55 protein-coding genes (1 of these 55 only partly in view) are annotated in these 57,671 nt (G+C 46.9%); 20 read left to right on the top strand and 35 right to left on the bottom strand.

Annotated features, from left to right (window positions below; translation table 11 throughout):
- The first annotated feature begins 215 nt into the window (after positions 1-215).
- The 5 genes from frdA (at position 216) to A3K86_RS09930 (ending at position 4,471) form a co-directional block, all read left to right on the top strand.
- Positions 216-2,027: a fumarate reductase (quinol) flavoprotein subunit gene (gene frdA, locus A3K86_RS09950; RefSeq protein WP_068330751.1), complete on the top strand. Its 1,812-nt coding sequence runs from the start codon at positions 216-218 to the stop codon at positions 2,025-2,027.
- Entirely contained in the window at positions 2,027-2,767 is a 741-nt protein-coding gene (locus tag A3K86_RS09945) for a succinate dehydrogenase/fumarate reductase iron-sulfur subunit (RefSeq protein ID WP_068330750.1), read from the top strand. The genes frdA and A3K86_RS09945 overlap by 1 nt, the downstream gene beginning before the upstream one ends.
- Positions 2,768-2,769: 2 nt before the next feature.
- On the top strand, positions 2,770-3,153 hold the full coding sequence (gene frdC, locus A3K86_RS09940; RefSeq protein ID WP_068330749.1) for a fumarate reductase subunit FrdC: 384 nt from the start codon (positions 2,770-2,772) through the stop codon (positions 3,151-3,153).
- 10 nt (positions 3,154-3,163) lie between these two features.
- A complete protein-coding gene (gene frdD, locus A3K86_RS09935; RefSeq protein WP_068330748.1) occupies positions 3,164-3,526 on the top strand; it encodes a fumarate reductase subunit FrdD in 363 nt (120 codons plus the stop codon).
- Positions 3,527-3,769: 243 nt separating this feature from the next.
- Positions 3,770-4,471, top strand: coding sequence for a VV20781 family protein (locus A3K86_RS09930; protein ID WP_068330747.1), 702 nt, complete (start codon positions 3,770-3,772; stop codon positions 4,469-4,471).
- Between the two features lie 65 nt (positions 4,472-4,536).
- Here the strand turns inward: A3K86_RS09930 and efp are convergent, their stop codons facing one another.
- On the bottom strand, positions 4,537-5,103 hold the full coding sequence (gene efp, locus A3K86_RS09925) for an elongation factor P (protein WP_068330746.1): 567 nt from the start codon (positions 5,101-5,103) through the stop codon (positions 4,537-4,539).
- A 33-nt stretch (positions 5,104-5,136) separates the two neighbouring features.
- Here efp and epmB point away from each other — a divergent pair, with 33 nt between their 5' ends.
- The 4 genes from epmB (at position 5,137) to rimK (ending at position 10,487) form a co-directional block, all read left to right on the top strand.
- Positions 5,137-6,159, top strand: a complete 1,023-nt coding sequence (gene epmB, locus A3K86_RS09920; RefSeq protein WP_068330745.1) for an EF-P beta-lysylation protein EpmB — start codon at positions 5,137-5,139, stop codon at positions 6,157-6,159.
- A 314-nt stretch (positions 6,160-6,473) separates the two neighbouring features.
- Positions 6,474-8,102 carry a methyl-accepting chemotaxis protein gene (locus A3K86_RS09915; protein ID WP_068330744.1) on the top strand — a complete coding sequence of 543 codons (1,629 nt, stop codon included), beginning with the start codon at positions 6,474-6,476 and terminating at the stop codon, positions 8,100-8,102.
- A 41-nt stretch (positions 8,103-8,143) separates the two neighbouring features.
- Positions 8,144-9,358, top strand: a complete 1,215-nt coding sequence (alr, locus tag A3K86_RS09910) for an alanine racemase (protein ID WP_084406558.1) — start codon at positions 8,144-8,146, stop codon at positions 9,356-9,358.
- Between the two features lie 223 nt (positions 9,359-9,581).
- Positions 9,582-10,487 (top strand): 30S ribosomal protein S6--L-glutamate ligase, encoded by a 906-nt coding sequence (gene rimK, locus A3K86_RS09900; protein WP_068330742.1) that lies wholly within the window; start codon positions 9,582-9,584, stop codon positions 10,485-10,487.
- Positions 10,488-11,413: 926 nt separating this feature from the next.
- On the opposite strand, the gene A3K86_RS09895 is transcribed toward rimK, so the two are convergent.
- The 3 genes from A3K86_RS09895 to A3K86_RS09885 form a co-directional block, all read right to left on the bottom strand.
- Positions 11,414-12,487, bottom strand: coding sequence for an SGNH/GDSL hydrolase family protein (locus A3K86_RS09895; protein WP_068330741.1), 1,074 nt, complete (start codon positions 12,485-12,487; stop codon positions 11,414-11,416).
- Positions 12,488-12,824: 337 nt separating this feature from the next.
- Entirely contained in the window at positions 12,825-14,471 is a 1,647-nt protein-coding gene (gene groL, locus A3K86_RS09890; RefSeq protein WP_068330740.1) for a chaperonin GroEL, read from the bottom strand.
- 69 nt (positions 14,472-14,540) lie between these two features.
- Positions 14,541-14,831, bottom strand: a complete 291-nt coding sequence (locus A3K86_RS09885) for a co-chaperone GroES (protein ID WP_068330739.1) — start codon at positions 14,829-14,831, stop codon at positions 14,541-14,543.
- 207 nt (positions 14,832-15,038) lie between these two features.
- Here A3K86_RS09885 and A3K86_RS09880 point away from each other — a divergent pair, with 207 nt between their 5' ends.
- Positions 15,039-16,397: an MATE family efflux transporter gene (locus tag A3K86_RS09880; protein WP_068330738.1), complete on the top strand. Its 1,359-nt coding sequence runs from the start codon at positions 15,039-15,041 to the stop codon at positions 16,395-16,397.
- A 121-nt stretch (positions 16,398-16,518) separates the two neighbouring features.
- On the opposite strand, the gene A3K86_RS09875 is transcribed toward A3K86_RS09880, so the two are convergent.
- On the bottom strand, positions 16,519-17,067 hold the full coding sequence (locus A3K86_RS09875) for an FxsA family protein (protein WP_068330737.1): 549 nt from the start codon (positions 17,065-17,067) through the stop codon (positions 16,519-16,521).
- 436 nt (positions 17,068-17,503) lie between these two features.
- Between A3K86_RS09875 and aspA the strand changes: the two genes are divergently transcribed.
- The 7 genes from aspA (at position 17,504) to A3K86_RS09840 (ending at position 25,970) form a co-directional block, all read left to right on the top strand.
- Positions 17,504-18,964 (top strand): aspartate ammonia-lyase, encoded by a 1,461-nt coding sequence (gene aspA / locus A3K86_RS09870; protein ID WP_068330736.1) that lies wholly within the window; start codon positions 17,504-17,506, stop codon positions 18,962-18,964.
- 133 nt (positions 18,965-19,097) lie between these two features.
- A complete protein-coding gene (locus A3K86_RS09865; protein WP_068330735.1) occupies positions 19,098-20,405 on the top strand; it encodes an anaerobic C4-dicarboxylate transporter in 1,308 nt (435 codons plus the stop codon).
- A 632-nt stretch (positions 20,406-21,037) separates the two neighbouring features.
- Positions 21,038-21,949, top strand: coding sequence for a LysR family transcriptional regulator (locus A3K86_RS09860; protein ID WP_068330734.1), 912 nt, complete (start codon positions 21,038-21,040; stop codon positions 21,947-21,949).
- A gap of 164 nt (positions 21,950-22,113) precedes the next feature.
- Complete coding sequence (locus A3K86_RS09855) at positions 22,114-22,746, top strand: response regulator transcription factor (RefSeq protein ID WP_068330733.1); 633 nt, start codon at positions 22,114-22,116, stop codon at positions 22,744-22,746.
- A gap of 396 nt (positions 22,747-23,142) precedes the next feature.
- Positions 23,143-23,775, top strand: a complete 633-nt coding sequence (locus tag A3K86_RS09850; protein ID WP_068330732.1) for a MarC family protein — start codon at positions 23,143-23,145, stop codon at positions 23,773-23,775.
- A 222-nt stretch (positions 23,776-23,997) separates the two neighbouring features.
- The gene (locus A3K86_RS09845) at positions 23,998-24,264 is read left to right on the top strand and encodes a DUF4212 domain-containing protein (RefSeq protein ID WP_068330731.1); all 267 of its coding nucleotides are present in this window, start codon (positions 23,998-24,000) and stop codon (positions 24,262-24,264) included.
- A gap of 2 nt (positions 24,265-24,266) precedes the next feature.
- Positions 24,267-25,970 (top strand): sodium:solute symporter family protein, encoded by a 1,704-nt coding sequence (locus A3K86_RS09840; RefSeq protein WP_068330730.1) that lies wholly within the window; start codon positions 24,267-24,269, stop codon positions 25,968-25,970.
- Between the two features lie 459 nt (positions 25,971-26,429).
- On the opposite strand, the gene A3K86_RS09835 is transcribed toward A3K86_RS09840, so the two are convergent.
- The 27 genes from A3K86_RS09835 to flgB form a co-directional block, all read right to left on the bottom strand.
- Positions 26,430-26,645, bottom strand: a complete 216-nt coding sequence (locus A3K86_RS09835) for a hypothetical protein (RefSeq protein WP_068330729.1) — start codon at positions 26,643-26,645, stop codon at positions 26,430-26,432.
- A 241-nt stretch (positions 26,646-26,886) separates the two neighbouring features.
- Positions 26,887-30,381, bottom strand: coding sequence for a PAS domain-containing hybrid sensor histidine kinase/response regulator (locus tag A3K86_RS09830; protein WP_068330728.1), 3,495 nt, complete (start codon positions 30,379-30,381; stop codon positions 26,887-26,889).
- Between the two features lie 124 nt (positions 30,382-30,505).
- A complete protein-coding gene (locus A3K86_RS09825; protein WP_068330727.1) occupies positions 30,506-31,462 on the bottom strand; it encodes a hypothetical protein in 957 nt (318 codons plus the stop codon).
- Complete coding sequence (gene parM / locus A3K86_RS09820; RefSeq protein WP_068330726.1) at positions 31,455-32,501, bottom strand: plasmid segregation protein ParM domain-containing protein; 1,047 nt, start codon at positions 32,499-32,501, stop codon at positions 31,455-31,457. The genes A3K86_RS09825 and parM overlap by 8 nt, the downstream gene beginning before the upstream one ends.
- Positions 32,502-32,627: 126 nt before the next feature.
- Complete coding sequence (locus A3K86_RS09815) at positions 32,628-33,629, bottom strand: flagellar motor protein MotB (protein ID WP_068330725.1); 1,002 nt, start codon at positions 33,627-33,629, stop codon at positions 32,628-32,630.
- 4 nt (positions 33,630-33,633) lie between these two features.
- Positions 33,634-34,482 carry a flagellar motor stator protein MotA gene (gene motA / locus A3K86_RS09810; protein ID WP_068330724.1) on the bottom strand — a complete coding sequence of 283 codons (849 nt, stop codon included), beginning with the start codon at positions 34,480-34,482 and terminating at the stop codon, positions 33,634-33,636.
- A 13-nt stretch (positions 34,483-34,495) separates the two neighbouring features.
- Positions 34,496-35,248, bottom strand: a complete 753-nt coding sequence (locus tag A3K86_RS09805) for a FliA/WhiG family RNA polymerase sigma factor (protein ID WP_068330723.1) — start codon at positions 35,246-35,248, stop codon at positions 34,496-34,498.
- 9 nt (positions 35,249-35,257) lie between these two features.
- Entirely contained in the window at positions 35,258-35,740 is a 483-nt protein-coding gene (locus A3K86_RS09800) for a flagellar basal body-associated FliL family protein (protein ID WP_068330722.1), read from the bottom strand.
- 20 nt (positions 35,741-35,760) lie between these two features.
- Positions 35,761-36,933 carry a flagellar hook-length control protein FliK gene (locus tag A3K86_RS09795; RefSeq protein WP_068330721.1) on the bottom strand — a complete coding sequence of 391 codons (1,173 nt, stop codon included), beginning with the start codon at positions 36,931-36,933 and terminating at the stop codon, positions 35,761-35,763.
- Positions 36,934-36,941: 8 nt separating this feature from the next.
- The gene (locus A3K86_RS09790; protein WP_068330720.1) at positions 36,942-37,229 is read right to left on the bottom strand and encodes a hypothetical protein; all 288 of its coding nucleotides are present in this window, start codon (positions 37,227-37,229) and stop codon (positions 36,942-36,944) included.
- The gene (gene fliS, locus A3K86_RS09785; RefSeq protein WP_068330719.1) at positions 37,219-37,626 is read right to left on the bottom strand and encodes a flagellar export chaperone FliS; all 408 of its coding nucleotides are present in this window, start codon (positions 37,624-37,626) and stop codon (positions 37,219-37,221) included. The genes A3K86_RS09790 and fliS overlap by 11 nt, the downstream gene beginning before the upstream one ends.
- 20 nt (positions 37,627-37,646) lie before the next feature.
- On the bottom strand, positions 37,647-39,206 hold the full coding sequence (gene fliD / locus A3K86_RS09780) for a flagellar filament capping protein FliD (RefSeq protein WP_068330718.1): 1,560 nt from the start codon (positions 39,204-39,206) through the stop codon (positions 37,647-37,649).
- A 180-nt stretch (positions 39,207-39,386) separates the two neighbouring features.
- The gene (locus tag A3K86_RS23075) at positions 39,387-40,676 is read right to left on the bottom strand and encodes a flagellin N-terminal helical domain-containing protein (RefSeq protein ID WP_068330717.1); all 1,290 of its coding nucleotides are present in this window, start codon (positions 40,674-40,676) and stop codon (positions 39,387-39,389) included.
- A gap of 264 nt (positions 40,677-40,940) precedes the next feature.
- Positions 40,941-42,134, bottom strand: coding sequence for a flagellin N-terminal helical domain-containing protein (locus A3K86_RS09770; RefSeq protein WP_068330716.1), 1,194 nt, complete (start codon positions 42,132-42,134; stop codon positions 40,941-40,943).
- Positions 42,135-42,348: 214 nt separating this feature from the next.
- Entirely contained in the window at positions 42,349-43,539 is a 1,191-nt protein-coding gene (locus A3K86_RS23070) for a flagellin N-terminal helical domain-containing protein (protein ID WP_068330715.1), read from the bottom strand.
- 247 nt (positions 43,540-43,786) lie between these two features.
- Entirely contained in the window at positions 43,787-44,872 is a 1,086-nt protein-coding gene (locus A3K86_RS09760; protein ID WP_068330714.1) for a hypothetical protein, read from the bottom strand.
- 116 nt (positions 44,873-44,988) lie between these two features.
- Positions 44,989-45,891, bottom strand: a complete 903-nt coding sequence (gene flgL, locus A3K86_RS09755; protein ID WP_068330713.1) for a flagellar hook-associated protein FlgL — start codon at positions 45,889-45,891, stop codon at positions 44,989-44,991.
- Between the two features lie 27 nt (positions 45,892-45,918).
- Positions 45,919-47,325 carry a flagellar hook-associated protein FlgK gene (flgK, locus tag A3K86_RS09750; RefSeq protein WP_068330712.1) on the bottom strand — a complete coding sequence of 469 codons (1,407 nt, stop codon included), beginning with the start codon at positions 47,323-47,325 and terminating at the stop codon, positions 45,919-45,921.
- Entirely contained in the window at positions 47,322-47,852 is a 531-nt protein-coding gene (locus A3K86_RS09745) for a rod-binding protein (protein ID WP_068330711.1), read from the bottom strand. The genes flgK and A3K86_RS09745 overlap by 4 nt, the downstream gene beginning before the upstream one ends.
- Positions 47,852-48,961 carry a flagellar basal body P-ring protein FlgI gene (locus tag A3K86_RS09740; RefSeq protein WP_162844324.1) on the bottom strand — a complete coding sequence of 370 codons (1,110 nt, stop codon included), beginning with the start codon at positions 48,959-48,961 and terminating at the stop codon, positions 47,852-47,854. The genes A3K86_RS09745 and A3K86_RS09740 overlap by 1 nt, the downstream gene beginning before the upstream one ends.
- Positions 48,961-49,623: a flagellar basal body L-ring protein FlgH gene (gene flgH / locus A3K86_RS09735; RefSeq protein WP_068330710.1), complete on the bottom strand. Its 663-nt coding sequence runs from the start codon at positions 49,621-49,623 to the stop codon at positions 48,961-48,963. The genes A3K86_RS09740 and flgH overlap by 1 nt, the downstream gene beginning before the upstream one ends.
- Before the next feature lie 10 nt (positions 49,624-49,633).
- Complete coding sequence (gene flgG, locus A3K86_RS09730) at positions 49,634-50,419, bottom strand: flagellar basal-body rod protein FlgG (RefSeq protein ID WP_068330709.1); 786 nt, start codon at positions 50,417-50,419, stop codon at positions 49,634-49,636.
- A gap of 83 nt (positions 50,420-50,502) precedes the next feature.
- On the bottom strand, positions 50,503-51,237 hold the full coding sequence (gene flgF / locus A3K86_RS09725) for a flagellar basal-body rod protein FlgF (protein ID WP_068330708.1): 735 nt from the start codon (positions 51,235-51,237) through the stop codon (positions 50,503-50,505).
- Between the two features lie 13 nt (positions 51,238-51,250).
- Positions 51,251-52,450, bottom strand: a complete 1,200-nt coding sequence (gene flgE, locus A3K86_RS09720) for a flagellar hook protein FlgE (RefSeq protein ID WP_068330707.1) — start codon at positions 52,448-52,450, stop codon at positions 51,251-51,253.
- A 33-nt stretch (positions 52,451-52,483) separates the two neighbouring features.
- Entirely contained in the window at positions 52,484-53,170 is a 687-nt protein-coding gene (locus A3K86_RS09715) for a flagellar hook assembly protein FlgD (protein ID WP_068330706.1), read from the bottom strand.
- Between the two features lie 11 nt (positions 53,171-53,181).
- On the bottom strand, positions 53,182-53,601 hold the full coding sequence (gene flgC / locus A3K86_RS09710; RefSeq protein ID WP_068330705.1) for a flagellar basal body rod protein FlgC: 420 nt from the start codon (positions 53,599-53,601) through the stop codon (positions 53,182-53,184).
- Positions 53,602-53,606: 5 nt separating this feature from the next.
- Entirely contained in the window at positions 53,607-53,981 is a 375-nt protein-coding gene (flgB, locus tag A3K86_RS09705) for a flagellar basal body rod protein FlgB (protein ID WP_068330704.1), read from the bottom strand.
- Positions 53,982-54,054: 73 nt separating this feature from the next.
- On the opposite strand from flgB, the gene flgA reads away from it, so the two are divergent.
- The 3 genes from flgA (at position 54,055) to A3K86_RS09690 (ending at position 55,662) form a co-directional block, all read left to right on the top strand.
- Positions 54,055-54,828 (top strand): flagellar basal body P-ring formation chaperone FlgA, encoded by a 774-nt coding sequence (gene flgA / locus A3K86_RS09700; RefSeq protein ID WP_107270401.1) that lies wholly within the window; start codon positions 54,055-54,057, stop codon positions 54,826-54,828.
- A 118-nt stretch (positions 54,829-54,946) separates the two neighbouring features.
- Positions 54,947-55,225, top strand: a complete 279-nt coding sequence (flgM, locus tag A3K86_RS09695) for a flagellar biosynthesis anti-sigma factor FlgM (RefSeq protein WP_068330703.1) — start codon at positions 54,947-54,949, stop codon at positions 55,223-55,225.
- Positions 55,225-55,662 carry a flagellar protein FlgN gene (locus tag A3K86_RS09690; protein WP_068330702.1) on the top strand — a complete coding sequence of 146 codons (438 nt, stop codon included), beginning with the start codon at positions 55,225-55,227 and terminating at the stop codon, positions 55,660-55,662. The genes flgM and A3K86_RS09690 overlap by 1 nt, the downstream gene beginning before the upstream one ends.
- Before the next feature lie 54 nt (positions 55,663-55,716).
- Here A3K86_RS09690 and A3K86_RS09685 read toward each other — a convergent pair whose 3' ends face one another.
- The 3 genes in view from A3K86_RS09685 to fliH are tightly spaced (at most 10 nt apart) and all read right to left on the bottom strand, a layout consistent with a single transcriptional unit that may run on beyond the window.
- A complete protein-coding gene (locus A3K86_RS09685; protein WP_068330701.1) occupies positions 55,717-56,157 on the bottom strand; it encodes a flagellar export protein FliJ in 441 nt (146 codons plus the stop codon).
- 10 nt (positions 56,158-56,167) lie between these two features.
- Positions 56,168-57,499 carry a flagellar protein export ATPase FliI gene (fliI, locus tag A3K86_RS09680; protein WP_068330700.1) on the bottom strand — a complete coding sequence of 444 codons (1,332 nt, stop codon included), beginning with the start codon at positions 57,497-57,499 and terminating at the stop codon, positions 56,168-56,170.
- Positions 57,492-57,671, bottom strand: the end of a protein-coding gene (fliH, locus tag A3K86_RS09675; protein WP_068330699.1) for a flagellar assembly protein FliH. Its footprint extends 528 nt past the window's final position; the window shows 180 of its 708 coding nt (coding positions 529-708); the start codon falls outside the window, past its right edge; it ends in the stop codon at positions 57,492-57,494. Before fliH ends, fliI begins: the two co-directional genes overlap by 8 nt.

Below are 57,671 nucleotides of genomic sequence, written 5' to 3'. Positions count from 1 at the left end.
AAACAGTTAATTAATATTTATAAGTCATTACAACTTGTGACAATAATCACAAAAAATGTAATCAACCTATACTTTAGGGCTATTTCGGTGAAAAAGCTGCGTCTAAATCAAATTTTCATGAAGATTTGTTTCATAAAATGCCTATCAGGATTTCAAGGATAAGTGCGAATTTCGCACTTTTTTAAATTTTATCGTCTTACCTTCGGAGGATAGCTGTGAAGACTATTACCACAGATATCGCTGTAATCGGTGCAGGTGGTGCAGGCCTACGTGCTGCCATCGCTGCTGCTGAAGCAAACCCAGACTTAGATATCGCACTGATCTCTAAAGTTTACCCAATGCGCTCACACACAGTAGCGGCGGAAGGTGGCTCTGCTGCCGTAATCAAGGATGAAGATAGCTACGACAACCACTTCAACGACACTGTTGGCGGTGGTGACTGGTTATGTGAACAGGACGTTGTTGAATATTTTGTAGAAAACGCAACACGTGAGATGACTCAACTAGAGCAGTGGGGTTGTCCTTGGAGCCGTAAAGATAACGGTGAAGTGAACGTGCGTCGTTTCGGTGGTATGAAGGTTGAGCGTACGTGGTTCGCTGCGGATAAAACCGGCTTCCACATGCTACACACTCTATTCCAAACCTCGATCAAGTACGATCAAATCAATCGCTTCGATGAGTACTTCGTAGTAGACCTACTGGTTGAAGGCGGCGAAGTACAAGGTCTGATTGCTATCCACATGGCGGAAGGCGAACTGATCTGTATTAAAGCAAAATCTGTTGTGCTAGCAACAGGTGGTGCGGGTCGCGTTTACCACTGTAACACTAACGGTGGCATCGTAACGGGTGACGGCATGGCGATGGCATTCCGCCACGGTGTACCGCTACGTGACATGGAGTTCGTTCAATACCACCCAACAGGTCTACCAGGTACTGGTATCCTGATGACAGAAGGTTGTCGTGGTGAAGGTGGTATCATCGTAAACAAGAACGGCTACCGCTACCTACAAGACTACGGTATGGGTCCTGAAACACCAGTTGGCCAACCGAAGAACAAATACATGGAACTAGGTCCACGTGACAAAGTTTCTCAAGCTTTCTGGCACGAGCAGCAAAAAGGTAACACTATCAAGCACCCTCTGGGCGACGTAGTACACCTAGACCTTCGCCACCTTGGTGAAGAGTACCTGCACGAGCGTCTACCATTCATCTGTGAGCTAGCAAAAGCTTACGTAAACGTAGACCCTGCAAAAGAGCCAATTCCAATTCGTCCAACCGTGCACTACACCATGGGTGGTATCGAGACTGACAGCCACAACGAGACCCGTATTAAAGGTCTGTTCGCGGTAGGTGAATGTTCATCTGTAGGTCTTCACGGTGCTAACCGTCTAGGTTCAAACTCACTGGCTGAGCTAGTGGTATTTGGCCGCGTAGCGGGTGAAGGTGCAGCGAAACGCGCTGAAGAATTCCAAGGTTGGAACGAAGCATCAATCGAACAACAAATTCAGGCTGTTCAAGACCGCATCGACGCGCTAATGGCGCAAGAAGGCGACGAGAACTGGGCTGATATTCGTACTGAAATGGGTCAAACCATGGAAGCGGGTTGTGGTATCTACCGCCAAGAAGATCTGATGCAAGCAACAGTTGATAAACTGGCTGAACTGCGTACGCGCTTCAAAAACATCAGCATCAAAGACAAAGGCAAAGTATTCAACACTGATCTGCTATACGCAATCGAAGTGGGTTACGGCCTAGAAGTTGCTGAAGCAATGGCACACTCTGCGATTCTACGTCGCGAATCTCGCGGTGCGCACCAACGTCTAGACGATGGTTGCACAGAGCGTGATGACGTGAACTTCCTGAAACACACGCTAGCATTCTACAACGGTGATCAAGCACCTCGCATTGAATACAGCGATGTGACTATCACTAAGTCGCAACCAAAAGCACGTCTATACGGTGCAGCGGCTGAAGAAGCAGCAGCGAAAGAAGCCGCTGAAGCGAAGCAAGCAGAGGAGCAGGCATAATGTCAGGCAATCGTATCCAGAAAGTAGAAATCCTGCGTTATGACCCAGCGAAAGACGCAGAACCTTACTTTGAAACCTTTGAAGTACCGTTCAACGAAACCATGTCTGTGCTTGATGCACTGGGCTACATCAAAGACAACCTAGACAAAGATCTGGCGTACCGTTGGTCTTGTCGTATGGCGATCTGTGGTTCTTGCGGCATGATGGTTAACAAGGTGCCAAAACTGGCATGTAAGACCTTCCTACGTGACTACCCGAACGGTCTAAAAATCGAAGCACTGTCTAACTTTGCTATCGAAAAAGACCTTATCGTAGACATGACGCCGTTCATCGAGCGCTTGGAAGCGATCAAACCATACATCATTGGTAACGACCGTAAACCAGAAGACGGCCCGAACAACCAAACACCAGAGCAAATGGCGAAATACAAGCAATTTGCTGGCTGTATCAACTGTGGTCTGTGCTACGCAGCATGTCCTCAGTTCGGTTTGAACCCAGAGTTCATCGGTCCTGCGGCACTGACTCTGGCTCACCGTTACAACCTAGATAACCGTGATAACGGTTCTGATGAGCGTATGAAGCTGATCAACGGTGAAAACGGTGCATGGGGCTGTACGTTTGTTGGTTACTGTTCTGAAGTTTGTCCGAAGAACGTTGACCCAGCAGCAGCGGTTAACCAAGGCAAAGTTGAATCTTCTAAAGATTTCGTTATTGCCATGATGAAACCTCAGGAGGCATAAGGATGAGCAATCGTAAACCTTACGTTCGCGAAATGAAGCGCACTTGGTGGAAGGATCATCCTTTCTATCGCTTCTACATGGTACGTGAAGCAACTGTACTACCACTAATCTTCTTCACTATCTGTCTGACTTTCGGTCTTGGCAGCCTAGTGAAAGGCCCTGAAGCTTGGGCGGGTTGGTTAGAGTTTATGGCTAACCCAATCGTAGTGGTACTGAACATTCTGGCTCTTTTAGGCAGCTTGTTCCACGCGCAAACTTTCTTCAGCATGATGCCACAAGTTATGCCGATCAAAATCAAAGGCAAAGCCCTTGATAAGAAAGTTGTCGTTCTTGCTCAGTGGGCAGCTGTTGCAGCTATCTCACTATTCGTTCTAGTTCTAGTATAAGGAGCGTCACGTGGTAAATCGTAATCCGAAACGTTCTGACGAGCCAGTTTGGTGGGGTCTATTTGGTGCCGGTGGTACTTGGTTTGCAATGCTAACGCCAATCACTGTGCTTGTACTTGGTATCATGGTGCCACTAGGCATGCTTGATGCAGAAGCAATGAGCTACGAGCGCGTATCTGGCTTTGTAACTAGCATCATCGGTGGTCTATTCACCATCGCGACGCTAGCACTACCAATGTGGCACGCAATGCACCGTCTACACCACGGTATGCACGACCTGAAATTCCACGTTGGCGTGGCAGGTAAAATCGCATGTTACGCAGCGGCATTCCTAGTGTCTGCACTGGCTGTTATCTTTGTATTCATGATCTAATCATACAAAGCACATCGCATTGAAAAGCACCGCTTCGGCGGTGCTTTTTTTTGTGCTATTGCTCAGCTCACAGCAAACTAAAATCTAGTTTTCATCTTTTATTTATCGATACCCCACCCTAAATGGCCTTATTTAATTCACATTATTGATGATTCAATAATGAAAAACGCTGTTCATTAATGTATTCTCCCCACCACAATAAAACACCATTCAATTAAATCCCAATTCCGATAAGGATGGATCATGAAAAAAACACTTTTAGCTTCGCTGTGCTTATTCACTCTTGCCGGTTGTGGCGTTAACTCAAGCATCGAAGTTGATGACGCAATCAAAGCGCAACCAGAATTAGCCGTTAAAACCAGTGGGATGTTCTGGGGACTGGGTCGTAGTGGTAACTTTGATATGGCAGGTCTGTACAAAGGGAAATACAGCCGTGATAAAAGCAGCAGCACATGGCTACCCTACGATAGCGTTAGCGCAGAAATGACCGCTCGCGTGACCAACGTAAGCAGCAACCAAAGCTGGGATCTACTATGTGGCGGTGGCTATAAAGGCGTGAACTTCGGCGGTATTGCGGTAGGCTCATCCGATCCCTACACCTGTCAAATCATGGCCAACGACAAGAACATTGGTAAAGTAGAACTACGCGATAAAAGTGGCGTCATTAAGATGGGTATTGCCAAAGAAGTGCAAGGCTATATTGAGATGAATGCAATCCGCTACCAATTAGAATCGGATCATAAAGTAGCAGGTAGTTTTACCTCATCAGAAAACCCACTCGGCTTTCACGTTAGCCAAAATGGTAAACGTATTGCCGCTATCTACACCAACGGCAGCATCGCTTTGCAAATGCAACCTAACCTTTCTGATGCCGAAAAAGATGTCATGGCCGTCGCGACGATTGCAAGTGCGCTAAGCTGGCGCGCAGAGTCGGATACGGAATAATCCACACTAACACCCAAAAACAAAAAAGGTCGCCTAAGCGACCTTTTTTACTGCATGCGATGTGATTACTTCACACGGCCTACGTATTCAGCTGAACGCGTATCAACTTTGATCACTTCACCGATAGCGATGAATAGTGGTACACGTACAACGGCACCTGTTGATAGTGTTGCTGGCTTACCGCCTGTACCTTGAGTATCACCTTTCAGGCCAGGATCAGTATCTGTAACTTCAAGCTCAACGAAGTTTGGTGGCGTTACTGCGATTGGGTTACCGTTCCACAGTGTTAGCGTACAAGTGTTGTTTTCAACCAACCACTTCGCGTTTTCACCAACAGCTTTAACGTCAGCAGCGATTTGCTCGAACGTTTCGTTGTTCATGAAGTGGTAGAACTCACCGTCGTTGTAAAGGTAATCAAGATCAGTATCGATTACGTCTGCAGCTTCAACAGTTTCACCAGACTTGAAAGTCTTCTCCAGTACTTTGCCTGAAAGTAGCTTACGGATCTTAACGCGGTTGAACGCCTGGCCTTTACCTGGCTTAACAAATTCGTTTTCGATAATGACACATGGTTCATTATCTAGCATAATTTTCATTCCGCCGCGGAATTCATTGGTGCTGAAAGACGCCATTTCTATCCTCTTAACATCTTCGAGTTGAATTTAATGCCGCACATGATAACCCGAAACGCATCAACTGTTGAGCAAAACTGGCTCAAAGAGCTCTCTAATGCGATTTCAGATCCGTTTCTGTTGCTTGAAACCCTACAAATCGACCCACAACCTTGGCAAAAAGGGTTAGCAGCCAAAAAACTGTTTGCACAGCGTGTGCCTATGAGCTTTGTCGAAAGAATGGAAATAGGCAACCCTCATGATCCGCTATTGCGTCAGGTGCTGCCATTAGAGCAAGAGTTTGAAGTGCATGACGGCTACAGTCTCGACCCACTTGAAGAGCAAAACAACGCGACCCCAGGCTTGCTACACAAGTATAAAAATCGCGTATTGATGATAGTGAAAGGTGGCTGTGCGGTGAACTGTCGCTACTGCTTCCGTCGCCACTTTCCGTACGATGAAAACAAAGGCGGAAAACGCCAGTGGCAAACTAGCATCGATTACATTGCTGCTCACCCAGAGCTCAACGAAGTGATTTTGTCGGGCGGTGATCCTTTAATGGCGAAAGATCATGAGCTGGCATGGTTGATCCAAATGATCGAGCAAATCCCACATATTAAACGCCTGCGCATTCACTCGCGTTTACCTGTGGTGATCCCAAACCGTATCACCGATGAACTGTGTGCAACCTTGGCAGAAAGCCGCTTACAGTGCATCTTAATCACCCATATCAACCATGCTAACGAGATTTCACCAGCGCTTTGCGAGGCGATGGCAAAACTCAAACGCGCTAACGTGACGTTATTTAACCAAGGTGTGCTCTTAAAAGGAGTCAACGATAGCGTCACTGCACTGGTTGATTTAAGCGAAGCGCTGTTCGATGCGGGTATTCAACCTTACTACTTACATGTCCTCGATAAAGTCCAAGGTGCCGCTCACTTTATGGTGGACGATAACCAAGCCAAACAGCTAATGGCTGGCGTGATGAAAGAGGTATCGGGTTACCTCGTGCCTAAGCTAACCCGTGAAATTGGCGGGCGCAGTAGCAAAACGCCACTCGACCTTCACCTCGAATAACCCATCAACATGTAGCCCCAAACAATAGGTGCCTAACAGATCTGGGCACCTAAAAAACTGCCACCTTAAACTTCTTTGCATACCGCTCTGCACGCCAATCAATGCCGTCAATCATTGTTTTGCATATCAATCTTTATAATTGGCGTCACTTCTGACCCAAAACAAATCTGCCCTTGTTATCGATCGCTTAAAAATACTGCGAAAAGCACCTCTTTGCTCTCATCCATTTAATCTTCCCAAGCTTCTTGTCGCTCCATTCATACGCAAACATATGGAACCAGCATCACACAAACAAGAAGCTTTAAAGTATAACGATGAATATCAATTGGACGCTAAAAACAAAGCTGGCGGCGCTATTTGCGACCATGGCTTTACTCATAACACTTTCACTTTCGTATTTTTCATACCAGACACTCAAGTCATCGACCTTAGACGGCATCGACTCTGAGCTGAAAACGGCGGTATACGCGACCCAGCAAATCATTGGCCGTGATCGCCACAATGATCTTGAAAACGGCAAACAATTTTACGATGAACTGAGCCGCCAGCTAACCGAGTTTACCCAACAGTCAGGCTTAGATTGGGCTTACTCAACGGTGATGCGTAACGGTCGCGTTTACTACACCTACATCAATCAAAGTAACGAAGAAGCGCGCAACGGTTATTACAAAAACTGGTTCCAAGAAGAATACGATATCGTGCCAGCCATGCTGAACGAGGCGTTCCGTACCCAACAAATCCAATTCGAAGAATACCAAGGTGAGTTTGGTCGCTACCGCTCGATTTTCGTGCCATTCCACACTGCCAATGGTGAACTTTATGTCATTGGTGTTGATCTCGCGCTGCGCGACATTGACGCTCTTCTTGATAAAGAACTTAAGCAAATTTGCCTGACAGCTTTCATCATTCTGGCGCTGTCATTACTGGCTGGTCGTTTGATCGCCGAACGCATTGTGGCACCAATCAATGCACTGAATCGCGTACTGATGAACATTGCCAACGGTGACTGGAACCTAACACAACGTGTGCCTGTAACCAGCCAAGACGAAGTTGGCATGATGTCATCGGCGTTCAACACCTTTATGGCTGCCCTGCGCGAGCGTCTATTGGAAGTAAACCAATCAACCGAAAGCGTCGCAGCCATCACCGCTCAGCTTGACCAAGTAGTGGATGACGTTACCAAACGCTCAGTAGAACAAGCTGAAAATGTGAGTAGCAGTGCCGCAGCGATTGAAGAGCTCGCAACCAGCTCACAAAGCATCACTGAAGTGGTTTCACTATCGAACACCAAAATGGCGCACTTTGAACAGCACACCCAAAACACGGTTGGAGCAATCAACAACGCGGTTTCTGGCATGCAGCGCGTACAAGAAGAAACTAATGTCGTGGCTTCACAACTGGAACAGCTTGATAGCCGTGCCAGCGAAATCAACTCGATTGTTGAAGTGATCAAAGGCATTGCTGAGCAAACCAACCTATTGGCATTGAACGCGGCAATTGAAGCTGCGCGTGCTGGTGAACAAGGCCGTGGTTTTGCGGTAGTCGCCGATGAAGTACGTCAACTGTCTGAGCGTACCGCCAAAGCCACCGTTGAGATCGGCACCATGATCAACACCATTCAAAACGACACCAGTGGCGCGACGGAAACCATGCAGCAAGCCGTCAACCAAGTTGATAGCTGTGTGCAACATGCCGATACCGCTAACCAATCTCTGAACGGCTTCCGTACGGAAATCAACACAGTCGCAGAGGGAATGGAAGAAATTACCGAGTCGGTGAAAGAGCAAGCTTATGCCTCTGAACACCTGTCTTCAAACGTCGCCAATCTGAGCAAGAGTGCCGACGAAAACCGTTTATCAACTCAAGACGCACAACAAGGGGTTGAAGAGCTCAAGCGCAGAGCTTCTGCGCTTCGCGATGTTGTGCAGCTTTTTACGCTTTAACTTCACCCCATACGACACACAATAAAAACAGGAGATATCCTTTGAAACTTAAACTAAGCCTTGTTGCGCTAGCACTTATGGGTCAAACCGCGGCACACGCTGCACCACTACTGGTTGATTTCGACAACCAAGAACGTGAAGAACGCATTCAATCAAGCAACGCATGGCTAGAAATTGATACCCAAGCATTCTCGAACAACATCCAGCTACTTAAGCAGGATCTAAAAGGCGATACAAAAATCTGTGCCATCATGAAAGCTGACGCTTACGGCAACGGTATCGCTGGTCTTATGCCAACTATCATTGCTAACCAAGTTCCTTGTGTAGGTATCACAAGTAACGAAGAAGCACGCGTTGTTCGCGAGCAAGGTTACCAAGGTAAAGTGATGCGTGTTCGTGCAGCAAGCAAGAACGAAATCGAAGGCGGTCTGAAGTTCGACATCGAAGAACTGATCGGTACTAAATCACAAGCTGATCAAATCATCGAAATCGCTGCAGCGAACCACACCACTATCCCTGTTCACCTTGCACTGAACACTTCAGGTATGGGTCGTAACGGTCTGGATCTAACAACTTACGCAGGTCAAGTTGAAGGCGTACAAATCGCTGGCGATCCAAACCTAGAAATCGTGGGTATGATGACGCACTTCCCGAACGAAGATATCGCAGAAATCAAACGTAAAGTTGAGCGTTTCAAAGTTGAAACTCAATGGTTGATGGACAGCGCTGATCTTGATCGCGAAGACATCACGCTACACGTAGCAAACTCTTACATCACGCTAAACGTTCCAGAAGCACACCTAGACATGGTTCGCCCAGGCGGCATGCTATACGGTGATGCACCAGCTAAACCACCTTACCAGCGTATCGTATCGTTCAAAACACGTGTTGCATCGCTGCACCATTTCCCTGCTGGTAGCACCATTGGTTACGGTAGCACAGCAGTACTAGAGCGTGACTCTGTACTAGCTAACCTACCTATCGGTTACTCTGACGGTTTCGCTCGCTCTCTAAGCAACAAAGCAGACGTACTGATCAACGGTCAACGTGCTCGCATCGTAGGTAAAGCGTCAATGAACACCATCATGGTAGACGTGACTGACATCCCTTCAGCGCAAGCGAACGACGAAGTTGTGATCTTTGGTCACCAAGGTTCTGAAGAAATCACAGCAGGTGAAACTGAAGACAAGAGCGGTCGCATCTTGCCTGAACACTACACCATCTGGGGCGCAACTAACCCACGCGTTTACCGCTAAGTTATCCCCCTTTTATCTCCAAGGTCAGCCTCCGGCTGGCCTTTTTTATTGCCGTAAAAACATTGATGGTGACGATAAAAAAATATCATCGCCAGAACGCTCGATTTTCCTCCCATTTCAGCGCATAGTCGCCGTCCGTTCAGCAGTGGGCAAATAAGGCCAAAGGAAGTTCGCCAAACTTCTCCCTGCTGTTTTTTATTTCCCTTTTGTCGCGAGTAACGCAATGAAAATTGGCATTCTTTCCCAAAACGAAAATCTCTACTCAACTCGTCGTCTTCGTGAGGCTTGCGAAGCCCGCGGACACGAAGCGGTGATCATCAACGCCCTGCGTTGTTATATGAACATTAACTCGGTGCAGCCCTCGATCCATTTTGAAGGCAATGATTTAACCGGTTTTGATGCCATTATTCCGCGCATTGGTGCTGATATAACGTTTTATGGATGCTCGGTATTGCGTCAGTTTGAAATGATGAATGTGTTCCCTGTGAACCCTTCTATCGCTATTTCTCGCTCTCGCGACAAACTACGCTCGCTACAGCTATTGAGCCGTAAAGGCATTGGTATGCCAATTACGGGCTTTGCCAGCAAACCTGACGATGTGCCAGACCTTATCAAAATGGTTGGCGGTGCTCCGCTAGTGATCAAGCTATTAGAGGGTACCCAAGGGATCGGCGTGGTATTGGCTGAAACTCAAAAGGCTGCGGAAAGCGTAATTGAAGCTTTCATGGGCCTGAAAGCCAATATCATGGTGCAGGAATACATTAAAGAAGCCGGTGGTGCTGATATCCGCTGCTTCGTCATTGGTGACAAAGTGATTGCTTCTATGAAGCGCCAAGCTGCTGAAGGCGAGTTCCGCTCTAACCTTCACCGTGGCGGTAGTGCATCATTGATCCGCATTACCCCAGAAGAGCGTAAAACCGCAGTGGCGGCCGCAAAAGCGATGGGGCTGAGTGTGGCTGGTGTTGACTTACTGCGCTCTGAGCGTGGTCCACTGGTGATGGAAGTGAACTCCTCGCCGGGCCTAGAAGGCATTGAAGCGGCAACAGGTAAAGACATCGCAGGCATGATTATCGAGTACATCGAAAAAAATGCGACGAAGAAGCGTCGTCAACTTCAGCACCAAGAATGATCAATAACGGTTAAACGGATTTTTTTAGCCACAAAACCTCTCTGCGAATGTCTCATTCGCTTTAATCAAAAGCAGCTGTTAACAGCTGCTTTTTCTTTATCGAGCTTCACACATTGCTTCGCAATAACAGCCGTACAGATTTAACAACCAAAAGCAGCGAAAAGGTGAGCATTTAAAGCACCTCTAACCCTTCGCTTACACTCGCACTTAAACCACTGATATTAAACAATTTATTTATGTGCAGCTTTTCAGGCTTTTTACCCGACAAACTCATCGCAGCTATATTTGGCCTATCACTAACGATTTACTGATCAATTGAAAGGCTTTCTTTGGAATCTGTACAGCTTTTCTCACAAAGAACAGTAAAAAGATAACCATGTTTCACCATAGATAATCAAGCCAACAAAGCCGCCATTAAGTTATTGTTTTAATTTGATTTAATATTACGTGCAGCTTTCTTTGCTTTTTTCCCGATAAACCCTGCACAACCATTGGCATTGATTCATCTCTTCTAAATCTACCCCAAATAAGAAAAGTACCTTATCTCAATATACTGGCTCACAATGCCCTGTTCTGACCATTTTCACTGTACCTTCAACAACACAGCGGCTTGGATACATTTCCCTGTACAGCTTTCCACAGCAAAGACAGCGAAAAGATGAGCAATTTAACACCCTAGTTTCAGAAACTAACACCTCTAGCTTAACTTATTGTTTTCATTTGTTATTTTTCATGTGCAGCTTTCTCGGCTTTTTCCCAAGTGAACTCGGTACAAACTCATTACACGGTATTGCATGACAGGTTGATCCATTGAGACGAATTAAAAGCAGTAAAACAGAAAAGGGGGGAGGGATGAGAGAAGAGATAGCAAGAAACAAAACTGGGTAGCATTCTACCCAGTTTGAAGACGGTTAATAATCAAGTAGTTATAGTAAGTTGTTTTGTTTAATGTACTCACTCAGCTTATGTGCAATGGTTTTATGCTCTTGCACTGTCGGATGCCAGATACAACCTTCAAGTGGTGACACAAACACATGGCTATACACGCCCTCCAGCCCTTTAGCCGTTAATATCGCGATAGCGTCATTAGTCGCTGGAATAATGTAGTCATATGGGTATGCCGGACGTGGCATTAAAATAACATTTACGCCGTCATAACGAGATTTAAGCTCTTCAACGAACGATACCATTCGATGAACCCAATCCACTTTCACTTCGTCGATATCTTGCCATGGCTCATGAGGCAGCGGATCAGTGCTAAAGTCGTTAGTGCCAACTTCAATGACAATTAAGTCTGGCGCCGTATCTTCAAATGCAGCGCTTTGACCAAACACAGCACTCGCCTTATCGGCATAATAGGTCAAATCATGGTATGGCTGATTTCCGTTCCAGTTGCGGATTAACCCTAAGCCCGAAAACGATATCTGCGTAATACTAGCATCAAGCGCAAGCCCAGTTTGATAAGGAAATGCAAGTCGAGCGTTAGATGTGGCGTAGACTTCTTCCCACGTGCATTCACGTTTGTTCGACTCACTACCAAAGCCAGCACTGATTGAGTCACCAATAAATAAGATATGCGGCTGATCACGCCACACACCTTCGAGATAACCGTCATGCTCAATCGAAATTAGCTCGCTCATCGCTTCGTAGTTTTCAGTTCGCTTGACCAGTTCAATCACTACATTTTGCTCAGTCTCGCTGTCAAACAACAGATACGTTTCAACACCGCTGCCAACATGGGTGATCAATTTATTCGTCAACTGACCATCGATAACCACATCAAAATGATCACCTTTACCTGCCATCGTCACCGAAAGCTGGCGTCCGACAAAACGTGTCTTGAGTTTGGTGCCCGGCCAACTAATTTGAACCTTACCCGAAGCGTAATCTTTCACACTACGCCCTTCATATTGCAGTGCATAGTGCGTGGCTGGCACAAGATGCGCAGCAACACAACTCGACGCCACCAGTAAACATAGCGATGCTAATAGCTTGTACATGTGAATCCCTCATTTTGGTATCAGAATCTTGCTGGTTATTTACAACCGTTTAATAAAATCAATTTATAAACAACCAAGCACATATACAAAACAGACATCAAATAACGAACAAAGGAATGGAAAGATTTACGGGAGAGATAGCAGCAATGAGGATATATAAGTTACCAAGCTACAAATCTTTTTGAGCTTACACGTTATTCTTAATCTTCAAGGCTAATCATTTTCGACAAGCGTAAAAAAGCCGAGGTATAAACCCTCGGCTCTTTAACCTATGTCGCACATAGGTGGTCTAGCTCAGCGCTGTCATTGAGTCATACAGCAAAGAGATAGTCGGCTATCACATCATGCCGCCCATACCACCCATACCGCCCATGCCACCCATATCAGGCATTGCTGGTGCGTCTTTCGCTGGTAGGTCAGTAACCATTGCTTCTGTTGTGATCATCAGACCCGCTACAGACGCTGCGAATTGAAGTGCAGAACGCGTTACTTTTGTTGGGTCTAGGATACCCATTGCGATCATGTCGCCGTATTCGCCTGTTGCTGCGTTGTAGCCGTAGCTACCTTCGCCGCCTTTCACGTTGTTTGCAACAACTGACTCTTCGTCACCTGCGTTACGTGTGATTTGACGAATTGGTGCTTCCATCGCACGAAGTGCAACACGGATACCTACGTTTTGCTCTTCGTTGTCACCTTCTAGGTTAACAATCTTAGAAGCAGCACGGATAAGCGCAACACCACCACCAGCTACAACACCTTCTTCAACCGCTGCGCGAGTTGCGTGTAGTGCATCTTCTACGCGATCTTTTTTCTCTTTCATTTCAACTTCAGTTGCTGCACCAACTTTGATCACTGCAACACCGCCTGCTAGCTTAGCAACGCGCTCTTGTAGTTTCTCTTTGTCGTAGTCTGAAGTTGCTTCTTCGATTTGTTGACGAATTTGTGCAACGCGACCTTGGATCATCGCTTCTTCACCAACACCGTCGATGATAGTTGTTGCTTCTTTAGTGATAGTGATGCGTTTCGCTTGACCTAGATCTTCTAGTGTTACTTTTTCAAGCTCTAGACCTACTTCTTCAGAAATCACAGTACCCGCAGTTAGAACGGCGATGTCTTGTAGCATCGCTTTACGACGGTCACCGAAACCAGGCGCTTTAACCGCTGCCACTTTCACGATACCGCGCATGTTGTTCACAACTAGTGTTGCCAGTGCTTCACCTTCTACGTCTTCTGCAACGATTAGCAGTGGACGAGATGCTTTAGCCACTGCTTCTAGCGTAGGCAGTAGTTCGCGAATGTTTGATACTTTCTTATCAACAAGCAGGATGAATGGGTTTTCTAGATCAACGCTGCCCGCTTCTTGGTTGTTGATGAAGTAAGGAGACAGGTAACCACGGTCAAACTGCATACCTTCAACAACGTCTAGCTCGTCTTGTAGCGCTTGACCTTCTTCAACAGTGATAACACCGTCGCGGCCAACTTTTTCCATTGCTTCAGCAATGATGTTACCTACGCTTGAGTCAGAGTTCGCAGAGATAGTACCTACTTGTGCGATAGCTTTAGTGTCAGCACATGGTACAGAAAGCGTTTTTAGCTCTTCAACTGCAGCAACAACAGCTTTGTCGATACCGCGCTTAAGATCCATTGGGTTCATGCCAGCAGCAACCGCTTTTAGACCTTCGTTTACGATAGCTTGTGCAAGCACAGTCGCCGTTGTTGTACCGTCACCCGCTGCGTCGTTTGCTTGAGACGCAACTTCTTTAACCATTTGCGCGCCCATGTTTTGGAACTTGTCTTCAAGTTCGATTTCGCGCGCTACAGATACACCATCTTTAGTGATAGTTGGTGCACCGAAAGATTTGTCTAGTACCACGTTACGGCCTTTAGGGCCCAGTGTTACTTTTACTGCGTCAGCTAGAACGTTAACACCTTCTAGCATTTTTACGCGTGCATCATTACCAAATTTTACGTCTTTAGCAGCCATCTTTTTTTCCTTTCTAAATTCGATTTTCTTTGTCGTTGTGATTCAGAGTGAATTACTCAACGATTGCTTTTACTCGACAATAGCCATGATGTCGTTTTCAGACATGATCAGAACTTCTTTACCGTCGATCTTTTCAGTCTTAGTGCCGTAGCCTTCAGCGAAGATCACAGTATCACCAACTTTCACGTCCAGTGGTTGAACTGTACCGTTTTCAAGAATGCGGCCTTTGCCCACAGCAAGGATCACACCGCGTGTTGATTTTTCAGCAGCAGAGCCAGTTAGAACGATGCCACCCGCAGACTTAGATTCAACTTCTTGGCGTTCAACGATAACTCGGTCATGTAATGGACGAATATTCATCGGTCGTCTCTCCTGATTTTGGTAATATCAATAGAATTAAGTGAGTAAGAATATAAAGGCGCTTACTCTTTAGATAAATAGCATGTTGGGTCTTTTTTTCTGATCCCAAGCCTTTCAAGGGAAATATTTGCAAAATTTCTTCGAGAACTTTTGCCCCGTCACATTCTTTGCTTTAGGGTGAGCGAGCATCTTGCTTTCGAGACTCTTATGACGTTACCAAAAAAGCCCGATAAACACGGGATCCTCACTGCCCCGATCGATGACGTTTTACGCCGTTTAACCGTACCTATGATTTTCGGCATGGTCGCGATCCTGATGTTTAATCTGGTCGATACTTTCTTTATTTCACTGCTCGGCACCGAAGCCTTAGCAGCGGTCAGCTTCACCTTTCCTGTCACCTTTGCGATGAACTGCATCACCATGGGGGTCGGCGTGGGGCTGTCGACTTCGATTGGGCGCTTACTCGGTAAAGGGGATATGGCGTCAGCGGCACGCTTTTCCAGTCACGGGCTACTGCTGGCGGTACTTTTGATGCTTACGGCATCCGTCGCCGGACTCTTTACGATAGAACCACTATTTAGCTTATTAGGCGCATCGCAAGCACTGCTACCTATCATCGAGCAATACATGACGGTGTGGTATATCGCCATTCCACTATTGGTGATCCCAATGGCAGGTAATAGCGCCATTCGAGCCACTGGCGATACCAAAACCCCCGCCAAGATCATGATGCTAGCCGGGTTGATCAACGGGATCTTAGATCCTTTATTGATCTTCGGTTTGGGTCCATTTCCTGAATTAGGCGTGCAAGGTGCCGCCATCGCCAGTGGCATGAGCTGGGGCGTGGCTTTGATCGGCTCGTTATACGTCTTAATTGCACGAGAAAAACTTCTAGCCTGGCCTGAAGTGACGAAACTAATGCAGGATTGGCGACAAGTACTGCAAGTTGGCACCCCTGCTGGCTTATCCAATGCCTTAACCCCGTTATCGGGGGCATTAATGATGACCATCTTGGCAGCCCAAGGCACCACATCGGTCGCCGCTTATGGTGCAGCCATGCGGATCGAATCGATTTTGATCATTGTGATGATGTCGCTTGGCTCGGCGTTAATGCCATTCATGGCGCAAAACTTAGGTGCCAATAACCCCAACCGCGCTTTCTCGGCGCTGTTCTTGGCGATGCGGTTTGCGATTGTGTTCCAATTGCTGGTGTTTGTGATGATGGTGCCACTGAGTTGGCCGTTGTCAGCCCTATTTAGCCAAGATGTTGAAGTACAAAATTTGCTGTGGCATTACCTGATTGTGGTGCCCTTTAGCTACGGCTTACAGGCAGTATGTATGTTGTTGATCAGCGGACTCAATGCGATGCATCAGTCGATGAAAGCTCTAATTTGGAACTTGTTACGCCTATTTGCGTTCTTGTTACCTGCCGCATGGCTGGGTAGCCAACTTAATGGCACTGAAGGGCTATTTATTGGTATTGCGATCGCCAACATCTTCAGTGGCATTGGCGCTTACTTGTATGCCATTCGCCTGCGCCGACAACAGTTGGTGATCAGCGCTTGATCCCCACAGGCTAAATTGCGTTAGCCACAGTACTCATCTCGCCTAAAAACAGCGACAAAAAAAGCAGCCTTGGGCTGCTTTTTCTATTCATATGTTGAAACAAATTTTCGGTGAAAGAATATTAATGAAGACGCGGAGAATCGTCGTCTTTTTTGTTTTCATCCTTTCGTTCAAACTCACCGTCGAACACATCACCGGATTCATTACGGCTACGACTAAACGGATCTTGCTGATCGAATGGACCTTGTTGATGTTGCTGAAAACCTTGTCCACCACCGAACGAACCGCTAAAACCAGCACCTGAGCCCATGCTTTGTACCTTCACTCGGCTCATCAACTGTTTGGCTAAATATGCACGTGGGGCTGGCAATAATACCGCCATACCTAAGATATCCGTCATAAAACCAGGGGTTAACAGCAGCACACCTGCAACGGCTAACATAACGCCCTCAACAATCTGCTGAGCGGGCAGTTCGCCTTGCTGTAAGCGGCTTTGTACCGATAGCAGGGTCGCAATACCTTGGCTACGCACCAGTGAAGCGCCCACGATAGCGGTTACTAACACTAAGCCAATTGTCGGCCACATTCCGAGCACGCCACCCACTTGAACAAACAGCGCGATCTCGACAATCGGTACGACAATAAAAAGAAACATTAAAATAGGAAACACGACTTACCTCTTGTGGTGGTCTGTGATGAAACTGCCCTGCAATAATTGCGCATGACAGCGTGAATAATTAGCAACTCTATAAACTATGCGGCTATTGTCGCATTTTTCAATTGTCTGTGTTTAGATGGCGTCGGCAATATTACAGATGCACATAAACAAACCTTTCACATTTTATAATAATTAGACATTTTTTAGCTCAATGAACCTGTCTATTTTTAACAGCGAATGTGAGTGAGATCTCGTTTTTGTGCAAATAAAAATAGCCCATCCAAAAAAGTGATCTGGGTTATGTTTTTACCCCTAAAGGGGAGTATTATCAGCCTCAACTAAGGTGTCAGGTACGATCATCTAGCCAACACTTCTGCGGAATGGACTCTGAGCTCAGAACTGGCTAAACATTTGAATTTTTTAGCAGATTCCCCAAAAGGCTACATTTATGTCTCAGATGATTGATCTAGAAAAAAACGAAGCAGCAGTTAATGTTGCAACCCGCATTGAAGAAGATCTACTTGGTGAACGTCACGTTCCAGCTGACGCTTACTGGGGCATTCACACTCTTCGCGCTGTTGAGAACTTCAACATTTCAAAAACCACTATTTCAGATGTACCAGAGTTTGTTCGCGGTATGGTTTTCACTAAGAAAGCTGCTGCAATGGCGAACAAAGAACTTGGCGCTATTCCTTCTGAAGTAGGCGACTACATTATTAAAGCATGTGATGTGATCCTAGAAACAGGCAAGTGCATGGATCAATTCCCATCAGATGTATACCAAGGCGGTGCTGGTACTTCTGTTAACATGAATGCTAACGAAGTAGTTGCTAACCTTGCACTAGAACTAATGGGTAAAGAGAAAGGCGAATACGACATCGTTAACCCTAACGATCACGTAAACAAGTCTCAATCTACTAACTGTGCTTACCCAACAGGCTTCCGTATCGCGGTTTACAACAGCATCATCAACATGCTGGAAGCACTTGAGTACCTAAAAGGTGCTTTCGATGCGAAAGACAAAGAATTCGCTAGCGTTCTAAAAATGGGCCGTACCCAGCTTCAAGACGCTGTACCTATGACTGTAGGTCAAGAATTCCACGCGTTCGGCGTTCTTATCAAAGAAGAAATCAAAAACCTTAAGCACACAGCACAACTTCTTCTTGAAGTTAACCTAGGTGCAACAGCGATCGGTACTGGTCTAAACGCAGCAACAGGTTACCAAGAGCTATCAGTTCAGCGTCTAGCTGAAATCACTGGCCTACCATGCACACCAGCAGAAGACCTAATCGAAGCAACTTCTGACTGTGGCGCTTACGTAATGGTTCACGGTGCACTTAAGCGTACTGCTGTGAAACTGTCTAAGATCTGTAACGACCTACGTCTACTATCTTCAGGCCCACGTGCTGGTCTAAACGAACTAAACCTACCTGAAATGCAAGCTGGTTCTTCAATCATGCCAGCAAAAGTTAACCCAGTAATCCCAGAAGTGGTTAACCAAGTGTGTTTCAAAGTAATTGGTAACGACACGACGCTAACATTCGCAGCAGAAGCAGGTCAGCTTCAGTTGAACGTAATGGAGCCAGTGATTGGTCAAGCTCTATTTGAGTCAATCGACCTAATCAAAAATGCCGCTATCAACCTAACTGACAAGTGTATTTCTGGTATCACTGTGAACAAAGAAGTATGTGAAAACTTCGTGTTCAACTCTATCGGTATCGTAACTTACCTAAACCCATTCATTGGCCACCACGAAGGTGACATCGTAGGTAAGATTTGTGCTGAAACTGGTAAGAGCGTACGCGAAGTTGTTCTAGAGCGTGGTCTTCTAACTGAAGAACAACTAGACGACATCTTCTCAGTTCAAAACTTGATGCACCCAGAATACAAAGCGAAACGTTACAACTAATCGTAACAAGCCTCGCACGATAAAATTTGGCGGATATTCAGGACGAGTGTCCGCCCTTCTTTGCTACAGATTCCCTTCTTTTATTTTTATTTTTTTATTTTCATTTGATTAACTTTTAGACAGGAAAAATCCCATGATTGGAGTAGAACTCTTTGTCGTTCTCGCGTTCATTTACCTCGGAGCGCGTATCGGCGGTATTGGTATCGGTTTAGCTGGTGGTGCTGGTGTTATTGTGTTGTCACTGTTACTTGGTGTACCAACCAGCCAGTCTTTTATCCCGGTTGATGTAATCCTTATCATCATGTCAGTAATTACCGCAATCGCAGCCATGCAGGTTGCAGGTGGTATGGACTGGCTAGTGGAAATTGCGGAAAACTTCCTTCGCAAAAACCCTAAACACATTACTTTCTACGCGCCTATCGTGACATACCTAATGACACTGATGGCGGGTACAGGTCACACTGCATTCTCAACTCTACCAGTTATTGCAGAAGTGGCTAAAGAGCAAGGCGTACGCCCTTCTCGTCCTCTTTCTATCGCGGTTGTAGCATCACAAATCGCTATCACAGCATCGCCAATTTCAGCGGCAGTTGTGTTCTTCTCAGGCATCCTAGAGCCACTAGGCGTGGATTACCTAACCCTACTGGCTATTTGTATCCCAACCACTTTCCTTGCGTGTATGGTGGGTGCATTCGTTGCTAACTTCCTTGGCTGTGAGCTAAAAGACGATCCGATTTACCAAGAGCGTCTTGAAAAAGGCATGATCAAGCTGAAATCAGGTGAGAAACGCGAAATTCTACCAACAGCAAAAACAGCTACTTACATCTTCCTAGCGGCTATCGCATTTGTAGTATGCTACGCAGCAGCAATCTCAAGCTCTGTAGGTCTGATTGAAAACCCAGCACTTGGTCGTAACGAAGCGATCATGACGGTAATGCTAGCGGCAGCAGCGGCTATCGTAACCTTCACTAAGATTGATGCATCGAAAATTGCAGCAGCACCGACTTTCCGCTCTGGTATGACAGCGTGTGTGTGTGTACTGGGTGTAGCATGGTTAGGTTCAACGTTTGTTAACGCTCACGTTGACGGCATCAAAGAAGTGGCGGGCTCGCTACTACAAGATTACCCATGGATGCTAGCTATCGTTCTATTCCTTGCATCTATGCTGCTTTACTCTCAAGGTGCAACCACCACAGCACTAATGCCAGCAGCACTAGCGATTGGCGTAGCACCACTAACAGCGATTGCTTCTTTCGCAGCGGTAAGTGCACTATTCGTACTACCGACTTACCCAACGCTGCTAGCGGCGGTTGAGATGGATGACACAGGTTCTACCCGTATCGGTAACCTAGTATTTAACCACCCATTCTTTATTCCTGGTGTGGTAACTATTTCAACGTCAGTGGCTCTTGGTTTCGTTTTCGGCGGTATGATGCTGTAATCGCTTAACCAAGCACTCAACGTCATAAGGCTGCCTTCGGGCAGCCTTTTTTATATCTCTTTTCATAAGCCGTGTTGAGACGCTCTACACCTGACAGTCTTTTCACTCCACGATTGCACTTTCCACCAACGCTTGTGGCAATAAACACGGGCTACCTAGCCTGCCATTCAAAGCTCATACAAACCCTATCAAGATCGCATCACGGCAGTATCAAGCCCTTATGAAAACCACATAAAAAACATATGAAAACCATATAAAAACAAAGGGGAAAACAGCAAGCAGGCAAGGCTAGATAACCAGAAGTTAGCAGGTACTTACTATCGATAAATAGTAATAAGAAACAAGATGAGTAAAAAGAGAGAATGAAAAATAGCGTTACGAATTTAACGGCTTAAGAGGAAGTCATTGAGAGAGAAAACAGGGTAGAATGGAGATTATTGTCTCCGCCCCATCCTAGGGCGAAGACGGAACACAAACGGATTCCCATCGCTTGTGTTCGATGCGAACAAGTCACCATCCCAAGTGGCTTATTCGCAATGTCTCAGTTTTTGCTACAGCTCAGGTTCAAGACAGGAAAACCTGAGCCCTAATAGTAATCAGACAGCTCCCGGTACGATAGAGGTAAAAGTGTGATGCAGCGTTCCAAAAATGGTATGAAGTTAGATGATCTCCGTACTCTGATTGCAATAGCGCAACACGGAAGTTTTCGAGCGGCGGCTTCTTCACTGGCTATTCCACCTGCCACGCTAAGCCGTCGTCTACAACGGTTAGAAGATACTTTAGGTAGCCAATTGGTGATCCGCGATAGCCGTAATGTCGCCCTAACACCGCTGGGCAAAAGCTATGTCGAACGTTGCCAGCCGCTCATTGCGAGCCTAGAAGCAGCCACCAGCGAAATTCAAGACTGTAGCCACGACACCCCACGCGGCGCGTTACGTGTCTCAGCCCCCGTCGGCTTACTGACTTACCAACTGATGCCGCTGTTTAATCAATTTCTGGCACAATACCCAGAGATCACCTTGTCGCTGACCCATTTATCCAACCAGCAACACGATTACAGCCCAGAGCAATACGATGTCGCTTTTCGGGTAGGTCAGCAGCCAGATTCAAGTTTTGCCGCCGCAGCTATTGGCGAGTCACAGCGCATTTTGGTCGCCTCACCATCGTATTTATCACAACACGGTACACCTAGCTCACCGAGCGAACTAGAACAGCATGCCCGCTTAGCCAGTGTGCCAGAGTTTGAGTGGGCACTTACTTGCAAAGATACAAACAAGACAGTACGACTGCACTCGCCAGTACGTATAGCAATTGCCGATCTCAACAGTGTGATGCAAGCCGCCATCAACGGTTTAGGTATCGCCTGTTTACCTAACTATGTGGTCGCCAGTGCTATCAAGGAGCAACAACTGGTTACCCTGATGCCTGATTGGTATTCACCACCGCGCCCTATTTATATGTTGTATCAACGTATGGGATACATACCGCTGCATATCAGCTTATTCGTTGATTTTATGAGAAATGCGCTGGCAAAAAACGACTAAGCTAACCAATGCGTGAGTGCTTACTTACCCATTTCATAATTAGCGTCTGATCAAGCTCCGATCTTAGGTGTTAACAAATTGATCTCTCTAAATGGCGGTGCTAGCGTAATATCAACCTGATCAAGTCGTTGTGATTAGGTTGGTATAAGAAAAGGAAGCAATAGATGGATACGGACGCCCATTACACGATTGTCATTGCCGATGATCACCCGCTGTTTCGCAATGCCTTGTTCCAATCGGTCCACATGGCGTTCAGTGGTGCAAACCTACTCGAAGCTGACAGCTTAGGCTCGCTCCTCGCCCTACTCGACAAAGAGCACGACGTTGACCTGTTATTGCTCGATCTCAAAATGCCCGGCGCCAATGGCATGTCTGGTTTGATCCAACTGCGGAGCCAACACCCAGACCTACCTATCGTGGTCATTTCAGCCAGTGAAGAGCACACTGTGATCAAACAAGTACGTAGTCACGGTGCATTTGGCTTTATTCCGAAATCAAGCGATATGCGCGCTTTAGTCGCCGCCCTTAATCAAGTATTAGAAGGGGAGCCGTTTTTCCCTGAAGGGATCAGCGACGATGATGAACAGTCTGATCTGGCAGAAAAAATTGCCGCCCTGACACCACAACAATACAAGGTGCTGTGCATGCTGTCAGATGGTTTGCTCAATAAACAAATCGCTTATGACCTCAATGTGTCAGAAGCAACAATCAAAGCCCATATGACTGCAATTTTCCGCAAGTTAGAGGTAAAAAACCGCACTCAAGCCGTAATTTTGCTACAACAAATGGAACTGTGACGTTTTCTAACCCAACTTCACTTTACCAATGCTGAAAATCAGTAAACATCACACCTGGCTGACTTAGTTAACTCACCACTCGACTATCAGCTTAAATTACAAAAATAGCAGTTTATGCCATAAATATAGCAGCAAAAATGCTGCTATATTTATCCAAACAGCCTTCTTGTCCCGTTTTCACTACTCGATAAACCAGCCTCATATTTAAGGTTAACCAAAGCTCACCAACAGGATATCCATCAAGATTTAGTTACAACTTAAATGCAATAAAAACACGTCATAGCAAAGATAAAACACATACTTTTGCTATACTCAAGCCTTACCAAAGCTAAAATATAAATAGTAAACACTTATCTATCTTCATATCCCTTTTTGATTACATTGTTGGAGGCGACTTTGCTCAGCGCGTTAGTTACTCAATTTGTACTCATTTGGGCAGTGGTTGATCCTGTTGGCTCAGTCCCTGTTTATCTGGCTCAAACCCATCATTTAACCCCACATCAACGTCGACTTGTTGCCCTTAAAGCGGTCGCCATTGCCACTGGCGTGTTGCTGTTCTTTATTGTGGTAGGGCAAATCCTGCTAGAAGCAATGCAGATCCCGCTAGCGGCTTTTCAGGCTGCAGGCGGCTTAGTACTGCTGCTCTTTGCCCTCACTATGATTTTTGGTGAAAGCAAGGTCGAGCAAGAATGTAAACTCAGCCAACAAGAAGTGGCTCACAGCGAACTCAGCAATTTGGCGGTCTACCCTTTGGCGATCCCTTCTATCGCGTCACCCGGCGCCATGATGGCAGTGGTTATGCTTACCGATAACAACCGCTACGCCATTGGCGATCAATTCATTACCACCTTGGTCATGCTGAGCGTATTGTTGATCACCCTGCTGCTGTTACTCGGGGCCAATAAAATCCAAAAGTACATTGGCAATGTCGGGGCTGCGATCATCAGCCGCGTGATGGGATTGATCTTAGCGGCTGTGGCAGTCAGCAACTTACTGGTCGGGATCAAAGATTTTTATACCTTAGGCTAACGCCTCCCCCCATGTTAGACCTTCGGCTAATACCGACTTTTCCCCACCTTATCGTTCTCGTTATCAATGTCACAAAATCGCCGCTTTTGCGGCGATTTTTGCCTTTTGCGCTCGACTAAAGTTGCACAGCCTGTTTCTCCTATCGTTGCTATTGTCGTTACGTAACATTTTTTTAACACCCTTTGGTGTGTCATTTTCCGTAACGTGTAGAAGGAGAAAACAATGGCGTTTGAATCCAAGGAGCATGCACAAGCCTACTGGCGAGAAAACCTTGCCACCATGGGATCGCTACTGGCGATCTGGTTTCTAGTCTCGTATGGCGCAGGCATCGTATTTGTCGATGCCCTTAACAACTTCCAAATCGGTGGCTTTAAGCTCGGATTCTGGTTCTCACAACAAGGCGCTATCTACACCTTCGTCGCCCTGATCTTTGTTTATGTAGTGCGGATGAATGCACTGGATCGTAAATTCAACGTACAGGAAGACTAAGCATGGATATTCAAACTTGGACCTTTATTCTGGTCGGTATTACCTTCGCACTCTATATCGGAATTGCAATATGGGCACGCGCAGGCTCCACCAGCGAATTCTATGTCGCTGGCGGTGGTGTTCACCCTGTCGCTAACGGTATGGCAACTGCAGCGGACTGGATGTCAGCGGCCTCTTTCATCTCAATGGCGGGTATTATTTCTTTTGTTGGGTACGACGGTGGGGTGTACTTAATGGGCTGGACTGGCGGCTATGTATTGCTCGCGCTCTGCCTTGCTCCTTACCTGCGCAAATTTGGTCAGTTTACGGTGCCCGATTTTATCGGTGAGCGTTATTACTCGAAAACCGCTCGTATGGTTGCGGTCTTCTGTGCCATCTTCGTCTCCTTCACCTATGTAGCCGGTCAGATGCGCGGCGTAGGCGTGGTGTTCGCCCGTTTCCTTGAAGTCGACATCAACATGGGGATCATCATCGGGATGGGCATCGTGTTCTTCTACGCGGTACTCGGTGGGATGAAAGGCATCACCTATACCCAAGTTGCTCAGTACTGTGTGTTGATCTTTGCCTTCATGGTCCCAGCAATCTTTACCTCGCTGATGATGACAGGCACTCCCATTCCACAAATCGGCTTTGGTTCGACACTCGCAGGTAGCGAAACCTACTTACTAGAGAGACTCGATGGCTTAACTCAAGAGCTCGGGTTTACCGCCTATACCGACGGCTCCAAAAGTATGGTCGATGTGTTCTTCATCTGTGCCGCACTCATGGTGGGCACTGCGGGTCTACCCCACGTGATTATCCGCTTCTTTACCGTCCCTAAAGTGTCTGACGCCCGCGTTTCTGCTGGCTGGGCATTGGTCTTCATTGCTGTGCTTTATACTACAGCGCCAGCGGTAGCCGCTTTTGCTCGCGTGAATATGATCGACACCATTAACGGCCCAGACATGCAAGGTGTAGCGGCAAGTGAAGCCCCAAGCTGGTACCAAAACTGGGAAAGTACAGGACTGGTGTCGTGGGAAGATAAAAATGGCGATGGCAAGATGTTCTACTCGGGCGATGAACGTAACGAAATGAACATCAACCGTGACATCATCGTACTGGCAAGCCCGGAGCTAGCGCAATTACCTAACTGGGTAGTCGCACTACTGGCAGCAGGAGGTCTGGCGGCAGCACTTTCAACGGCAGCGGGTCTACTGTTAGTGATCTCAACCTCTATCTCACACGACTTGCTGAAAAAAGGCCTCAAACCAGATATGACCGATAAACAAGAGCTCATGGCTGCGCGTATTGGTGCCGCTGTAGCCATTGTCGGCGCTGGGTATTTAGGGATCAACCCACCCGGTTTCGTTGCTCAAGTAGTCGCCTTCTCGTTTGGCTTAGCCGCCGCTTCATTCTTCCCTGCCATCATTTTGGGGATCTTCTACAAGCAAATGAATAAGGAAGGAGCGATTGCAGGCATGCTGACCGGTATTACTTTCACCGCGGCATACATCATCTACTTCAAATTCATCAACCCTGCAGCAAGTACTCCTGAAAACTGGCTGTTTGGCATTAGCCCTGAAGGGATTGGTACTTTAGGCATGTGCCTGAACTTTGTTGTAGCCATAGTGGTAAACAAATTCACCGCAGAAGTACCAACAGAGGTGCAAGATATGGTGGAATCGATTCGCTACCCGAAAGGTGCAGGCGCAGCTCACGACCACTAAGTAAAATCAATCACAGTCAATGCCAAAACAATGACTCCTTACGATTGATATTACAAATAATAAAAAAACGGCGCCAACAAAGCGCCGTTTTTTTATATTCTACATTTGTAATTAAAAAGCACATTCAAATATTTGACGCAAAATAAAAGCTTAACCCTAAAGGGTTAAACTATCCGTCTTTATTTGCGTCATAGTTCTGACAATCAACTTCAATATAAAAGAAAAGCAATGACACATTAATAAAAATACTGATTTATAAGATAATTTAATATTTGTATGTTTTATTAAAATTATTAATAGTTAACTATTAAACCATTACAGCTTAATCTATACGTCATAAAAACGCCTTTCTTGATGTACTTATTTACCAACATTGATGTACAGATAAATGCAAAATGTGACTGTTTTTAGTCCAGCTTACATTCTATAAATGCAGATACTACTCACTCGCAAGCAATGCTACTTGTTTCCATGCAGATATTTTGTGCGATAGTCGGCCGCTTTACCAAACAGTACAGTTAGCAGCAAAGGCACAAATAAAAGCGGGAAAAACAGGTATTTATCTTGGCCAAGCGTCATATACACGCAAAAAATAGCAAAGATAAAGGTCGCAGTAATAAAGCTACGGTGCAACCAAGGGTGATTAAACGAAAACACAGCGTACGAACGGAACATTAGAATTTCACCTTACTACTATGGCGTATAGTTTTAATTTTCTTAATAACTAATTAAAGGCGACAACATGGAGAATAATATTAACCCTCTTTCTCCACATAATCACTTTTTGACGTTGAATTATGTTTTTATCACCTTAATGATAAGTTTATTTTAATGGTAGCATCAAGCAAATATTTTAGTGCACTAAATTGAATAGCCTTCAGTACAGATAAAAACTGAGTAATTACTCTATAAATAGTTAATTTAATATCGCTCTTAATTTCAAAGGTTTAACTGGTTTACTTATAAATGAAAACCCATGTCCTCGAATTGTTTGCTGAGTTTCACTCGTCCTATCTGCACTAATAATTGCGCCTTTAAATCCAACCCCAAGCCGTAAACGGCACTGTTGGAGTACCTGTAACCCCGTTTGGTCTTTGGCGAGATGATAATCACTTAGCACAAATTTAGGCTGCCATCCATCATCTAAAGCACTCATCGCCTGTACGACATTCTCAGCTAACCTCACCTCACACCCCCATCGGGCTAGTAAGGTTTCCATTCCCAACAAAATATCAGGCTCATTGTCCACACACAGCACCTTGACCCCATGCAATGGCAATTTGTCACTCTCTGAACCTGTAGACACCACCGCAGGAGCAACCTGTTGACCACGCTCAGCGGTTAACGAAAATACCGTGCCTTTCCCCACCCAAGAACGTAACGACAATGGGTGTGCCAATACACGACTAATACCGCGCGCAATTGCCAAACCAAGCCCTAACCCGTGTTCAACCCCACCACGATCAAGGCGGGTAAACTCATTAAAGATATTGGCTTGTTTGGCTTCAGGGATCCCTGGTCCGTTATCCCACACCTCAATCCGGTAATGGCCGTTAACCCGGCGTCCACCTAACGTCACCTTGCCTTTGGGGTTATAGCGAAACGCATTGGTGAGGAAATTCTGCAGCGCCCGACGTAGCAGTTTAGGGTCTGATTGAATGACCACTTGGGTATTCACTACCGTAAAATCGATGCCTTGTTGCTTCGCTAACGCCCCAAACTCAGCTTTTAAAGTATTAAAGACATCGCAAAGCGGAAAGGCTTGGCGGTTCACTTGTAACTTGCCCGCTTCTAACCGTGAAACATCCAACAAATCACCGATCAAATCTTCTGCAGCCCCGAGTGCGCTTTCAATATGGCTGGCAAGTTGACGACTTTCATTGTCTTTTGCCACTTCACTCAATGACGAAGAAAATAAGCGCGCGGCATTAAGAGGCTGCATGAGATCATGACTCACAGCAGCAAGAAAACGACCTTTCGAGTGCGCCTGTTGCTCGGCTTGTTGCGTCGCTGTGACCAGCTTGCTGTTGAGGCGCTCCAGCTCTTGCGTCCGTTGCTGGACCCTAGCCTCTAGGTTTTCATTGGCATCTTTCAATGCTTGCTCAGCTTGGCGAAAAGCCGTGATATCAGAAAAGCTCATCACAAAACCGCCGCCAGGCATGGGATTACCTTGCACTTCAATAACCTGACCATCAGCCCGCACTCGTGATGAAGTATGCGCAGTGCCGCGTTGCAAATGGGCAACCCGTTTTGTGACATGCATTTCGGGCTCCCCCGCCCCACACAAACCTTGCTGGGCGTTATGGCGAATGACATCAGCAATTGGTCGCCCAACTTGGATCAAGCCCGGTGGGAAGGTAAATAGCTCCAAATAGCGTTGATTCCACGCCACCAGCCGCAATTGTTTATCGACCACCGCGATACCTTGGTTGATATGTTCAATCGCCCCTTGAAGTAGGCCACGGCTAAAATCAAACAACTCAGAGGCCTCATCCACAATGGTCGCCACCTCTTCGAGCTGCATATTGCGCCCCTTTAGCGCTGAGGTCAGCACCAAACGCGCCGAAGAAGCCCCAAACACCCCAGCCAATACACGTTCGGTATGGCGAATGAGCGCCGCGCTGGCTTGCTGCTCCGGAGCCAGTAGCTCAGCAGGCTGAGTCGCACTATGGTTCCCTTCGTGGTTCTGCTTGGCAAATTGTGAAAACGCGGTTCGCACCCGCTTTCGCCCCACAAAACGTGCCGCCAGCATTTCAAGTTCAGCCACCGTCACTCGGCTTTGGTACAAACTAACATCTTCTGTTTCTGGCAACGGAGCACCAACAAAAGTAGCTGCCTGTAAGCGCTCAGCCAGTGATGAGCGAGTAAACAGCGAGACCACCACATACAAACTTAAGTTAACCACCAAGCTCAGCAGCATCCCCCAATCCACCACCGTCAACTGAGCCAGAATCGGCACCGACGGTGGACTCAATAACCACAGTAAAACATTGGTGTCGGCATTACCGGCTAACATGCCAGTTTGGTTCATTAGGGTACTCACCCACACCGCAACTCCGCCAATCAGTCCGGCATACACCCCATTACGATTACCTTCACGCCAATAAATCCCCCCGAGTAGCGCAGGAGCAAACTGCGCAATCGCGGCAAACGACAGTAAGCCAATTGCCGACAGAGAAGGGATATTATCGAGTACCAGATAAAAGCCCCACGCAGCCAATAACAGCAGCACAATCAGCGCACGACGAATATTGAGTAACAAGCCAGAAAAGGCGGAAAAACGTCGTTCTGAGATCCGCAAACGGCGTAGCAACAAAGGCAGCACTAAATCATTCGAGACCATGATCGCCAGTGCGATCGTCGAGACAATCACCATTCCACTGGCGGCTGAAGTGCCCCCTAAAAAGGCCAAGAGCGCGATAGTGTCGGCGTCTTGCAACAAAGGAAGGTTTATCACATAGGTATCAGCTGCCACTTGCGGCAATAATGCTTCCCCCGCCAACGCCAGCGGCAAAACAAACAACCCCATCAGCGCTAAATAAGCAGGGAAAATCCAGCGAGCTTTATGCAGATCTTGCGCACGGCTGTTCTCAACGACTGTGGTGTGAAATTGACGCGGCAAACAGATAATCGCAATCATGGTGAGCAAGGTATGGATCAGCAGGCTTCCCCAGTTGACCGTGCTGGCTGCCATTTTTTGGTGCGCTAAGGCCTGCCAATTGAGTTCAGCACTAGAGGCTGAGAATAGTAGCCACACCGCAAAGCCACCAACAATCAAAAAGGCACCAAGCTTTACCAAAGACTCAAACGCGACCGCCATCATCATGCCACGGTGGTGCTCTGTGGTATCAATATGGCGAGTACCAAACAACACGGTAAACACCGCTAAACAGGCGGTGACCAACCATGCGATATCACCGCTATGTACGGTGCCATTTAGCATCCCATCCAAGGCGACGGAATGCCCTAAGTCAGGCGCAATTTGGCTTAACCCCATAGTGATGCCACGCAGCTGCAAAGCGATGTAAGGCAAAATACCGACCACAGCGATCACGGTGACAAACACGGCTAAACCTTGCGATTTGCCATAACGAGCTGCAATAAAATCAGCAATGGAAGTGATGTGTTCGCGCTTAGCGATCAAGATCAGGCGAGCGAGGATCCGCCAACCAAAAACAAATACGATAATAGGCGCGAGGTAGATAGGAAGGAAAGACCAAGTGTCTTGGCTAGCTTGCCCGACCGTGCCGTAGAAGGTCCACGAGGTACAATAGACTGCAATCGACAAACTATAAATCCATGGTCGCCAGCGGGCTAACCAGCTTGTTTGTTTGTCACCATACCAAGCAATGAAGAACAGTACCCCAAGGTACAGCAGTGAAACGGGTACTACGATCCATCCCTGATCCATGAACACCCCTAACCGTGTTAATTATCCGTTAACTCATGGTAACGAGCGGATCATTGACACTCAATCAGGGGGATCACAGTTCAGCAAGAAGGATCCTTGTTGCAAACTAAAAATGAAACCGAAATTAGAACAAGCCTTTCTTCTTCACTTTCTGCACGCTTGCAATGCGCTGTGACAAGGCAGCTTCATCCGATTCAGGTTGCTCAGCAGCACTCGCAGGCGCTGCGCTACCCAAGGATAAGTTGCGGATCATCTGGCTTTGCGCTTTTAGCATTGCTTTAAGCTCGGCAAGCTCTTTGCTGGTTTGCTCAGACTGCACGGCTTCAGCTGGTTGTGGCGTTTGTTGCAGCGCCTGTTGCTGCTCAACCAACAACGCTTTGATCTCTTCGAGGTGCTGAGTTTGTTCAGCAAGCGCTTGGTTTTGCTGTTCAACCAAAGTCTGCATCAGCTCGGTCGCTTGAGCGCTGCTACAGCCTTGCTCTGCCATGCGCGCTTCCAGCTGCATAAGCTGTGCTTGTAGTGGCTGACCTTGCGCCTGCATGGTTTGTGTCAGCGACATCAAGCTACTTTCCGACAAGTCCAACGCGGTTGGCATCGCAGGAGCTTCAGCTTGAGCCAATGCACTCACGGCTTGTTGCAACTGTGCCAAGCCTTGATTGACCGACGACAGATCCACAGGCACTCGTTGGCTTGCCAGATGCTGCGCAATTTCAGCAGACAGCTGCGTTGCTAGCTGCTCAGGTAATGCATTTGCCTCACTGCTTGGCTGGGCTTCAAATTGGAAACCACACACTTCAAGTTGACGACGTAGCGTGTCAACATCAATGGTGTCTCTGCCAAGGTTATCAACCAGCTTTTGGCTCAATACCGGGCTTAGCAAGTACATGTACATACCCGCCAAGTAAATGGTCTTGTGCATGTGCAAGCTCGAGTGTAACGCCATCGCATCCGATGGGTTTTCTACTAGCTGCTTGCGCTCATCTACCCATTTTTGGATCACCCCGACCGCAAAGCGGTCGGACTGAGAATTGACTAAGTCAAGGTAGATGGAATAGTTAACCCGTTTTAATTGGTTACTCATCCTCAACCTCGATTAGTGATTCAGGCGCTACTTCTAGCTCATCAAGATCTGAGTGGTACATGCAAAGTTCACGCGCTAATGCAGACTGTGCATCGCTCACTAACACAACACGATCGCCAAGCGTTGCGTACGCTTCTTTTAGTGCCGGTGCGATCAATGATGCACCACCACCCACGATGTAAACGCGGTTTGGATTCTTAGCAAATTTCTTGGCTTCGTAAGCCACAGCCGAACCCAGCTCATGGATCTTGTTTTCGATCTTAGTCAGGATAGTTTCGATCTGAGATTCGTCGTTCACGACTTCACGCACAAATTCCATATCGTAACGACGTTTGATTAGCTCGTTCGCTACTAGGTAGCTCGCGTCACTATCCGCAGCGGCAAGCGCTTTACGTGCAGCGTCTGTCACCATAGACACGCCAATTTCTTTGTTACCGTAAACTGCAGACACATCATCAAACTCGCCCACAACCACACCCATATCTAGGGTTGTACCGCCACAGTCAACAACCAGTGAACGCGTGTATTCGTTGCAGCTTGAGTTCATTAGCGTCGACAGCACTGCAGGTACACTTTCTGGCATCACAACAACATCAACCACTTCAAACAAGTCACCCTTGTTAAGGTTGATTTCACGCATTAGGTTTTGGCGTTTCTTCTCGATGTTCTCTTCGTTACGCTGACAGTCTTCTGCGTTGTAGAACTCAGTGATAGGTAGAGTTACCACTAGACGTACAGGACACGGTTCAATGCTTGTTTGTAGCAAAGCATGGTGAACACCTAGTAGGTTTAAATCATCGTATTGGTAATCAACATGCGTGGTTTCTAGCGCCTTGTCAGAAGTCGCATCGTAAGTGTACTTAGTCGTACCGATTGTGTAGTTGTACACTTTTTTGTCACGACGAAGTGCTGCACTCTTCCAATCCTTACGGAATGAGTTTGGCGAGATGATGGTTTTCAGTTGGCTATTTTCAATCCAGCTCACTTTCACATTGGTAGAGCCATCATCAACCGCAAAGGTAAACGCAGAAACTGTCATATTTTTACTCGCAAAATTTTCTTATCAATAACAAACAGAGAAGCCGAAGACGATAGGCTCATCTTCGGCTTTCAATTTAATCAAGCACTTATCTTGGTGACAATGTGCTCATCTCTTCTACAATCGTTAATTGGTCATCACATCCAAACGACTGACCGGCTGATTGGCTTCGGCAAAATGCCGTGCTTTCTGAATCGCCGGGCCATCCGTGATTGCGTGTCCATGACCGAACAGCAAGGCCAGCTGTTGGTCTGCTTCTTTGGTCAAAATCATCATTTCTATCCGACGATTTTTACCGCTTTTAGGATCATCTTCATTAACCAACATCCGTTCTGCCATTGCAGCCACCTGCAATACATTACCCGCAGGTAAGCCAGAGTTGACTAATGTCTGACGCGCTTTAAGGGCACGTTCTCCCGATAGCTCCCAGTTCGAGTAATTCTCAGAGTAGAACTTGGTGACATCGGTATGACCACTGATCACCATTCGGTTTTTGATCTGACCAAGCAGCGGTGCCAGATTGTATAGCATATCTTCAAAAAATGGCGTCATATTTGAGCTACTACGCTCAAACATAAAGTGGCGGTTGCTATCTTGGATCAAAATGCGCAACCCTTGCGGCACAATTTCCATCACCACATTTTCAGATGCTGATAAGGCTTCCGCCACCGATTCCAGCTCGGTTGCCAACATCATCAGCTGAGCGGTTGATAAGTGTTTTCCTGCCAGCATGGAGTTCAACTCTTTACCACGCCCAGCATTAGCACCTTCAGTGCCTTCTGGAATTTGCTGGTGAAGCGAGACATCCAACTTATTGTTACCACTCAACTTCGACTGTACCGGGTTTTCAAACGGAGATGCTTGACCACCAAAATCAATCGGAAACGGGCTATTGGAGATATCGAATACGTTCTCCATATTGTCGAACACACTGCTATTTTGCAGGCGATATTGGATCTCTTCCCGCTCTTCTTGCGAAGCGATTTCCATGATCCACAACACCATAAAAAACGCCATCATCGCAATCGCAAAGTCGGCGAAGGCCACTTTCCATGCTCCACCGTGGTGCTCATCGTGGTGACCACGCTGTTTCTTTTTAACAATGATAATATGAGGTTCTTTACTCATTTCATCAATCTCCGGTCACCCAAGATTCCATCTCGGCGAACGACGGTTTGTATTCGCTATGCAATACTTTACGACCCGCATCCAGTGCTAACAGGGTAGGTTTACCTTGTACCTGCGCCACCAAGATTGCAGCTGTCATGTTTAGCGCCATCATTTCTTTTTTCACCAAGCCAGCGATACCGGCTGCAATTGGCTCACACACACCGTAAGCCATCAATACACCGATAAAGGTACCTACCAGTGCCGCCGCAACTTTTACACCGATCAAAGTCAGTGGACCACCGATGTTCTGCATGGTTACCACGATACCCAATACCGCCGCGACGATACCAAAGCCCGGCATTGCTTCACCCACTTTGCCCATCGCTTTTGATGGTCGCAGTAAGTCTTCTTCTAGGGTGTGAAGTTCCATTTCTAACACCGCTTCGAGATCGTGATGGTTCATTTTACCCATCGCCATCATGCGCAGGTTATCGGTAATAAAGCTTACTAACACATTCGACTGGGCAACTTCTGGGTACTTTTTGAAAATGTCACTGCTTTCCGGATTTTCAATGTGATCATCCAGTTTCTTGATCCCGTCTTTACGAATCGTTTCCAGCAACTCAAACATCAGCGCTAATACTGATTTGTAATAGTCATCGCTGTAGCCCTTACCCATTAACATTTTGATGCGAGTCATAATGTTTTTTAGGACGTAGCTTGGGTTCGAGATCACCATCGCACCAACAGCAGCACCAATGATGATGATAATTTCCGCAGGCTGCCACAAGGCGGCTAATTTACCTGTTGCCATCAAGTAGCCACCAACAACGCTACCAAATACGATGACAAAACCAATAATCATTTGCATGGGTGATACTCCGCTATACCGACTCTCGCCAATCCACTAGCATGCTTTGTAGTGTTTTTAAGGCTTTCTTGTGAATTTGGCTAACACGGGCTTCTGTTAATTCAAAAACCAGTGCGATTTCTTTTAAATTCATTTCATGCTCATAGTAAAAAGTGAGCATCAGCTGTTCGCGTTCGGTCAAACGACTGAGCGCTTGACGCATGGCTTGCTGCAACAGTGCCTTTTCGTGCGCCTGACATTGAAAGCTCAACCCGAAGAACTGTTCGCCTTCTTCCTGTAAACCTTCAAAACTACCAAGACTTTCCGCTTGAACATCAACACGGCGACGATGCACTTCGTTTAAATCGAGATCGAGCTCCGCAGCCAATTCCGCATTGGTTGGCTCACGCCCTAAACGGCGACTCATTTGACGCTCAGCATCGCGCAGTTCATAACTGCGTTGACGATAGCGACGTGAACGCCAGTCCATGCGGCGCAACTCATCAAGAATCGCACCACGAATACGCTGGGCGGCGAGGCGCTCTAAGGCTTCATCGCTCTCATCTTGGTAACGACGGATCACATCCAGCAGTGCCATCAAGCCAATTTGCTCCATGTCTTCACTGGAAATCACGGCATTGACCTGCGGTGTCATATGACGCACCACACGGCGCACCAAAACGGCATACTTGCTAAGCAAGCGTTGTTCACGCGCCTGCTGACCAAACTGCTGATGTTGTTGGTAGGCATTCACCCCTTGCGGGTCGACCATGGCGGCACTGTGCATGTCCACTCCTTATTGAACAACCATCTTAGTGATCAGCACTTTATCAATGCCATTGGTTGAACTCATTTCACTCATTACTGACACCAAATGCTGACGCAATTCAGTTTGCAGAGTGGCAATAGAACCTTGCTCAGCCAGATCCTTATAATGTTTCTCGCTAAGCTTAGTGATCACCGCATTACGGATCACAGGCATGTAATCTTCCAGCTCTTTTAGGCTGGCCTCTTGGTAACTCATGATCGACAGTTCCAGCATCAAATAATGCAAGCGATCATCGCCCTTAACACTCAACACAAATTTAGTGAGTGGCAAAAATACGGGCTTTTTCACAAGCGCTTTAGTTGGCACCACACTTTCAGCGGTCATCTCAACTTGAACCGCTTTTTGTTGTTCGAGATACCACCAACCGCCACCTGCGGCAGCAAGAACCAGTGCCCCTGCTGCTAGGATTAGCGGTAATTTTGATTTTTGTTGTTGTACTTCTTCTGTCATTTTCTTGGTATCACTAAAACTTAAACTACAGACTCAAAACGGCTGGCATCCGCTTGTGCCTTATGATGGTGATTTCCCGCCTGTGTAATCACAGTTTGATTAGCAGCAATCACTTCTTCTTCATTCCCGTGTGAACCTCGTGAATGCTGACCTTGCTGCTGCCCACTCGATACCGATACATCACCCAATTGCAGCTGACTACCATCGAAGTCCATGCGCAAACGCTCGGCATTTGCCATCAAGGCTTCACGTAGCTGTGGGTGAGCAGCGGTAAAGTGGACCGACACCTTGTCACCATCCATACGCAAGTTGATATCCAACTTACCGAGCTCTGGTGGGTCAAGGCGTACATGCGCTTGCTGAAGGTGATCGGCTTTACTGAATTGAATACGCGAACGAAGCTGTTCAACTAGGTCACGTCCCCACTCAGGTTCACTGATATCCACACTGGCATGAAACTGCTGAGCTGCCATTTTTGCCGCTTGCTCTGTACTACTCGCACTTAAGTGCTGGAAGCTCGGGGTCACCGATGCGTGCAGACCTTGGCTATGGGCTTGGTTGGCGGCAATCAAACGCTCTAATGCAGGCATTTGTCCCTCTAACTTACCGCTTTCCATTAATTGCTGAATGGCTGGCATCAGATCAGCACTTTTATTGCCATCCAACTTTTTATTCGCCAGCAGCTGTTGCAACACTTGTTCAGGCTCCAACTTACCCGCTTCAAGACGACTATCTGCCGCGGCTTGATTGGCTGCAGGCACGATGTGTTGTCCGAATTTTTGCTGATCGCCTTGCAGCTGTGCTTGTTGAGTCAAAGCAGCCAGTAGCGCTTGACCTTTAAGCTCAGATTGCGGATTGGCTTTACCCTCAATCGCATTCAGAGCAACATCACCTGCAGTTTTTTCTGGCGAACCCGCCTGACCACCCATCATGCGCTTTAGCTGCGCAAGATAAGTATCAGAGACCACAGGCTGAGCTTGCCCTTCCGCCGTGATTGGCGAATTCATTACGTTCTCTTGTTCAGTCGTGTCTAATTGATCATCTTTCGAGGTATCAGCACGATCTAATTTCTGCTCAAACTGCTGAAACCCCATCGGCTCACCCAGTGAATTACTTTTCTTCACGGCAGGGTTGGCTTTAGTAGCATCATTGTTGGCACTGAACGTATTAATTGAATTCGCTATCGCTTGCATGGAGTATCTCAGCGGTTTTGCAGGTAAGCCTGCATACCTTCGTTATTGGTTTGTTGTTGTTGGATTTGTTGTTTTATCTCGGCTTTTTTGTCTTCACCACGCGCAATCATCTGGCTGTAAAACTGGTTCAATTGCGCCAGTTTCTGTTTTACACCTGCACTTTCGGATGCTTGTCGTAGCTTAGGAATTGCCTGTTGTAATTTTTGATCGAGAGCGGACAACTGATCCCAGTCATCCGCGGCGAGTGCCTGTTGAAAACGTGCTAACAGACCATCAAGTTGCTGCTCAATCTTCATTCGCAACTTGAACACGATCAGGCTTCAGTACAACCCAGCCCTCGAGAATTTCACGGATCAAGTGACTCACTTCGTCAATGGCGGCCACGTCATTTTGAATGTTGGCTTCAAACAAACGACGACCGCAGTAATCATAAAGACGGAACAGCTCTTGCGTCACATCACCGCCTTTTTGCTCATCCAGTACCGAGCTCAAGCCGTTTAAAATGTCGAGACACTTAGTGATCGTCATGCCTTTATCGGCAATTTGACCGCGCTCCATGTAACCACGAGCACGGCTTAGGTTATCGAGCAAACCTTCCAGTAACATCTGGATCAAACGGTGTGGACTCGCCGATGCTGCTTGCGCATGGTTCTGAGATTGTTGGTAGGCACCTAGGCCTTCAGGATTCATCATGGTATGAAAGTCTTTTTTCTTTATGCCAGCATGCCAATCAACATGCTTTGGGTTTGGTTCATATTGGCAATCTTGGTATCCATTTGCGCATAATAAGCACGTAGCGACAGTGTTTTCGCTTTCATGCGCTCATCAAGCTGCTCACGTTCTTTTTCTAATTGCTTGTTGTTGTATTCAAGCTGATCGGTACGTTGATCGTAAATACCACCGTTTTTGTGGTAGTCATCCAGCACAGTCAGCATTTTATCCATCATGCCCGGCTGAGTTTCAGTACCGACAAACAAGTTAGAAACTTGTTCAAAATCATCTTTGATTGCTTTATCTAGCTTGGTGTCATCAATTTCCAACACCCCTTTACGGCTAGTGGTAATGCCAAGCTGAGACAAAGTCACAAAAGTTGATGCATTGTATTCATCAGAGATCACGCCACGTAGACGGCTTGTCATACTTCGTACTGAAGCATTACCCGATAGCGCTGCCGCCTTATCTTCGCTGGATTTGGTGTAGGTATTCACCGTCTCCATGATCTTGTTGTATTCGTCGACAAACTTTTTAACGTTGTCTTTTACCGCGCTTTGGTCCGATTCAACCTTAACGTTGACCTTACCCTCAGCTTTTAAATTCAGAGTGATGCCATCAATGGCATTTTCCATCTTGTTACTGGCTGACGTTAACTTCATCGAGCCAAACATCACTTCGGCATCTGCCGCCGCTTGCAGCGATTGCACACCGTGAGCTGCATCTGCCGGCAAGGTGTTATTTTTTGTTACTAGTCCGTTTACCGACACGGAACCAAACTGATTCTTAACACCGGTATCGGTCGCATTCAGTACCATGCTGATACCATCACCACTGCGAACCAGTGTTGCTTTTACATTTTTATTGTTTGGGTCGGTGTTAATCGCTTTCTGGATCTCATCCAGTTTTACACCTTCGGTCGACAAACGTGTTTTTTCGTCAGCGATCGCTTTTAAGCGCTTTTCGTAAGTATCGTGTCGATCTTTATCGTAGTTTTCATGACTAGGATCTGTCAGCGCTTTTTTCGCTTCGTCTTTCTGCGCTGGATCGCTTAAGTCATAGCCGTGCTTTTTAGCTACTGCTTCAAGCTCACTTTGCTCAAGCTCGGTCTTTTTCGTATCTTGGGCGGCAACGAGTTTGTCTTTTAACTTAGCGATATCAATAGTGACTTCTTCGCCTGGCTTACCAAACTTGATTTCACCTTGAGTGAAGGTGGTATCCTCACTCACTTTGAACACCTGATCACGCTGCGCTGCTGCCAACTTCTTCACATCAAAGTTGTACTCACCCGGCACCGCATTAGCGTCAACCGCCACACTCAAGAAGTCTTCATTACTCAGCGTCGCTTTAAGTTTTTCTAATTCACGCTTAGAGCCAAGATCTTCTACTGTGTCACGAAAACTGTTGATAGCATTTTGAATTTCTTTCAACGCTTCGATTTCAGCAGTGTTCATCCCCTCCTGACGATTAATCTGGTTATCTTTGGGCGCACGCTCAGCTGCGACGATAGCTTGAATCATCGCTTCGTAATCAATCCCTGAGCCAATACCTGTCATAATCATGCTGCGCTATCTCCATTCAGAAAGGAATGTGGTACCACTTGCTTCACTCGCCAACGTATAAAGCAAATTTCATACCAACTTTAAGTTATTGATTTTAATTGAAATGATAAAAATAAAGCGGAAGTAAAACTTCCGCTTCGTTGGCTTACGTTGATAATAAGTCCGAGACCGGAACCAAAATTAACGTAGTAGCTGAGATACCATGCTTGGCATTTGGTTAGCTTGTGAAAGCACTGTGATACCTGCTTGCATCATAGTGTTTTGCTTAGTCATGTTCGCTGATTCTGCTGCGATATCTGCATCCATGATGCGACCTTTCGCTACAGACATGTTTTCAGCGATGTTACCAAGGTTGTTGATAGTAGATTGGAAACGGTTTTGAGTCGCACCTAGGTCTGCACGTACTGCACCTACGTTTTCAATCATCTTATCGATTTCTTGAATTGCTTTCTCAGAACCCGCAACGTCGTTGATTGCGCCAAGGTTAGCTGTATCTAGAGAGTCAGAATCAACTTTAACGCTGATTACGTTTGGATCTTTAAATGCAGAGCTATCAACTTTTGCATTATCCATTGCGGTTTTCAGTGCGCTCATGTCGTAAGAACCATCAGCAGCTGCTGTTGGTAGCTTAACGCCATTGTTAGTACCCGCATCTTCAGTTACAGCTTTAGTCGCTGTCGCTAGTGCATTTAGGCTTGTCGCTTCCGCTTTACCACCAGTTGCCAAGGTGATTTTTACGTTTGTGCCAGGAGTTGCACCGTCTTCAACTGTTGCGTCAATTCCCATTTCTTTTAGGAATTTTTCTGCATCAGCCTTACCACCTAGTGCAGCGATATCAGCTGATTTCGTACCGTCAGTCAGTGCAGCAACAGCTGCTAGTTTAGTTTCAATTGCTGCAACGTCAGCATTTTTAGTTTTAGAGTCAGACGCTACGCCCAGCTTAGACAGTGCATCGTCAACTGCTTGCGTTGCATTTGATTTAGATGTCTTAGCAGGATCAACAGTTGTTACATCTGCACCCACTTGGAAGTCAACACCGTTAGACAGTTTGTCAAACAGCTTCTCGCCTTTACCAAAAGTCGTTGTTTCTTGGATACGGTTTAGCTCTTTAGTCATTGCTTGGAATTCTTTATCCAGAGCAGTGCGGTCAGCATCTGAGTTAGTGCCGTTCTTAGATTGAACAGACAGGTCACGCATACGTTGTAGGATGTTAGTGTACTCTTGTAGTGCACCTTCAGCCGTTTGTGACATTGAGATACCGTCGTTCGCGTTACGCTTCGCCATGTTTAGACCGTTAACTTGAGAGTCCATACGGTTAGCGATTTGTAGACCTGCAGCATCGTCAGCAGCGCTGTTGATACGTAGACCTGTAGATAGGCGTTGTAGTGAGTTGTTTAGTGAACCTTGCGTGCTTTGCAGGTTACGCTGTGCATTCAAAGATGCGAAGTTTGTGTTGATGCTCATTGCCATGAGAGTCGTCCTCTATTTCAAAATATCCACAGTTGCCGACTACCGGCAATGGAATTGCTTATTACTTTTTGAGAGCGACCCGCTTTTTATGCTTCTTAAGCAATTTTTTCACTATTTTCGAAAATATCTTTTTATCTCTTTCAAAACAAAAAGATAGATAACACAACACAAAAAGCGAGCCCGAGGCTCGCTTCTTAACTTCAACACTCCACGTTATAGCTCTTTTATTAAATAGCTAAATCGCGAATAAGTGCGTTGCATAAATTAACGAAGTAGCTGAGATACCATGCTTGGCATTTGATTAGCTTGTGAAAGCACTGTGATACCTGCTTGCATCATGGTGTTTTGCTTAGTCATATTCGCTGATTCTGCTGCGATATCTGCATCCATGATACGGCCTTTAGCAACAGACATATTTTCAGCGATGTTACCAAGGTTATTGATCGTTGATTGGAAACGGTTTTGTGTCGCACCAAGGTCAGCGCGTACCGCACCGACACTTTCAATCATATTATCGATTTCTTGAATTGCTTTCTCTGAACCCGCTACATCACTGATTTTACCTAGGTTCGCGGTATCAAGAGCTTTTGAATCCACTTTAACGCTGATTACGTTTGCATCTTGTAGCTTAGATGATTCTACACCCGCTTTTTCCATTGCCGCTTTCAAGCTAGTCAGATCGTTACTATCTTTAATGTTCGTACCATCGAACTTCACCCCCCCCGTTACTTCAGCAGCAAGAGCAACTTTCGCTTTCTGATCATCATCTAGTGTTACAGAAGCTAGGTCATCTTTATCATTAAATGTTGAAACACCAAGAGCCTTGTTCATCGCCGCTGCTTCGTCAGCATCTAACTTACCAGCCTTGCCCAATTTCGCAGCACCAGAAGCAATCTTACCCGCCTCTGTATCATCAATACCGCCCAATGCTTTCGTCACATCAGCAAGTACTGCTTTAGTATCATCTTTCGACATTTTGGCTGGTTCAATACCCGCCACATCTGCACCCACTTGGAAATCGACACCTTTAGACAGCTTATCAAACAACTTCTCACCCTTACCAAACGTCGTGGTATCTTGGATACGAGTAAGCTCTTTGGTCATCGCTTGGAATTCTTTATCCAATGCTGCACGATCAGAGTCTGAGTTGGTGCCGTTCTTAGATTGAACTGACAAGTCACGCATGCGTTGCAGGATGTTAGTGTACTCTTGTAGTGCACCTTCCGCCGTTTGTGACATTGAAATACCATCGTTCGCATTACGCTTCGCCATGTTTAGACCACTCACTTGCGAGTCCATACGATTAGCAATTTGTAGACCTGCCGCATCATCTTTTGCACTGTTGATACGAAGGCCTGTTGATAGGCGTTGTAGTGAACCGTTTAGGGAACCTTGCGTGCTTTGCAGATTACGCTGTGCATTCATAGATGCAAAGTTAGTGTTGATGGTCATTGCCATGAAAGTCGTCCTCTATATTCAAAATATCCACAGTTGCCGACTATCGGCAATGAAAATGCGGTATATCTCTCCACAGCGACCATTAGAATTTAAAGTTAAACCTTTTTTTGTTTTATTTCGCACCTTACCCTAAATGCAATAAAAAAGGCGAACATCTTTCAATGCTCGCCTTCAATTACCTTTAACCGTAATGGTTAAACTAGCTCATTACGAATTAACGTAGTAGCTGAGATACCATGCTTGGCATTTGGTTAGCTTGTGAAAGCACTGTGATACCTGCTTGCATCATAGTGTTTTGCTTAGTCATGTTCGCTGATTCTGCTGCGATATCTGCATCCATGATGCGACCTTTCGCTACAGACATGTTCTCAGCGATGTTACCAAGGTTGTTGATCGTAGATTGGAAACGGTTTTGCGTCGCACCAAGATCTGCACGAACAGAACCTACGTTTTCAATCATCTTGTCGATTTCTTGAATCGCTTTTTCAGAACCCGCAACATCACCGATTGCACCTAGGCTAGAAGTATCTAGTGATGCAGAGTCAACTTTAACGTTGATTACGTTAGAGTCTTCAAGTTTTGAAGATGTGATACCAGCTTTATCCATCGCTGCTTTTAGTGCAGTTAGGTCATTGGTACCAGTACCATCTGCCGCATCGTTTGCAGGAGTAACGCCTTCAGCAGCAAGACCAGCAGCTAGCTTATCTTTTTGCTCTTGGCTCAGGGTTGTTTTATCAAACGTCGCATTACCGTCTGTTGCAAGTGACAAACCTAAAGCTTTGTTTGCCGCTTCAGCTTGCGCAGCAGTTAGCTTTTTAGTGCCGTCCATTTGACCATCAGCAGCCTTAAGATCAGTCAAATTAGCACCGCCAAGTTCTTTAGAAACATCAGCTTTAACTTTAGTTGTGTCTGCTTTAGTCATTGTTGTTGCGTCAACTGGATCAACATCAGCACCAACTTGGAAATCAACACCTTTAGACAGCTTATCAAATAGCTTCTCGCCTTTACCAAAGGTCGTTGTCTCTTGGATACGGTCTAGTTCTTTAGTCATTGCTTGGAATTCTTTATCCAATGCCGCGCGGTCAGAATCAGAGTTAGTACCGTTCTTAGATTGAACAGACAGGTCACGCATACGTTGTAGGATGTTAGTGTACTCTTGTAGTGCACCTTCAGCCGTTTGTGACATTGAGATACCGTCGTTCGCGTTACGCTTCGCCATGTTTAGACCGTTTACTTGAGAGTCCATACGGTTAGCGATTTGTAGGCCAGCAGCATCATCTTTAGCGCTGTTGATACGTAGACCAGTAGATAGGCGCTCTAGTGAAGTGTTAAGTGAACCTTGTGTGCTTTGTAGGTTACGTTGCGCATTCAGAGATGCAAAGTTGGTGTTGATGCTCATTGCCATGAGAGTCGTCCTCTATTTCAAAATATCCACAGTTGCCGACTACCGGCAATGGGTTTCGTTGCTATTTTGATTAAAGCGACCTTTATTTTTCAGCCTTAAGTATTCACACAATTTATTTATCACCACTTCAACAAACGTGATAAAAATCACAATTCAACACCAGAAAGAATGTCCATTCCCTTTATCACAAGCGTAAAAAAAGCGAGCCTAAGCCCGCCTTTTTATAATTAAATCAAATCCATAGTTATTAAGGCTCTAATAAAGCCACCACGTTGTGACGCGTCGCATTCGCCTGCGCCAATAGAGTTGGCACTGCGTTTTCAATTAGCTGTAGCGACACATCTTGTGGCGCCTCTAACCAACTGGCTTCAATATCACCCTGGGCGTTGATCACCCCAGATTTTAAGCTGTTGGTGCGTACTACACGCTCTAAATCGGCGCTAACCTGCTTTTGCACGTTATCAATTTGGCTTAACGCCTGCTGCACTTTTTGCAACATACGCTCAATATCAGCCAATGATTTACGCACCTGCTGAGGCTTGGCAAACGACAGTTCATCTGGCGATACGGCTTGCTTATCGTGTGATTCCAGCTTGGCTTTAATTGGGCTGCCCGATGGCAGAATTTGACCACCACCTGTTAGCCACACACCTTTGCGTAAATTAGGCCACTCGGCTTTATCGACCGTAAATGCCAAGTCACCGAACTTATCAACCGCCACTTGAATACCACGAGGTGATAATGCGCGATCAAATTTTTGCGCGACCTCTTGGTTGGTTTCATCCAACTCAATCATGGTACGCACTGTAGCAGGCGAACCTGATTCAAACTGGAAACGAATAATTTCGTCTTGATTACGCAAGGTATTTAAACGAAGCCCTTTAATACCAAAGGTTTCCTGTTGCTGCTCACCCGATAAACGAGGTGTTAAGTCATGATGCAAGACAGGCTCATCTTGGTATTTGGCTTCACGCGTTAGCTTGCTCAGTTTATTTTTCAGCTGATGCAGCGACTGCTGTAGTTGATCTCGCTTGCCTTCTTGGGCATTTAGCGAGCGACGAGCGGTTTGACGTAATTGGTTCAATAAGTCGCTGGCATCGCGCAACGCACGCTGTGCAGTCTGTGCTTGTGCTGCTTGATTATGGGCTAAGGTCGTTTGCGTTAATAAGCTACGCGGTTGACCATTTAAACCTGACTGTTGCTGCTCTTGGCGCGATTTTTTTTCAGTGACACGACTGACGGCAGCAACGGGTTGTTGCTGTGCAATGCGATCTGGCTGGGTACTGTCACCGCTACGAATAGTATTGTGACTTGACGAAATCTGGTTAACCAAGGCGGCCTCTTTATATTTATTTTCTTGGTCGACAACGCTGGCCGACCAGCTGTCATTCCTCTGCCGCACTCAATTTCAATTTGATTGAAAAACAACAGAGGTGCGACAGAAGGGCATTAAATCATTTTAAACAGCGATAAATCTTGTACTTTGCTGTACGTCATTTGGGTTGCTTGCAGTGCTGCCATTTGCGTTTTGAGCTGCAAAATCGCTTCACTATAGTCTAAATCTTTTACTTCGCCGATCAGTTTATCATTGATGAGCTTATTATCATCATGCGAACCTGAAATCATGGTCAATGAATTTTGATGACCACCAACCTCAGTCATGGCACGGTTGATAGAGTTCAGTGAACTTTTTAGCTCGGTTTGCGCTGACGTCACGCTATCTTTCAGGCTACTGCCTTCGATCGCTGGGTCGCGCAAATCATTCACAACGCTATCTAATGTATTGAATACATCGCCAAAAATCGCATCCGCAGTTTGGTTTGCAGGAATACTCATCGATTCAGCCACCCGCACTTCACGCTGATCACTGTTACCAGCAAAGGTATATTTACCTGTGGCCGCATCTTTCACAATCGGCTGCGTATCAGTTTTGGTACCCGCAAAAATATAATCGCCGTTTGGACTTTTGGTATTCGCAATATCAGTTAGCTGCTCTAGGATACTTTCAAGCTCAGTGGCAATCGCTTCACGACCTTCCATCGTGCTGTTGCTGGCATTCAGCACACCTGTTACCAATTCTTGAGCTCGAAGCACTGCTGTATTCGATGCTTTAAGATGCGATTCAGTTTGACCTAACTGGGTCTGAAGATTAGAGATATTCTTCTTATACTGACCAATATCTGACTGCTCACGATCTAGCATCATCAATTGCACCGCACCTAGCGGATCATCCGAAGCCTCAAGCATACGCTCGCCAGAGTTCAACTGAATGAAGGTTTTGTTCACTTGCGTTGTAGAGCCCTGCATGCTCGACAACATGATGTTGGTCATTTGCGATGTGCTAATACGCATGATCTTATCCTATTTACAACGAGCGACTTAGTTGAACATTGACAAGGTCACATCAAACAGCTGTTGCGCTGTTGAAATCACCTTCGCATTGGCTTGGTACATCTGGGTGTAAGTCATGATGCTAGCCGCTTCTTCATCAAGGTTTACGCCACTTTTGCTGTCACGCTCACCTTGTGCTTGCTTCACTAAGGTATCAGACGCTTTAGCATCCGATTCCATTTGAGCTGTTTTGATCGCCCAATCACCAGTAAGACCGGTGTAGTTATCATAGATTGACTTGCCGTTTAGCTTATCAACGACGTTACCGTATTTTTCAAGTTCGTCAGCTGACAGCTTGGTCTTATCAACATTAATTGGCGCGTTCTTAAGCTCAATCAAACCTTGTAAGTTTTCACTGTTACCCGGTTCATCGGCTTTACTAGAAAACGCCAGTTGTTTCGGGTCATCCACTAGCAGTGTTAATTTGCCTGCGGCACCTTCAACGCTATCGACGCCACCAAAAACGGGTTTACCTTGCTCGCCATTAAGATCAAAACCTTGCTGATGCTTCTCGTTGAACTCAGTTGCAAAGCTATAAGCCATCACATCAAGTTCACGACGAAGCTCAACCAACTCAGTATCACGGTAGTTAATCAAACCACCAATGGTACCACCTAGGTTTTCATCCAATGCTAACTTGCCTTCACCGCGACGTAACAATAACTCACCATTGTGGTCTTGCTCGAGCTTACTCGCGGTATCGCCGCTCACAAGCGTCTGACCTTTCGCCATTGTCAACGTCACAGTGCCGTCATCGTTATAAGTTGGATTTACATCCATCATTGATGACAATTGGCGGATCGCTTCATCACGCGCATCAAGTAAACTGCTGGTACTTTGCGTATCACCACCAGCGTCACGAATACTGCTGTTCAAGCTCGCAATACTTGCCATTAGGGTATTGGCTTCAGAGATCGATGCGTCTAACTGACCTTTGATCTGCTTTTCTTGGCTATCGAGCTGCGAGCTCATGTTGTTAAAGCGTTGCACCATCGACTTGCTTTGACTCACAATCGTCTGACGGTAAGCAACATCTTGCGGCTTCGCCGACGCTTCATTCAACGCAGCATAAAAGCGGTCCAGCCCTTTACTTACCGAAGTGCTGTCATTATTCAGTACTGTTTGTGTTTTTTTCATGTACTGAGTGCTGATCGCGTTGTAACCCCACGAACCACGCTGACGATAAATCTGTTGATTAAGGTAGTTGTCAGCCAGACGTTCTACATTGCTAACACCAACACCTGCGCCACGGTTGTCAGCCCCTGTTTGGGCACCAAAACCGACACGTTGACGACTGTAGCCCGGTGTCATAACGTTCGACACATTGTGGGCGGTAACAGAAAGACCCGCGTTGGCAGCATTCATGCCTGACAAGCCAATATTAATCAAACTCATAGTTCTTCATCATCCATCTGGATTTTCAGGTGCTGCGACAGCGGCGTATTGTTACTCCACCAATGCGGCATGGTTACAGGGCTAGCCGATGACGACGCCGGCGCTGTCACCGGGCTAAAGCGTCCTGCGCTTGCTCCCGTCATGCCAGTCGTCGATGTCATTGCGACTTGCTGATTAACAGCGACCGCTTGTGGCTGTGGCTTAAATGCGTCGTGCTGACTTAATTGCTTCATCAACATATCGGCAATGCCCATGCTCTGCTGCTGGCTCATTTCTACCGCGATTTGGCTGTCGTACATTTCACGGAAAAATTTCTGCTGCTTGCTGTTAAAAGGGGACTCTTCCCCTTCATGGATAGACTCAGATGCGCGGCGCATATGGCGCAGCACGGTTTGCAAAAACACGGCTTCAAACTGATTAGCCGCTTGTTGCAGCGCTTGAGTTTGATCTGGGTTTGCCGTGATTTTTTGCAGTTCACTCACGTCGTTGTACAGCGCAGAGTGATGATCGTTTTCAATGAGTTTCATTACAGAATTACCAGTTGACCGTCCAGCGCGCCCGCTTCGTCTAACGCAATCAAAATTGCCATCAAATCGTTCGGCGAAGCACCTAAGCTATTCACTGCATCAACAATACTTTGCAGCGAAGTGCCTTCCTTGCTTTCCGGCCAAATAAATACTTTGCCGCGCTCTTGGTCGATAGACACATCTGAACTTGGCGTCACCGTCGTATTACCATTACTAAAGGCATTCGGCTGACTTACGTTGTAGTTCTCTACCACACTAACCGTGAGGTTACCGTGGCTAACCGCTGCGGTATGAACCTTAACGTCTTTACCCACCACAATGGTGCCGGTACGTGAGTTAAACACCACTTTATCGAGCGACTTGTGCTGCTGCACATCAAGGCTTTCCAGCATCGCGAGGAAAGTGACACGTTGGTTAGCATCATGCGGAGCACGAACACGAATTCGCGCATGGCTTTCTGCTGATGCTACTTGTGGACCAAATACGTTATTGATCGCTTTTTCGATATTGCGTGCAGTATTAAAACCTGGCGTTTTAAGATTCAAAATCACATCGGTCGAAGTTAAAAACGACGATGGAATTTCACGCTCAATAATACCGCCATTCGGGATCAAGCCTGCAGTTGGAATATTAATCGTGATACCCGAACCGCTATTACCTTGGGCTTTAACACCACCCACAACCAAGTTACCTTGAGCAACAGCGTAAACCTGCCCATCAACCCCTTTTAATGGCGTTAACAGCAAGGTACCACCACGCAAACTTTTGGCATCACCAATTGACGATACCGTGATATCCAGCGCCTGACCTTTCCCCGCTAGCGGCGGAATAGTGGCACTGACAGCAACCGCTGCCACGTTCTTCAATTTCGGATCGGCATTGGCGGGTAGCTGAACCCCAAACTGGCTCAGCATGTTTTTCACCGATTGAGAAGTAAACTTGGTTTGGCTTTTATCACCCGTACCACTCAAGCCCACCACGAGACCGTAGCCGACTAACTGGTTTTCACGGATCCCTTGAATATCAACCAGACTCAGTAGCGGACGTGCTGTCGCCATCAATGGGCTAAGTAACAAGCCCACTACAAACAGGATTTTTTTCATTGTCATTAGATAGGGAACCATGAACTATTGAAGAAGCGAGACAACCAACCAGCTTCGTTGGCGTCAGCTAACGTGCCGCGACCTGAATAGGTAATACGCGCATCACCTAAACGCTGAGATGAAATACGGTTGCCGCCATCGATATCATCCACGCGCGCTAAACCCGATAAACGAATGTATTCGTTACCTTGGTTGAGCTTTAGCCATTTTTCACCACGTACGCGCAGCACACCATTGGGCATCACTTCCGATACCAACACTGTAATGCTGCCGCTCAGGGAGTTTTGCTGTGAGCTCGATGATGAGCCTTTAAAATCGCGATCGCCCTTCATCGAAAACTCGGCATCGGGGTAAGGCGTGCCTGCAAATTTAGGAACAGTGATGCCGGTATTACTCTCTTTTCCAAACGAGGTACCCGCTTTTTTGCTCGAACGTGTTTGCTCGTCTAACACCACGGTTAGGATATCGCCAACACGAAACGCACGACGATCCTGAAACAGTGCCATTCCGTAGTTGGAATTAAACAAACTGCCATCGGTATTGGCTTCAAAAGTAGGGTAATTGGTGTACGGCACTTCCTCTGGCGGTTGGGTATCCACCACCTCAGAAACCGAAGTACATCCCGCAGCCAATAGGCTGGTGAAAAGAAGAATAATAACGCGCATCATGGCCTTAAACTCACATCGATTGGCTGACAAACTTCAGCATTTGGTCGGCACTTGATACCACTTTGGCATTCATTTCGTAGGCACGTTGGGTGGTGATCATGTTCACCATCTCTTCCACGACGCTCACGTTTGAACCTTCAAGGGTGAACTGGTTGATAGCACCAATACCATCTTCACCACCCACACCTTCGGTTGGCGCACCAGACGCACCAGTTTCACGGAACAAGTTACCGCCCAGCGCTTCTAGACCCGATGGGTTAGTGAAGTTCGCCAAAGTAATTTGACCCAACTCTTGTGGTTGCGGATCGCCTTGGATCTGAATAGTCACCATGCCATCTTTACCCACACTCATGCCTGTCGCATTTTCTGGGATCTCAATGTTCGGGATCATCGGTAAGCCCGCAGCCGTTACCAACATACCTTCAGAGTTACGGTGGAATTGACCATTACGGGTATAAGCCGTGGTACCGTCGCTCATTTCAACTTGGAAGAAACCTGCGCCCATGATCGCTAAGTCAGTCGCTTCTTGGGTATTTTGGTAGCTACCCGTCTTCATTAACTTCTGGGTACCCACTGTGCGAACACCGTTACCCAATTGCAGGCCACCCGGAGCTTCGTTTTGCTGGTCTACCATCGAGCCCGGCTGTTTTTTCATTTGATAGAACAAGTCTTCAAACACCGCACGGTCTTGTTTAAAGCCAACCGTATTCACGTTTGCAAGGTTGTTTGAAATGACTTGCATTTGGGTGTCTTGCGCTGCAAGACCCGTTTTACTCACCCATAAAGCAGGATGCATAGCTATTACTCCTGAGAAAAAGCGGCAGCCTATTGCTGCCGTATCGAGACATGAAGAGGGCTTTTATGATCCTCAAATGAAGATTAGTTACCGCGGATCAGGCGGTTGCCGGTAGTCGCCAATTGCTCGGCTGTCTTCATCATTTTGACTTGTAGCTCGAAGTTACGAGCTAAAGAAATATTGTTCACCAAAGCATCAATCGCGTTTACGTTGCTGCTTTCTAGGTAGCCCGCCGCCACTGTGACATCGTCTGCCGCATCCGCTTGACCGCCTTCACCGGTGACACGGAACAGACCATCTTCGCTTTTACGTAGCTGTGCAAAATCCGGGTTAACCAACTTCAGTTGGCCCACTTCCTGCACTAAGCCCCCCCCCTGAGGCACAACCGAAATGGTGCCATCGCTACCAATGTTCAGTTGCTCGTATTCTGGGATCACGATAGCGCCGCCAACGCCCATTACAGGGCGCTCACCCAGCATCAGTTCGCCTTCCGCACCCAAGGTAAAGTTACCGGCACGGGTATACGCTTCATCGCCTTCGTGAGCTTCAACCGCAAAGAAACCTTTACCACGAATCGCCACATCCAAAGGGTTGTCGGTGTGCTGTAACGTTCCTGCAGAAAAGTCAGAACCACCAGCACGTGCAGCAACCAGGGCGCGGCTGTCATAGCCCTGCCCTTTCACTTTCACGCTATCTGCTTGCTCAATATCAGAACGAAAGCCTGTGGTATTCACGTTAGCGAGGTTATTGGCATGCACTTGCTGCGCCATCATTACGCGGCTCGCACCCGACATCGCGGTGAACAATAATTTATCCATGCCCAGCCTCGACTTATAAGTTCTGGAATAGAATCTGGGTCATTTCTTGCGATACCTTGATGGTTTTCGCATTCGCCTGATAGTTGCTTTGCGCAGACATCAGAGACACCATTTCATTCGTTAGGTTAACGTTCGAGTTTTCATACATACCCGTACGCAATGCACCCATTTGACCTGTACCCGGAGTACCTAGCAGAGGGGCACCAGAGGCAAAGCTCTGTGTCCAACGCGTACCGCCCGCTTGTTGCAAACCTTCTTGGTTCGGGAAGCGTGCCATTAGTACCTGACCTTGTGCTTTGGTCTGACCGTTTGAGTAACGCGCGTAAACCGTACCGTCACCTTCAAAATACCAACCTGCGATTTGACCTGGTGCGTGACCGTCAGATGCATTTTTGTTGATAGAGAATTCACTGCCGTACTGAGTAACATCTTTCATCGTAAGTGCAAGCGCTTGTGGCTTCGCACCGTTGTCGAACGTTAGGTTCAGGTTAAGAGCTGACTCATCGGTCACTTTACCGTCAGCATCGAAAGAAACGGTGTTCTTATCAGCAAGCACTTTATCGTCCATCTTGTAATGGATTTCCCACTGATTTTTGTCAGTTTTTACGTAGTACTGCGTTAATTGGTGTTCACTACCTAGTGAATCGTAAATCGTAGACGTCACGCTCGACGTGAATGTTTGAGGGTCTTCCGGATCGAACTTCACTTTAGCCGAATCAATCGCTTTCGCATTAGCATCCAAGTTCAAACCTTGGTTGATCTTAGATGACACCTTCGCCGCCATGTCACTGGTGTCTACTTTCAGATCAGTCACAGTACCAGTCTGAATTTGGCCTGAGCTTGTTACGCCATAGCCTTGCAAACGGTAGCCGTCACCTGAAACCAAATAGCCTTCAGTATCTAGGTTAAACACACCGTTACGGGTAAACATCTGCTGGCCATTGTTTTGCACCATGAAGAAGCCTTCACCGTTGATCGCCAAATCGCTGTTACGACCTGTACTGGTGGTGCCACCAGAGGTGAAGCTTTGACGTACTTGCGCCACTTCTACACCGTTCATCTCACCACCACCGAATTGCGGTGCGTAAACATCTTGGAACTCAGTACGTGACGATTTAAAGCCCACAGTACCCACGTTCGCGATGTTGTGGCTGATGGAGTTCATTTGTTCCGATGTTGCTCGTAAGCCACTCAGGCCAACACTAATTGACATAAAATCTACCTATCTACTTCTTTTATTTATTATTTACGCCGTTATTTCACGCATATCGAACATCGACATCTTGCCTACGCCCGCTAAGTTCAGCATCACAGCCCCGCCATTGGCAGGAATATTGACTGAGTCCACCTTGGCAGCAATCATGATGTTTTGCTCCCACGCGTTATCGCCATTTTCTGCAACCACTTTGAACGAGTAAGTACCTTTACCTAGGTCATCACCATCGATTTCAAACTCCGCCATGCCTTTGCCTTGTGCGCCCAGTTTGATCTTGTCGACTTCTTTGCCTTTCTCGTCGTACACAATCACAGTGGCTTTATCGACTGGCTTATCGAATTGCACCCGACCATTGATGGTTTGACCCTCGTTGATATCAAGGCCGTTTTTCACGTCCATCAATACCTTCTTACCCACCAAGTTGGTCGATTGCAGCATCTCTAAGTTGGTCATGCCGATGTTGAGGTTCATCATGCCCGTTTTTACCCCTTCCAAACTCGACACCGCTGACATCATGCCTAGCTGGGTCAGGTACTCAGTACCATCGGTTGGGTTCAATGGGTTCTGGTTTTGAACCTGTGCCACCATCATGGTTAAAAAGTCATTACTGGTTGGCGTCATGTCTTTCTTGTTACCGTTGCTCGCAACCTGAGGTTGAGCACTTTGAGAATCAGCTTGGTGAAACTGACCTGCGGTATTAACTCTTGCTAAGCTCATGCTCTAACTTCCTAACTTGTTTGACCAAGACGCAAAATGCCTTGCTGCATACTGCGAGCACGACTCATTACATCGACATTGGTTTCAAAGCTGCGTGATGCCGCCATCATGTCAGCCATTTCCTCAACCACGTTGACCGTTGAGTGGAATACGTACCCTTGCTCGTTAGCCTTTGGATGGTTTGGCTCATAGCGACGACGCAATGGTTCATCACTCTCGATTACATCGTCGATGCGAACACGAGTGCCTGCCATCGGGTTGTTCATATCCATCATCACTGATGAAAATACTGGGCGCTTTGCTCGGTAACCTTCGCGTTCAGAACCAGAAACCACATCGGCATTCGCCAAGTTACTGGCTACCGTGTTCAGGCGAACGGTCTGCGCTGTCATTGCCGAGCCTGCAATGTCATATAGAGAAGAAAAAGACATACTGATCACTGTCCGTTAATGGCCTGCTTCAGACCGCGAATTTTCATGTTCAAAAAAGTCAGGCTGGTTTCCATATCCATAGCATTACCTGCGAATTTGGCCTGCTCAACTCCTAGTTCAACCGTGTTACCATCCTGCGCGGGTTGCTGCGGATTGCGGTACAGAAGCTCATACGACTGAGCTTGATGACGACGGCTTAAGTGCTTAGAGCGCGCTTGACTTGCGACCTCATCCATCGCGTCCTGAAAACTGATATCACGCGCTTTAAAATTCGGGGTATCCGCGTTTGCCAAGTTACTGGCCAACACCTTTGCGCGTTGTGTTCGGAACTGCAATGTATTAGGGTGTACGCCCAATGCATCCTCAAAATTGATAGCCATCTCATCTACTCTGTATCGGTTGAACAGCCATATAAAGCAAACTTTATGCCATTTATTTAAACGAGATAGATCAATGCTTTACAAGAATAAGTCCGATAACATCCGTCTAGAGCGGAAGCTCAACTTCCGCTCGGAAAGACGCGTTATCCGCCTAGCATTGATCACAGGGATAGGATTAATTGCGGCACTTTGTAGCCCGCTAAGTATGGCTAACAACAAGAAAAAATCAGAATACGCGCCCCAAATTCGCAGTTTTTTATACCGCGAAGTGGCGCGCTTTGCAGGCAGTGTTGGCAGTAATGATTTTCGCTTTGATATTGATACCCCTGAGCTATCACCCTGCGATACACCATTGGCGATCAGCCGTAATCAAGCACGCCAACCTATCGGCAAAGTGACCCTAACGTTAGAATGTCACAAGCCAAACTATTGGAAATCTCGCGCCAAAGCCGATGTAAAGGTGTACCTCAAATTAGTGGTGGCCAAAAACACCATCGAGCGTGAACAAACCTTAAATCAAAAAGATCTCAGGCGTCGTCGAACCGATATTTCTTATGTCCGTCAGGGGTATTTCACTAAAGTCAGCGAGCTCAAAAACCAAGTCAGTAAACGGCGGATCACCGCAGGGAAAATTATCAGCCCTCGGATGGTTGAACAGCGCAATTGGGTTGAACGACGCCAAGAAGTGGTGATTGAAGCTAAATATGGCAACATGACGGCGCGAATGAAGGGCGTTGCACTAGAAGCAGGAAGCAAGGGTGAACAAATCAAGGTAAAAAATAGCACTACCGACAAAACCATTTTGGCAACCGTGGTAGGACCTCAAAAAGTCAAAACCTTGTTTTAACCTTAGCGGATCAAAATTGATATAATTTGCGCAAAAGATCAAAAAAGCAGTTAAGCTCAGATTTTGTTGGTCGCTGTATAGCTATAAACCTATTACTTATTACCGATTGAGTAATCGCATGATTGGAAAAATTCAAAGCGCGATGTCACAGCCTGTTACTATCGACAGCCGCACATCAGCGAACAAAAGCGCTGCCGCAACGCCAGCAGCCAAACAGGTAGAACTAAGCAACGACGTGCGTTCCCTACAAAATGCCAAAGCCGAACTTCGCAATACCAGCGACGTTGATATGGATAAAGTGGCGAAGATGAAGCAAATGCTGCAATCTGGTCAGGTTAACGTTGATCTGGATAAACTCGCAGGCACTATGGTTGATTACTACCAAGGCAACCAATAATGGCTGACAGTAATACCCTGATCAAAACCCTGTTAGGTGAGCTTAAACAAGATGTGAGCCATTACCAACAAATGGCGAATCAGCTGAAAGAGCAGCATAACCTGTTGGTCAATCGTGATAATCAAGCCCTGACACCGCACAATGCGGCGATGGAGCAGTTGATGGCGACCTTGAACCAGCACGCGGCGAATCGTCAAACGATCTTAAACCAGCTTGGTACCACGGCCGATAACCAAGGTATGCAAACTTTGCTGGCAAAGCTGCCACAACCGATCCAAGATCAGGCAAAACAATGGTGGCAACAGGTGTATCAATTAACCTTGACCTGCCAAGAGCTGAACAATACCAATGGTCGCTTACTGGCCCAACAAAAGCAGTTAATTGACCGTTTGCTCAAACCCGAGCAGCAATTCTGCTACGCACCAGCCCAACCTTAAGCGGTGAATAAAACCTTAATCGGTTGATATAATTAGGTTTAGATTTTTCGCCAGCTAGGATGATGCGATCCGCTGGCGATAAAATTGATTCGCCGCCAACTCATCTAAGATTTTTTGCTGCTGACGCTCTTCCTTTTTGATCAGCCCTTGCTGACGTTTCTCGATCAGCTTATCCCCCATCTTGACCTGACAGTGTTGCTTAACCATCCGCTCGTTGGCACTACGCAACTCAACCTCAGCCATTTCCAACTCTTGGCGTTGTAACAGAGTAAGGTTATCCAACTGATAACGAAAACGACCAATGCCTTTCAGCATCAACGCTGACGTTTGCTGACCACCGCCCACACTGTACTGACCCGATAAACTTTCTAGCAAGGCTAATCTGTCTTGGTGAGCCTGATACTGGCGGTTGATTTGACTATATTCTTGTTGAATATCATCAAACTGGCGTTGCTGTTGCTCACGCCAGTGGGTCAACATTTTCACTCGTCGCATCTTGGTTTCCTTACACTAACTGCGCCATCGCCGCTTGGGTTTCAGCCAAGGTCACACTTTCATGCATACCTTGCTGCAAGAACTGGCACACCGCTGGGTATTGCTGGACCGCTAAATCGAGGTTGTGGTCTTGCCCCGGTTGGTAACCCCCTAAGGCAATCAAATCCTGGATCTGACGATAACGCGCATAACGCTGCTTAATAAGCTGCGCTTGTTTAAGCTGCTCTTGGCTCACCACTTGTGGCATCGCACGGCTGATCGATTGCTCGATATCAATCGCAGGATAATGCCCTTGCTCGGCCAATTCACGGTTCAAGACAATGTGGCCATCGAGGATCGCCCGCGCCGCATCGGCGATCGGATCTTGTTGATCGTCCCCTTCCGACAGCACGGTATAAAACGCGGTGATCGAACCTCGCTCGGTCGCGCCATTACCTGCCCGCTCGACCAGTTGAGGTAACAAGCTAAACACTGAAGGCGGATAACCTTTGGTTGCTGGCGGCTCACCGACAGCTAACGCGATTTCACGCTGCGCCTGGGCGTAGCGGGTTAATGAGTCCATCAAGAGTAATACGTCGTGACCTTGGTCGCGGAAGAACTCAGCGATACGGTGGCACAGCACCGAAGCTCGCAAACGCATTAACGGCGGATCATCGGCAGGTGAAGCAATCACCACCGCATTTTTCATCCCTTCCGGCCCCAAAGAGTGTTCGATAAATTCACGGACCTCACGGCCACGCTCACCAATCAAACCCACCACGGTGATCTCAGCGGTGGTGTTACGGGTCATCATGCCAAGCAGCACACTCTTACCCACACCACTACCCGCGAACAAGCCCATACGCTGTCCTTTACCGACACTCAACATGCCGTTAATGGCGCGGACACCCACATCCAACTGGCTGGAAATCGGTAGGCGTTGCAATGGGTTTATGGTCTCGCCTTGTAGGCTGATGCGCTGCTCACCCGAGATCGGATTTAAACCATCAAGCGGTTCACCCAAGCCATTCAGCACACGGCCCAGCATGCTGTAGCCGACATCGATTTTGCTGTCGCCATGAAGCGGCAGCACGCGGCTCCCCGGGCGCAAACCCGTGGTATGGCGGATCGGCATCAATACTGACGCCTGACGGTCAAAACCGACCACTTCGGCTTCTACTAAGGTGCCGTGGTCGGTTTCGATTAAACAACGCTGTCCGGTACACAAACGGCAACCGACCGCTTCGAGGGTCAATCCTGCCATCCGGGTCAAGCGCCCCCAAGTGCGGGCAACTGGCACTTCAGGGACTTGATCGACCGCCGAGCTTAGTCGGGCGTTGAGTTCTTGAAATAAATCACGCATCGCTGAGCAAACTGTCTCGGATCGATTCCATGCAAGTCTCTAAACGCTCATCGCTATCGGCGAACGCTTCCGACTCACTGCTGGTCACGCGGCAGCTACCAATCGCTAGATTCTCATCCGGCTGCAGCGTCCAAGACGCCACTTGCTCTGGCACTAACTCGACCAAGCGCTG

Origin of the sequence: Photobacterium jeanii (assembly GCF_001650345.1) — a bacterium.
Taxonomy (GTDB): domain Bacteria; phylum Pseudomonadota; class Gammaproteobacteria; order Enterobacterales; family Vibrionaceae; genus Photobacterium; species Photobacterium jeanii.
The sequence above is the reverse complement of the archived record's forward strand: the minus strand, read 5'-3'. Positions and strand labels throughout refer to the sequence as shown.

What these genes read in the sequence shown, in the direction of transcription:
- A3K86_RS09945 (WP_068330750.1), top strand. Translation starts at nt 2,027, where the DNA reads ATGTCAGGCAATCGTATCCAGAAAGTAGAAATCCTGCGTTATGACCCA.
- frdC (WP_068330749.1), top strand. Translation starts at nt 2,770, where the DNA reads ATGAGCAATCGTAAACCTTACGTTCGCGAAATGAAGCGCACTTGGTGG.
- A3K86_RS09930 (WP_068330747.1), top strand. Translation starts at nt 3,770, where the DNA reads ATGAAAAAAACACTTTTAGCTTCGCTGTGCTTATTCACTCTTGCCGGT.
- efp (WP_068330746.1), bottom strand. Translation starts at nt 5,103, where the DNA reads ATGGCGTCTTTCAGCACCAATGAATTCCGCGGCGGAATGAAAATTATG.
- epmB (WP_068330745.1), top strand. Translation starts at nt 5,137, where the DNA reads ATGCCGCACATGATAACCCGAAACGCATCAACTGTTGAGCAAAACTGG.
- A3K86_RS09915 (WP_068330744.1), top strand. Translation starts at nt 6,474, where the DNA reads ATGAATATCAATTGGACGCTAAAAACAAAGCTGGCGGCGCTATTTGCG.
- rimK (WP_068330742.1), top strand. Translation starts at nt 9,582, where the DNA reads ATGAAAATTGGCATTCTTTCCCAAAACGAAAATCTCTACTCAACTCGT.
- A3K86_RS09895 (WP_068330741.1), bottom strand. Translation starts at nt 12,487, where the DNA reads ATGTACAAGCTATTAGCATCGCTATGTTTACTGGTGGCGTCGAGTTGT.
- groL (WP_068330740.1), bottom strand. Translation starts at nt 14,471, where the DNA reads ATGGCTGCTAAAGACGTAAAATTTGGTAATGATGCACGCGTAAAAATG.
- A3K86_RS09885 (WP_068330739.1), bottom strand. Translation starts at nt 14,831, where the DNA reads ATGAATATTCGTCCATTACATGACCGAGTTATCGTTGAACGCCAAGAA.
- A3K86_RS09880 (WP_068330738.1), top strand. Translation starts at nt 15,039, where the DNA reads ATGACGTTACCAAAAAAGCCCGATAAACACGGGATCCTCACTGCCCCG.
- aspA (WP_068330736.1), top strand. Translation starts at nt 17,504, where the DNA reads ATGTCTCAGATGATTGATCTAGAAAAAAACGAAGCAGCAGTTAATGTT.
- A3K86_RS09865 (WP_068330735.1), top strand. Translation starts at nt 19,098, where the DNA reads ATGATTGGAGTAGAACTCTTTGTCGTTCTCGCGTTCATTTACCTCGGA.
- A3K86_RS09860 (WP_068330734.1), top strand. Translation starts at nt 21,038, where the DNA reads ATGCAGCGTTCCAAAAATGGTATGAAGTTAGATGATCTCCGTACTCTG.
- A3K86_RS09855 (WP_068330733.1), top strand. Translation starts at nt 22,114, where the DNA reads ATGGATACGGACGCCCATTACACGATTGTCATTGCCGATGATCACCCG.
- A3K86_RS09845 (WP_068330731.1), top strand. Translation starts at nt 23,998, where the DNA reads ATGGCGTTTGAATCCAAGGAGCATGCACAAGCCTACTGGCGAGAAAAC.
- A3K86_RS09840 (WP_068330730.1), top strand. Translation starts at nt 24,267, where the DNA reads ATGGATATTCAAACTTGGACCTTTATTCTGGTCGGTATTACCTTCGCA.
- A3K86_RS09835 (WP_068330729.1), bottom strand. Translation starts at nt 26,645, where the DNA reads ATGTTCCGTTCGTACGCTGTGTTTTCGTTTAATCACCCTTGGTTGCAC.
- A3K86_RS09830 (WP_068330728.1), bottom strand. Translation starts at nt 30,381, where the DNA reads ATGGATCAGGGATGGATCGTAGTACCCGTTTCACTGCTGTACCTTGGG.
- A3K86_RS09825 (WP_068330727.1), bottom strand. Translation starts at nt 31,462, where the DNA reads ATGAGTAACCAATTAAAACGGGTTAACTATTCCATCTACCTTGACTTA.
- parM (WP_068330726.1), bottom strand. Translation starts at nt 32,501, where the DNA reads ATGACAGTTTCTGCGTTTACCTTTGCGGTTGATGATGGCTCTACCAAT.
- A3K86_RS09815 (WP_068330725.1), bottom strand. Translation starts at nt 33,629, where the DNA reads ATGAGTAAAGAACCTCATATTATCATTGTTAAAAAGAAACAGCGTGGT.
- motA (WP_068330724.1), bottom strand. Translation starts at nt 34,482, where the DNA reads ATGCAAATGATTATTGGTTTTGTCATCGTATTTGGTAGCGTTGTTGGT.
- A3K86_RS09805 (WP_068330723.1), bottom strand. Translation starts at nt 35,248, where the DNA reads ATGCACAGTGCCGCCATGGTCGACCCGCAAGGGGTGAATGCCTACCAA.
- A3K86_RS09800 (WP_068330722.1), bottom strand. Translation starts at nt 35,740, where the DNA reads ATGACAGAAGAAGTACAACAACAAAAATCAAAATTACCGCTAATCCTA.
- A3K86_RS09795 (WP_068330721.1), bottom strand. Translation starts at nt 36,933, where the DNA reads ATGCAAGCGATAGCGAATTCAATTAATACGTTCAGTGCCAACAATGAT.
- A3K86_RS09790 (WP_068330720.1), bottom strand. Translation starts at nt 37,229, where the DNA reads ATGAAGATTGAGCAGCAACTTGATGGTCTGTTAGCACGTTTTCAACAG.
- fliS (WP_068330719.1), bottom strand. Translation starts at nt 37,626, where the DNA reads ATGATGAATCCTGAAGGCCTAGGTGCCTACCAACAATCTCAGAACCAT.
- fliD (WP_068330718.1), bottom strand. Translation starts at nt 39,206, where the DNA reads ATGATTATGACAGGTATTGGCTCAGGGATTGATTACGAAGCGATGATT.
- A3K86_RS23075 (WP_068330717.1), bottom strand. Translation starts at nt 40,676, where the DNA reads ATGGCAATGAGCATCAACACAAACTTCGCATCTTTGAATGCACAGCGT.
- A3K86_RS09770 (WP_068330716.1), bottom strand. Translation starts at nt 42,134, where the DNA reads ATGGCAATGACCATCAACACTAACTTTGCATCTATGAATGCACAGCGT.
- A3K86_RS23070 (WP_068330715.1), bottom strand. Translation starts at nt 43,539, where the DNA reads ATGGCAATGAGCATCAACACCAACTTTGCATCTCTGAATGCGCAACGT.
- flgL (WP_068330713.1), bottom strand. Translation starts at nt 45,891, where the DNA reads ATGCGTATTAGCACATCGCAAATGACCAACATCATGTTGTCGAGCATG.
- flgK (WP_068330712.1), bottom strand. Translation starts at nt 47,325, where the DNA reads ATGAGTTTGATTAATATTGGCTTGTCAGGCATGAATGCTGCCAACGCG.
- A3K86_RS09745 (WP_068330711.1), bottom strand. Translation starts at nt 47,852, where the DNA reads ATGAAACTCATTGAAAACGATCATCACTCTGCGCTGTACAACGACGTG.
- A3K86_RS09740 (WP_162844324.1), bottom strand. Translation starts at nt 48,961, where the DNA reads ATGACAATGAAAAAAATCCTGTTTGTAGTGGGCTTGTTACTTAGCCCA.
- flgH (WP_068330710.1), bottom strand. Translation starts at nt 49,623, where the DNA reads ATGATGCGCGTTATTATTCTTCTTTTCACCAGCCTATTGGCTGCGGGA.
- flgG (WP_068330709.1), bottom strand. Translation starts at nt 50,419, where the DNA reads ATGCATCCTGCTTTATGGGTGAGTAAAACGGGTCTTGCAGCGCAAGAC.
- flgF (WP_068330708.1), bottom strand. Translation starts at nt 51,237, where the DNA reads ATGGATAAATTATTGTTCACCGCGATGTCGGGTGCGAGCCGCGTAATG.
- flgE (WP_068330707.1), bottom strand. Translation starts at nt 52,450, where the DNA reads ATGTCAATTAGTGTTGGCCTGAGTGGCTTACGAGCAACATCGGAACAA.
- A3K86_RS09715 (WP_068330706.1), bottom strand. Translation starts at nt 53,170, where the DNA reads ATGAGCTTAGCAAGAGTTAATACCGCAGGTCAGTTTCACCAAGCTGAT.
- flgC (WP_068330705.1), bottom strand. Translation starts at nt 53,601, where the DNA reads ATGTCTTTTTCTTCTCTATATGACATTGCAGGCTCGGCAATGACAGCG.
- flgB (WP_068330704.1), bottom strand. Translation starts at nt 53,981, where the DNA reads ATGGCTATCAATTTTGAGGATGCATTGGGCGTACACCCTAATACATTG.
- flgA (WP_107270401.1), top strand. Translation starts at nt 54,055, where the DNA reads ATGCTTTACAAGAATAAGTCCGATAACATCCGTCTAGAGCGGAAGCTC.
- flgM (WP_068330703.1), top strand. Translation starts at nt 54,947, where the DNA reads ATGATTGGAAAAATTCAAAGCGCGATGTCACAGCCTGTTACTATCGAC.
- A3K86_RS09690 (WP_068330702.1), top strand. Translation starts at nt 55,225, where the DNA reads ATGGCTGACAGTAATACCCTGATCAAAACCCTGTTAGGTGAGCTTAAA.
- A3K86_RS09685 (WP_068330701.1), bottom strand. Translation starts at nt 56,157, where the DNA reads ATGCGACGAGTGAAAATGTTGACCCACTGGCGTGAGCAACAGCAACGC.
- fliI (WP_068330700.1), bottom strand. Translation starts at nt 57,499, where the DNA reads ATGCGTGATTTATTTCAAGAACTCAACGCCCGACTAAGCTCGGCGGTC.